53 protein-coding genes and 11 pseudogenes (2 of these 64 only partly in view) are annotated in these 55,580 nt (G+C 72.9%); 38 read left to right on the top strand and 26 right to left on the bottom strand.

The annotated features are described in order from the left end of the window. Together U6N30_RS24190 and U6N30_RS24185 are read right to left on the bottom strand one after the other, a co-directional pair. Positions 1-266, bottom strand: the 5' end (the start) of a protein-coding gene (locus tag U6N30_RS24190; RefSeq protein WP_324274283.1) for an ABC transporter permease. 352 nt of this gene lie to the left of the window's left edge; 266 of the gene's 618 nt are visible here — the first part of the coding sequence; the start codon lies at positions 264-266; the stop codon falls past the left edge of the window. A gap of 289 nt (positions 267-555) precedes the next feature. Continuing rightward, positions 556-990 (bottom strand): hypothetical protein, encoded by a 435-nt coding sequence (locus tag U6N30_RS24185; protein WP_324274282.1) that lies wholly within the window; start codon positions 988-990, stop codon positions 556-558. Positions 991-1,167: 177 nt separating this feature from the next. Between U6N30_RS24185 and U6N30_RS24180 the strand changes: the two genes are divergently transcribed. From U6N30_RS24180 to U6N30_RS24170, 3 genes are read left to right on the top strand one after another with little or no spacing between them, the layout of a single operon-like run. Further along, on the top strand, positions 1,168-2,076 hold the full coding sequence (locus U6N30_RS24180) for an N-acetylmuramoyl-L-alanine amidase (protein ID WP_324274281.1): 909 nt from the start codon (positions 1,168-1,170) through the stop codon (positions 2,074-2,076). Next, the gene (locus tag U6N30_RS24175) at positions 2,073-3,350 is read left to right on the top strand and encodes a hypothetical protein (RefSeq protein WP_324274280.1); all 1,278 of its coding nucleotides are present in this window, start codon (positions 2,073-2,075) and stop codon (positions 3,348-3,350) included. The genes U6N30_RS24180 and U6N30_RS24175 overlap by 4 nt, the downstream gene beginning before the upstream one ends. Before the next feature lie 50 nt (positions 3,351-3,400). Beyond that, positions 3,401-5,656 carry a hypothetical protein gene (locus U6N30_RS24170; RefSeq protein ID WP_324274279.1) on the top strand — a complete coding sequence of 752 codons (2,256 nt, stop codon included), beginning with the start codon at positions 3,401-3,403 and terminating at the stop codon, positions 5,654-5,656. Between the two features lie 44 nt (positions 5,657-5,700). Here the strand turns inward: U6N30_RS24170 and U6N30_RS24165 are convergent, their stop codons facing one another. The 5 genes and pseudogenes from U6N30_RS24165 to U6N30_RS24145 form a co-directional block, all read right to left on the bottom strand. Then, positions 5,701-7,143: an acetyl/propionyl/methylcrotonyl-CoA carboxylase subunit alpha gene (locus U6N30_RS24165; protein WP_324274278.1), complete on the bottom strand. Its 1,443-nt coding sequence runs from the start codon at positions 7,141-7,143 to the stop codon at positions 5,701-5,703. Positions 7,144-7,226: 83 nt separating this feature from the next. Beyond that, positions 7,227-7,442: pseudogene (locus U6N30_RS35720) on the bottom strand (biotin carboxylase N-terminal domain-containing protein); the annotation flags it as partial. 104 nt (positions 7,443-7,546) lie between these two features. Further along, a complete protein-coding gene (locus U6N30_RS24155) occupies positions 7,547-8,065 on the bottom strand; it encodes a Maf family protein (protein ID WP_324274277.1) in 519 nt (172 codons plus the stop codon). 85 nt (positions 8,066-8,150) lie between these two features. Beyond that, a complete protein-coding gene (locus U6N30_RS24150; RefSeq protein WP_324274276.1) occupies positions 8,151-8,366 on the bottom strand; it encodes an acyl-CoA carboxylase subunit epsilon in 216 nt (71 codons plus the stop codon). Next, positions 8,363-10,045: pseudogene (locus U6N30_RS24145) on the bottom strand (acyl-CoA carboxylase subunit beta). The gene U6N30_RS24150 and the pseudogene U6N30_RS24145 overlap by 4 nt, the downstream one beginning before the upstream one ends. A gap of 42 nt (positions 10,046-10,087) precedes the next feature. Here U6N30_RS24145 and U6N30_RS24140 point away from each other — a divergent pair. From U6N30_RS24140 to U6N30_RS24075, 14 genes and pseudogenes are all read left to right on the top strand, one after another. Further along, the gene (locus tag U6N30_RS24140; RefSeq protein WP_324274275.1) at positions 10,088-11,572 is read left to right on the top strand and encodes a biotin--[acetyl-CoA-carboxylase] ligase; all 1,485 of its coding nucleotides are present in this window, start codon (positions 10,088-10,090) and stop codon (positions 11,570-11,572) included. Positions 11,573-11,648: 76 nt separating this feature from the next. Then, positions 11,649-12,320 (top strand): annotated as a pseudogene (locus U6N30_RS24135) (metallophosphoesterase family protein); the annotation flags it as partial. A gap of 472 nt (positions 12,321-12,792) precedes the next feature. Next, a complete protein-coding gene (locus tag U6N30_RS24130) occupies positions 12,793-15,753 on the top strand; it encodes an SMC family ATPase (RefSeq protein WP_324274274.1) in 2,961 nt (986 codons plus the stop codon). A gap of 147 nt (positions 15,754-15,900) precedes the next feature. Then, the gene (locus tag U6N30_RS24125; RefSeq protein ID WP_324274273.1) at positions 15,901-16,053 is read left to right on the top strand and encodes a hypothetical protein; all 153 of its coding nucleotides are present in this window, start codon (positions 15,901-15,903) and stop codon (positions 16,051-16,053) included. A gap of 2 nt (positions 16,054-16,055) precedes the next feature. Then, positions 16,056-16,394 carry a hypothetical protein gene (locus tag U6N30_RS24120; RefSeq protein WP_324274272.1) on the top strand — a complete coding sequence of 113 codons (339 nt, stop codon included), beginning with the start codon at positions 16,056-16,058 and terminating at the stop codon, positions 16,392-16,394. Positions 16,395-16,426: 32 nt separating this feature from the next. Beyond that, positions 16,427-17,869, top strand: coding sequence for a hypothetical protein (locus U6N30_RS24115; RefSeq protein ID WP_324274271.1), 1,443 nt, complete (start codon positions 16,427-16,429; stop codon positions 17,867-17,869). Between the two features lie 85 nt (positions 17,870-17,954). After that, complete coding sequence (locus U6N30_RS24110) at positions 17,955-18,848, top strand: NAD(P)/FAD-dependent oxidoreductase (protein WP_324274270.1); 894 nt, start codon at positions 17,955-17,957, stop codon at positions 18,846-18,848. Positions 18,849-18,865: 17 nt separating this feature from the next. After that, complete coding sequence (locus tag U6N30_RS24105; protein ID WP_324274269.1) at positions 18,866-19,093, top strand: hypothetical protein; 228 nt, start codon at positions 18,866-18,868, stop codon at positions 19,091-19,093. Further along, positions 19,080-20,165: a glycosyltransferase family protein gene (locus U6N30_RS24100; protein WP_324274268.1), complete on the top strand. Its 1,086-nt coding sequence runs from the start codon at positions 19,080-19,082 to the stop codon at positions 20,163-20,165. The genes U6N30_RS24105 and U6N30_RS24100 overlap by 14 nt, the downstream gene beginning before the upstream one ends. Positions 20,166-20,235: 70 nt before the next feature. Then, a complete protein-coding gene (locus U6N30_RS24095) occupies positions 20,236-20,589 on the top strand; it encodes an NAD-dependent epimerase/dehydratase family protein (protein ID WP_324274267.1) in 354 nt (117 codons plus the stop codon). 351 nt (positions 20,590-20,940) lie between these two features. After that, positions 20,941-21,753: a sugar phosphate isomerase/epimerase family protein gene (locus U6N30_RS24090; protein ID WP_324274266.1), complete on the top strand. Its 813-nt coding sequence runs from the start codon at positions 20,941-20,943 to the stop codon at positions 21,751-21,753. Further along, on the top strand, positions 21,750-22,562 hold the full coding sequence (locus tag U6N30_RS24085) for a glycosyltransferase family 2 protein (protein WP_324274265.1): 813 nt from the start codon (positions 21,750-21,752) through the stop codon (positions 22,560-22,562). Before U6N30_RS24090 ends, U6N30_RS24085 begins: the two co-directional genes overlap by 4 nt. 2 nt (positions 22,563-22,564) lie before the next feature. Then, complete coding sequence (locus U6N30_RS24080; protein ID WP_324274264.1) at positions 22,565-22,975, top strand: GtrA family protein; 411 nt, start codon at positions 22,565-22,567, stop codon at positions 22,973-22,975. Positions 22,976-23,036: 61 nt separating this feature from the next. Further along, entirely contained in the window at positions 23,037-24,008 is a 972-nt protein-coding gene (locus U6N30_RS24075; protein ID WP_324274263.1) for a hypothetical protein, read from the top strand. Between the two features lie 660 nt (positions 24,009-24,668). Here the strand turns inward: U6N30_RS24075 and U6N30_RS24070 are convergent. From U6N30_RS24070 to U6N30_RS24060, 3 genes are read right to left on the bottom strand one after another with little or no spacing between them, the layout of a single operon-like run. Then, entirely contained in the window at positions 24,669-26,156 is a 1,488-nt protein-coding gene (locus U6N30_RS24070; RefSeq protein WP_324274262.1) for a glycosyltransferase family 2 protein, read from the bottom strand. Beyond that, entirely contained in the window at positions 26,153-26,908 is a 756-nt protein-coding gene (locus U6N30_RS24065) for a class I SAM-dependent methyltransferase (protein ID WP_324274261.1), read from the bottom strand. The genes U6N30_RS24070 and U6N30_RS24065 overlap by 4 nt, the downstream gene beginning before the upstream one ends. Then, positions 26,905-27,558, bottom strand: a complete 654-nt coding sequence (locus tag U6N30_RS24060; RefSeq protein ID WP_324274260.1) for a GtrA family protein — start codon at positions 27,556-27,558, stop codon at positions 26,905-26,907. The genes U6N30_RS24065 and U6N30_RS24060 overlap by 4 nt, the downstream gene beginning before the upstream one ends. A 159-nt stretch (positions 27,559-27,717) precedes the next feature. Here U6N30_RS24060 and U6N30_RS24055 point away from each other — a divergent pair, with 159 nt between their 5' ends. Genes U6N30_RS24055 through U6N30_RS35715 form a run of 5 tightly spaced genes read left to right on the top strand, consistent with a single transcriptional unit; the run spans position 27,718 to position 30,549 of the window. Then, positions 27,718-28,686: a 5-(carboxyamino)imidazole ribonucleotide synthase gene (locus tag U6N30_RS24055; RefSeq protein ID WP_324274259.1), complete on the top strand. Its 969-nt coding sequence runs from the start codon at positions 27,718-27,720 to the stop codon at positions 28,684-28,686. Further along, entirely contained in the window at positions 28,665-28,859 is a 195-nt protein-coding gene (locus U6N30_RS24050; protein ID WP_324274258.1) for a hypothetical protein, read from the top strand. Before U6N30_RS24055 ends, U6N30_RS24050 begins: the two co-directional genes overlap by 22 nt. A gap of 9 nt (positions 28,860-28,868) precedes the next feature. Further along, positions 28,869-29,372, top strand: a complete 504-nt coding sequence (locus U6N30_RS24045) for a 5-(carboxyamino)imidazole ribonucleotide mutase (RefSeq protein WP_324274257.1) — start codon at positions 28,869-28,871, stop codon at positions 29,370-29,372. Between the two features lie 23 nt (positions 29,373-29,395). Continuing rightward, positions 29,396-30,277: an acyl-CoA dehydrogenase family protein gene (locus U6N30_RS24040; RefSeq protein WP_324274256.1), complete on the top strand. Its 882-nt coding sequence runs from the start codon at positions 29,396-29,398 to the stop codon at positions 30,275-30,277. Continuing rightward, positions 30,190-30,549 carry an acyl-CoA dehydrogenase family protein gene (locus U6N30_RS35715; RefSeq protein ID WP_324274255.1) on the top strand — a complete coding sequence of 120 codons (360 nt, stop codon included), beginning with the start codon at positions 30,190-30,192 and terminating at the stop codon, positions 30,547-30,549. The genes U6N30_RS24040 and U6N30_RS35715 overlap by 88 nt, the downstream gene beginning before the upstream one ends. Here U6N30_RS35715 and U6N30_RS24030 read toward each other — a convergent pair. The 8 genes and pseudogenes from U6N30_RS24030 to U6N30_RS23995 all read right to left on the bottom strand — a co-directional run bounded on the left by U6N30_RS24030 (position 30,492) and on the right by U6N30_RS23995 (position 37,479). Beyond that, entirely contained in the window at positions 30,492-31,028 is a 537-nt protein-coding gene (locus tag U6N30_RS24030) for a MerR family transcriptional regulator (RefSeq protein ID WP_324274254.1), read from the bottom strand. The two genes, U6N30_RS35715 and U6N30_RS24030, sit on opposite strands and share 58 nt — an antisense overlap. Next, positions 31,028-31,972 (bottom strand): SulP family inorganic anion transporter, encoded by a 945-nt coding sequence (locus tag U6N30_RS35710; RefSeq protein WP_324274253.1) that lies wholly within the window; start codon positions 31,970-31,972, stop codon positions 31,028-31,030. The genes U6N30_RS24030 and U6N30_RS35710 overlap by 1 nt, the downstream gene beginning before the upstream one ends. Further along, the gene (locus U6N30_RS35705; protein ID WP_324274252.1) at positions 31,954-32,502 is read right to left on the bottom strand and encodes a SulP family inorganic anion transporter; all 549 of its coding nucleotides are present in this window, start codon (positions 32,500-32,502) and stop codon (positions 31,954-31,956) included. Before U6N30_RS35705 ends, U6N30_RS35710 begins: the two co-directional genes overlap by 19 nt. A gap of 353 nt (positions 32,503-32,855) precedes the next feature. Further along, positions 32,856-33,203, bottom strand: coding sequence for a hypothetical protein (locus tag U6N30_RS24015; RefSeq protein ID WP_324274251.1), 348 nt, complete (start codon positions 33,201-33,203; stop codon positions 32,856-32,858). Continuing rightward, the gene (locus U6N30_RS24010) at positions 33,191-33,907 is read right to left on the bottom strand and encodes a peroxidase family protein (RefSeq protein ID WP_324274250.1); all 717 of its coding nucleotides are present in this window, start codon (positions 33,905-33,907) and stop codon (positions 33,191-33,193) included. The genes U6N30_RS24015 and U6N30_RS24010 overlap by 13 nt, the downstream gene beginning before the upstream one ends. Next, positions 33,904-34,755, bottom strand: a pseudogene (locus tag U6N30_RS24005) (peroxidase family protein); the annotation flags it as partial. The gene U6N30_RS24010 and the pseudogene U6N30_RS24005, both read right to left, overlap by 4 nt. 284 nt (positions 34,756-35,039) lie before the next feature. Continuing rightward, on the bottom strand, positions 35,040-35,456 hold the full coding sequence (locus U6N30_RS24000) for a hypothetical protein (RefSeq protein WP_324278438.1): 417 nt from the start codon (positions 35,454-35,456) through the stop codon (positions 35,040-35,042). Between the two features lie 182 nt (positions 35,457-35,638). Continuing rightward, positions 35,639-37,479: pseudogene (locus tag U6N30_RS23995) on the bottom strand (TIGR03089 family protein). 925 nt (positions 37,480-38,404) lie between these two features. Here U6N30_RS23995 and U6N30_RS23990 point away from each other — a divergent pair. Beyond that, positions 38,405-38,614 (top strand): hypothetical protein, encoded by a 210-nt coding sequence (locus tag U6N30_RS23990; RefSeq protein ID WP_324274249.1) that lies wholly within the window; start codon positions 38,405-38,407, stop codon positions 38,612-38,614. 374 nt (positions 38,615-38,988) lie between these two features. After that, positions 38,989-39,543 (top strand): glycosyltransferase, encoded by a 555-nt coding sequence (locus tag U6N30_RS23985; protein WP_324274248.1) that lies wholly within the window; start codon positions 38,989-38,991, stop codon positions 39,541-39,543. Here the strand turns inward: U6N30_RS23985 and rfbA are convergent. Then, the gene (gene rfbA / locus U6N30_RS23980; RefSeq protein WP_324274247.1) at positions 39,509-40,396 is read right to left on the bottom strand and encodes a glucose-1-phosphate thymidylyltransferase RfbA; all 888 of its coding nucleotides are present in this window, start codon (positions 40,394-40,396) and stop codon (positions 39,509-39,511) included. The genes U6N30_RS23985 and rfbA overlap by 35 nt on opposite strands. Before the next feature lie 183 nt (positions 40,397-40,579). Here rfbA and U6N30_RS23975 point away from each other — a divergent pair, with 183 nt between their 5' ends. The 5 genes from U6N30_RS23975 (at position 40,580) to U6N30_RS23955 (ending at position 45,651) form a co-directional block, all read left to right on the top strand. Beyond that, positions 40,580-41,614 (top strand): glycosyltransferase family 4 protein, encoded by a 1,035-nt coding sequence (locus U6N30_RS23975; RefSeq protein ID WP_324274246.1) that lies wholly within the window; start codon positions 40,580-40,582, stop codon positions 41,612-41,614. 35 nt (positions 41,615-41,649) lie between these two features. After that, complete coding sequence (locus U6N30_RS23970) at positions 41,650-42,648, top strand: glycosyltransferase family 2 protein (RefSeq protein WP_324274245.1); 999 nt, start codon at positions 41,650-41,652, stop codon at positions 42,646-42,648. Between the two features lie 22 nt (positions 42,649-42,670). Beyond that, positions 42,671-43,774 (top strand): mannose-1-phosphate guanylyltransferase, encoded by a 1,104-nt coding sequence (locus U6N30_RS23965; protein ID WP_324274244.1) that lies wholly within the window; start codon positions 42,671-42,673, stop codon positions 43,772-43,774. A gap of 87 nt (positions 43,775-43,861) precedes the next feature. Then, complete coding sequence (locus U6N30_RS23960; RefSeq protein WP_324274243.1) at positions 43,862-44,632, top strand: SDR family NAD(P)-dependent oxidoreductase; 771 nt, start codon at positions 43,862-43,864, stop codon at positions 44,630-44,632. Between the two features lie 248 nt (positions 44,633-44,880). Next, positions 44,881-45,651, top strand: coding sequence for a DNA-3-methyladenine glycosylase family protein (locus U6N30_RS23955; RefSeq protein ID WP_324278613.1), 771 nt, complete (start codon positions 44,881-44,883; stop codon positions 45,649-45,651). 204 nt (positions 45,652-45,855) lie between these two features. Here U6N30_RS23955 and U6N30_RS23950 read toward each other — a convergent pair. The 4 genes and pseudogenes from U6N30_RS23950 to U6N30_RS23935 all read right to left on the bottom strand — a co-directional run. Then, positions 45,856-46,226, bottom strand: a pseudogene (locus tag U6N30_RS23950) (dTDP-4-dehydrorhamnose 3,5-epimerase family protein); the annotation flags it as partial. Positions 46,227-46,252: 26 nt separating this feature from the next. Then, a pseudogene (gene cofE, locus U6N30_RS23945) lies at positions 46,253-47,071 on the bottom strand (coenzyme F420-0:L-glutamate ligase); the annotation flags it as partial. 405 nt (positions 47,072-47,476) lie between these two features. Continuing rightward, positions 47,477-47,701 (bottom strand): annotated as a pseudogene (locus U6N30_RS23940) (2-phospho-L-lactate transferase CofD family protein); the annotation flags it as partial. A gap of 172 nt (positions 47,702-47,873) precedes the next feature. After that, positions 47,874-48,263: a 2-phospho-L-lactate transferase CofD family protein gene (locus tag U6N30_RS23935; protein WP_324274242.1), complete on the bottom strand. Its 390-nt coding sequence runs from the start codon at positions 48,261-48,263 to the stop codon at positions 47,874-47,876. A 333-nt stretch (positions 48,264-48,596) separates the two neighbouring features. Here U6N30_RS23935 and U6N30_RS23930 point away from each other — a divergent pair, with 333 nt between their 5' ends. Both U6N30_RS23930 and U6N30_RS23925 read left to right on the top strand, forming a co-directional pair. Next, positions 48,597-48,863, top strand: a complete 267-nt coding sequence (locus tag U6N30_RS23930) for a WhiB family transcriptional regulator (RefSeq protein ID WP_167761738.1) — start codon at positions 48,597-48,599, stop codon at positions 48,861-48,863. Between the two features lie 121 nt (positions 48,864-48,984). Further along, positions 48,985-49,743: pseudogene (locus U6N30_RS23925) on the top strand (GNAT family N-acetyltransferase); the annotation flags it as partial. 68 nt (positions 49,744-49,811) lie between these two features. On the opposite strand, the gene U6N30_RS23920 reads toward U6N30_RS23925, so the two are convergent. The 3 genes from U6N30_RS23920 to U6N30_RS23910 all read right to left on the bottom strand — a co-directional run bounded on the left by U6N30_RS23920 (position 49,812) and on the right by U6N30_RS23910 (position 51,068). Further along, positions 49,812-50,198: a hypothetical protein gene (locus tag U6N30_RS23920; protein ID WP_324278612.1), complete on the bottom strand. Its 387-nt coding sequence runs from the start codon at positions 50,196-50,198 to the stop codon at positions 49,812-49,814. Further along, positions 50,189-50,431: a hypothetical protein gene (locus tag U6N30_RS23915; protein ID WP_324274241.1), complete on the bottom strand. Its 243-nt coding sequence runs from the start codon at positions 50,429-50,431 to the stop codon at positions 50,189-50,191. The genes U6N30_RS23920 and U6N30_RS23915 overlap by 10 nt, the downstream gene beginning before the upstream one ends. A gap of 370 nt (positions 50,432-50,801) precedes the next feature. Further along, positions 50,802-51,068 carry a metallopeptidase family protein gene (locus U6N30_RS23910; protein WP_324274240.1) on the bottom strand — a complete coding sequence of 89 codons (267 nt, stop codon included), beginning with the start codon at positions 51,066-51,068 and terminating at the stop codon, positions 50,802-50,804. 318 nt (positions 51,069-51,386) lie between these two features. On the opposite strand from U6N30_RS23910, the gene U6N30_RS23905 reads away from it, so the two are divergent. The 7 genes and pseudogenes from U6N30_RS23905 to U6N30_RS23875 all read left to right on the top strand — a co-directional run. Then, positions 51,387-51,794 (top strand): DUF3499 domain-containing protein, encoded by a 408-nt coding sequence (locus U6N30_RS23905; protein WP_324274239.1) that lies wholly within the window; start codon positions 51,387-51,389, stop codon positions 51,792-51,794. Between the two features lie 194 nt (positions 51,795-51,988). Further along, a pseudogene (locus U6N30_RS23900) lies at positions 51,989-52,647 on the top strand (phosphohexomutase domain-containing protein); the annotation flags it as partial. 209 nt (positions 52,648-52,856) lie between these two features. Then, positions 52,857-53,303 carry a phosphohexomutase domain-containing protein gene (locus tag U6N30_RS23895; RefSeq protein WP_324274238.1) on the top strand — a complete coding sequence of 149 codons (447 nt, stop codon included), beginning with the start codon at positions 52,857-52,859 and terminating at the stop codon, positions 53,301-53,303. Then, positions 53,300-53,500: a Trm112 family protein gene (locus U6N30_RS23890; protein WP_422677976.1), complete on the top strand. Its 201-nt coding sequence runs from the start codon at positions 53,300-53,302 to the stop codon at positions 53,498-53,500. Before U6N30_RS23895 ends, U6N30_RS23890 begins: the two co-directional genes overlap by 4 nt. Positions 53,501-53,527: 27 nt before the next feature. Next, a pseudogene (locus U6N30_RS23885) lies at positions 53,528-54,370 on the top strand (SIS domain-containing protein); the annotation flags it as partial. Between the two features lie 125 nt (positions 54,371-54,495). Then, a complete protein-coding gene (locus U6N30_RS23880; RefSeq protein ID WP_324274237.1) occupies positions 54,496-54,666 on the top strand; it encodes a hypothetical protein in 171 nt (56 codons plus the stop codon). 164 nt (positions 54,667-54,830) lie between these two features. Then, on the top strand, positions 54,831-55,580 hold the 5' portion of the coding sequence (locus tag U6N30_RS23875) for a DUF808 domain-containing protein (protein ID WP_324274236.1). It continues 195 nt past the right edge of the window; the window shows 750 of its 945 coding nt (coding positions 1-750); the start codon lies at positions 54,831-54,833; its stop codon lies beyond the right edge, outside the window.

The following is a 55,580-nucleotide window of genomic DNA, read 5'->3' as shown; positions in this document are numbered from 1 at the left end:
GCGGCTCCGAGGAACTTGCCGATCACGACGAAGTAGATGAGCAGCTGGGCGACCGGCTTCACCAGGCTCCAGACGAAGCCCAGCGAGCTGTTCTTGTACCGGGCCCGCAGCTCCCGCCGGACGAGCAGGATCAGCAGCTCGCGGTAGCGGTGGATGTCCCGCAGCGACGACGACGTCCCGGTCACCAGCCCCTGCTGGGGTCCGACCGGCTTGAGCTCGAGCTGGTCCAGTCGCGCCAGACGCTCCTGGGCGTCGCTGTCCTGCATGCGTACGTACCGTCTCTCGTTCGATGTGCCCGTCCGGGCGCACGGTGGCTCACGGGAGCGGTGCCCGCTCACGCCACCGGCAGCCGATCCTAACGCCGCATGGGTCCGAGCCGGTGGCACCGAGCGGGGCCGGGTCCTGACGGACTGATCCGTCCCACTCGGCAGAACCTCACAATACGGTAACCCTACGCCACGCCGGACACACACAGGGTGTTCGACTGAAGGACCTCGAGCGGTCAGGATGGGCGGCGAATCTCGTCTGCGCTCCCGCCGTGGATCCCGTCGACCCTCATCGGAGCAATCCCGTGCGCCGCATCCTCGCGTGCTTCCTGGCCTTCCTGGTAATGACCGGCACGCTCCTCACGTTCAGCGTGCTCACCAAAGGCGACCCGAAGCCGATCCCGACGGCCATCGAGGAGATCGAACTGGGCTCGGTCACCGACCCGGCACGGGATGCCGTCGTCAGTGATGACGCAGAGGTGCAGGCCAGCCGGTCGGCGTCGCCGACCGCAGGGTCGACTGCACCGCCCGTGCCGACGTCCTCCGCCGGTGCCTCGTCGCCGGGGGCCGGGAACGAGGTCCCGTTGTCCGGTGAGGAGGTGCCGGGTCGTCCGGTGCTCACCGTGAGCCGCCCCGACGTGGCCGAGTTCGCCAGCGTGGGTGTCACGTGGCGGCAGGACCCGGCCGTCATCGACGTCGTCGCCCGGATCCGGGTCAAGAACACGAGCGGGAACTGGGGTCCGTGGACCACCCTCGAGCGTGACGAGGCGGTCCAGCGGACGTCCGCGGAGACCGCCGACCATGTCGTCAGGGACGGGACGGCGCCCTACTGGACCGGTCCGGCCAGCGGCATCGACGTGGTCGTCCAGGGCACCGACGGCGCCGCCCCCAGGACGTCCGGGTGGCGCTCCTGGACCCGGGCAGCGGCCCGGCGGACGCGCTGGGAGGGCCGGCTGCAGCCTCGACGACGGCCCATGCAGCCGGGACGATGCCGCGGGTACACAGCCGCGCCGAGTGGGGCGCGGACGAGTCCATCCGCTTCTGGGACCCGGAGTTCCCGTCGACGATCAAGGCCGCCACGATCCACCACAGCGCCGACGGGAACAACTACACCGCGGCGCAGGTCCCGGCCATGCTGCGGTCGATCTACGCGTACCACACGCAGACGCGAGGCTGGGGCGACATCGGTTACAACGTCATCGTCGACAAGTTCGGGCGCATCTTCGAGGGTCGCTACGGAGGGCTGACGTCCACGGTCGTCGGCGCCCACGCCGGCGGGTTCAACACCTTCACCTTCGGCGTGTCCATGCTGGGCAACTACGACCTCGTCCAGGTGCCCCAAGTCACGGTCAACGCCGTCTCCGAGATCATTGCCTGGAAGCTCGGCCTGTACGGCGTCGATCCACGAGGCAGCACGGTCCTCACGTCCGGCGGCGGCGGGACGGCGAGGTACGCCGCCGGGCAACGCGTCACACTCCCGACCGTCTTCGGGCACCGGGATGTCGGCAGCACCGCCTGTCCGGGGCAGTACGGCTACGCGCGACTCGGGGAGATCCGGGAACGCGTGAACGCCCTCGTCGGGGCCGTCGGTCGCACCCTGCTGCGGACGCCCGAGTCGGCCGCGGTCTACGTCGTGTCCGGGACGCACAAGTACCCGGTCGAGGACCTCGGGACCCTGGCAGCACTCGCCCCTTGGGGTCCGTGGGCTACGTGTCGAAGCAGTACCTGGACGGATTCACCACGGGCCCGCGTCAGCACCGCGTGGTGCGTGCACCCACAGGAGCGATGTACTTCCTGGACGCCGGGATGAAGTTGCAGTTCTCCTCGTGCGGGCAGGTGACCGATTTCGGTGGATCCTGCGACGAGCTCGTCAACTGGGAGCAGTCGCTCATCGACGCCGTGCATACCGGGCCGATGATGACGTCGTTGTACCGGACGACCACCGGGAAGGCGTTCTTCGTCCAGGGTGGGGTGAAGCGGGAGGCGGTGGATGACGCGGCGCTGGTCGCGGCGGGGATGCCGACGGTCGGTGTGACGCTGCTGGAAGCGGGTGTGGCGCATGTGCCCTATGGGGTGCCGGTCACCCGCCCGGGTGTGGCGCTGCGGAACCGGTCGACCGGTGGCATGACTCTGAGCGTGGGTTCTGACTTCGTGTCGGTGGCCGAGCCGGTGCGGGTGGTGTCGGCGTTGCGGGGGCTGCCGGTGCGGCTGCTGGACGATGTCAGCTTGCGTCAGCTGCCGCGGGTGGGGGTGCCGGGGGCGATCGTCCGGGAGGCGGGTGGGTCTGGGGTGTTCCTGCTGACCGAGGCCGGCAAGTGGCACCTCACCGATCCGGCGATGCTGCCTGCGGCGCCGCCGGAGATGCCGGCGTCGGTGCTGGGGTATTTCCCTGATGCGGGGACGTTCAGCGGAGCTGGGTTCGTGAAGGGTTCGGCCAGTGGCACGGTGTACGTGTTGCGGGAGGGTAAGCGGCGCAGCGTCTCGTCCTGGCCGGATCTGGTCGCGCTCAACGGCGGGGATCCGGCGCCGAGTTTCCTGACCATCGATCAGCGGGTGGCCGATCTGTTGCCGGCGGGTCCGGCGCAGCTGGGGCCGGGTGCGTTGGTGTTCTCGCCGCGCAGCCCCACGGTGTTCTTCGTCAACGGCCGGTCCGAGCTGATCCCGGTGGGGTCGTTCAGCACCACGCTGGAGCTGGGTGCGACGCGGCTCGTGCAGGTGGGTGACGTGGACGTGGCCGCCTACACGGTGCGCAACTCCGGCATCGGGACGGCGATCGACTGCGGCGGCACCCGCTACCTGGGGCTGGGCGGCAAGCTGTACCGGGTCGGTACGGACGCCGCCGCCCACTACACCCTGTACGACACGGCCGTGGACCCGGCGGCGTGCGCGGCGCTGCCCAAGGCAGCGATCGACCTGACCCGCTTCCTGCGGGCGGCCGACGGGACGATCTTCTACATGGAGAACGGCCTCAAGCGGCCGATCCGCTCCATCGAGGCCTGGGTCGCCCTCGGCGGCACCTCCGTCAACACCATCCAGGCGACGGCCTCCGCGCTCTCGCTCATCCCGACCGGAGCGCCGCGATGACGTCGACAGCACCCCGGCGTCGTTACGTCCGGTCCGCCCAGGTCCTCGTCATGGCCCTGATGGCGGGGGCGCTGATGCTGGGGGTCGGCGGTGAGCCCCGGGCCACCGCTGCACTCGCAGCGGACTTCGACCCCGGCAACCTCATCAGTGACAGCGTGTTCTTCAACCCGACCACGATGACGGCGCACGAGGTGCAGAGCTTCCTGTCCAACCGCGGCGCCGCCTGCGTCGCCGGGGAGCAGGCCTGTCTCAAGGACTACACGACCACCACGGGGGCGCGCGTCCCGGACGGGCTGTGCCAGGGATATCAAGGCGGACTGGTGCAGTCCGCGGCGCAGATCATCGCCGGCACGGCGCACAGTTGCGGCATCAACCCCCAGGTCCTCCTCGTGCTCCTCGAGAAGGAGCAGCGGCTGGTCACGCGGACCAAGCCCACGAACACCAACTACCGCTCGGCGGTGGGGTTCGGCTGCCCGGACACCGCGGCATGCGACGCCCAGTACTACGGGTTCTTCAACCAGGTCTACTCCGCAGCCCGGCGGTTCCAGGACTACGCAGCCCGCCCCGGGAGCTTCCGGCACAAGGCCGGCCAGGTGGCCCAGGTGTACTGGCACGAGGACCTGGATCGCTGCGGCTCGGGGCCGGTGCTCATCGCCAATCAGGCCACCGCAGGTCTGTACAACTACACGCCGTACCAGCCCAACGCGGCATCGTTGAACAACCTCTACGGCACCGGCGACTCGTGTAGCTCCTACGGCAACCGGAACTTCTGGCGGATGTTCACCGACTGGTTCGGTGACCCGCGCGCCGGGAGCCACCTGGTGAGGACCGCACAGGACCCGTCCGTGTACGTGGTGTCGGGAGCGAACAAGCATCTGATCCCGGACTACGGGACACTGGAGGCCGTGGCCCCGTTAGGGTCGGTCGGGTTCGTCTCGCAGCAGTACCTCGACCGCAGGACCACCGGGCCGCGGATGAGCCGCGTTGTGCACGCGCCCACGGGCGGGGTGTTTTTCCTTGATGCGGGGATGAAGTTGCAGTTCCCGTCGTGCGGGCAGGTGGCTGACTACGGCGGGTCCTGCGATTCCCTGGTCCGGCTGGAGCAGCCGCTGATCGATGCGTTCCATACCGGGCCGATGATGACGTCGTTGTACCGGACGACCACCGGGAAGGCGTTCTTCGTCCAGGGTGGGGTGAAGCGGGAGGCGGTGGATGACGCGGCGCTGGTCGCGGCGGGGATGCCGACGGTCGGTGTGACGCTGCTGGAAGCGGGTGTGGCGCATGTGCCCTATGGGGTGCCGGTCACCCGCCCGGGTGTGGCGCTGCGGAACCGGTCGACCGGTGGCATGACTCTGAGCGTGGGTTCTGACTTCGTGTCGGTGGCCGAGCCGGTGCGGGTGGTGTCGGCGTTGCGGGGGCTGCCGGTGCGGCTGCTGGACGATGTCAGCTTGCGTCAGCTGCCGCGGGTGGGGGTGCCGGGGGCGATCGTCCGGGAGGCGGGTGGGTCTGGGGTGTTCCTGCTGACCGAGGCCGGCAAGTGGCACCTCACCGATCCGGCGATGCTGCCTGCGGCGCCGCCGGAGATGCCGGCGTCGGTGCTGGGGTATTTCCCTGATGCGGGGACGTTCAGCGGAGCTGGGTTCGTGAAGGGTTCGGCCAGTGGCACGGTGTACGTGTTGCGGGAGGGTAAGCGGCGCAGCGTCTCGTCCTGGCCGGATCTGGTCGCGCTCAACGGCGGGGATCCGGCGCCGAGTTTCCTGACCATCGATCAGCGGGTGGCCGATCTGTTGCCGGCGGGTCCGGCGCAGCTGGGGCCGGGTGCGTTGGTGTTCTCGCCGCGCAGCCCCACGGTGTTCTTCGTCAACGGCCGGTCCGAGCTGATCCCGGTGGGGTCGTTCAGCACCACGCTGGAGCTGGGTGCGACGCGGCTCGTGCAGGTGGGTGACGTGGACGTGGCCGCCTACACGGTGCGCAACTCCGGCATCGGGACGGCGATCGACTGCGGCGGCACCCGCTACCTGGGGCTGGGCGGCAAGCTGTACCGGGTCGGTACGGACGCCGCCGCCCACTACACCCTGTACGACACGGCCGTGGACCCGGCGGCGTGCGCGGCGCTGCCCAAGGCAGCGATCGACCTGACCCGCTTCCTGCGGGCGGCCGACGGGACGATCTTCTACATGGAGAACGGCCTCAAGCGGCCGATCCGCTCCATCGAGGCCTGGGTCGCCCTCGGCGGCACCTCCGCCAACACCATCCAGGCGACGGGCTTCGCCCTGGGGCTCCTCCCCACCGGGACGCCTTGGTGACAGGGGTGATCCCCGTCGGAGTCTGACGGACGAACGACCGTCCGTCAGGCTCCGGGTGTCCTCGGGTCAGGATCCTCGCCCGCCGCGTCGGCGATGGTGCAGATCACCGCACCGCTGGTCACCGCGGCGCCGACCTCGGCGTCCAGCCCGGAAATCGTCCCGGCCTTGTGCGCGGTGATGGGCTGCTCCATCTTCATCGCCTCCAGGACGACGACCAGGTCGCCGGCCTCGACGGTGGCCCCGTCCTCGACGGCGACCTTGACGATGGTGCCCTGCATGGGCGAGGTCAGGGAGTCCCCGGAGGCGCCCGACCCGCTGCCGCCACCGCCGCGCTTCCGCGGCTTGGCCGCGGCGCCCGGGGCGGGTCCGCCCGCGGCCAGACCGGCCGGCAGCGAGACCTCCAGCCGGCGTCCGCCGACCTCGACGACGACGGTCTGGCGCGGCGTCTCCTCGTCCTGCTCGGCCGGCGCGGCGCCGTAGGGGGCGACCTGGTTGTCCCACTCGGTCTCGATCCACCGCGTGTGCACGGTGAACGGCTCGGTCGTGAAGGCCTCGTCCCGGACGACGGCGCGGTGGAAGGGGATCACCGTCGGCATGCCCTCGACGACGAGCTCGTCCAGGGCGCGCCGGGCGCGCTGCAGCGCCTCCCCGCGGGTGGCGCCGGTGACGATCAGCTTGGCCAGCATGGAGTCGAAGGCCCCGGCGACCTCACCGCCGGTCTCGACACCGGAGTCCCACCGCACGCCCGGGCCCTGCGGGATCTCCAGGCGCTGCACCGGGCCGGGGGCCGGCATGAAGTTGCGGCCCGCGTCCTCGGCGTTGATCCGGAACTCGATGCTGTGCCCGCGCGGCGTCGGGTCCTCGGTGATCTCGAGGGCCTCGCCGCGGGCGATGCGGAACTGCTGACGGACCAGGTCGATGCCGCTGGTCTCCTCGCTGACCGGGTGCTCGACCTGCAGGCGGGTGTTCACCTCCAGGAAGGAGATGGAGCCGTCGACGCCGACCAGGTACTCGACGGTCCCGGCGCCGTGGTAGCCGGCCTCGGCGCAGATCGCCTTGGCCGAGGAGTGGATCCGGCCGCGCTGCTCGTCGGTCAGGAACGGGGCGGGGGCCTCCTCGACCAGCTTCTGGTTGCGGCGCTGCAGCGAGCAGTCGCGGGTGCCGACCACCACCACGTTGCCGTGGGTGTCGGCCAGCACCTGCGCCTCGACGTGCCGCGGCTTGTCCAGGAACCGCTCGACGAAGCATTCACCGCGACCGAAGGCCGACACCGCCTCCCGGACGGCGGAGTCGAACAGCTCGGGGATCTCCTCGATGGTGCGGGCCACCTTGAGCCCGCGGCCGCCGCCACCGAACGCCGCCTTGATGGCGACCGGCAGCCCGTGCTCCTCGGCGAAGGCGACGACCTCGTCGGCGCCGCCGACGGGGTCCTTGGTGCCGGGGACCAGCGGGGCGCCCGCCTTGGTGGCGATGTGCCGGGCCTGCACCTTGTCACCCAGGGCGATGATCGCCGCGGGGAGGGGCCGACCCAGATCAGCCCGGCGTCGATGACCGCCTGGGCGAAGTCGGCGTTCTCCGACAGGAAGCCGTAACCCGGGTGGATCGCGTCGGCGCCGGACTTCTCCGCCGCGTCCAGGATCTTGTCGATCACGAGGTAGGAGTCGCCGGGCGTGGTGCCACCCAGCGCGAACGCCTCGTCGGCGACCCGCACGTGCAGCGCGTCCCGGTCGGGCTCGGCGTAGACGGCCACGCTGGCCAGGCCCTCGTCCTTGCAGGCGCGTGCCACGCGGACCGCGATCTCACCGCGGTTGGCGATCAGGACCTTCTGCACCGGTGGAACTCCCTCGTCGAGTCGAGCGGTCGGACTGTGGTTCGGGGTGGAGCGGCTGGTCAGCGGCGCCAGAGGTCGGTGATGGCAAGGCCGCGCTTGGCCAGCTGGGTGCGCAGCACGGTCAGCGACAGGCCGACCACGGCCGCCGGGTCGCCCTCGACCCGGCGCACGAACGGCGCACCGAGGCCGTCGAGGGTGAAGGCACCGGCCACGGCCAGCGGTTCGCCGGTGGCCAGGTAGGCCTCGATCTCCGGCGGCGTCGGGGTCGTGAAGTACACGACCGTCGAGGCGACGGCGATGTCCCGGCCGACGACGGCGCCGTCCTGGACGTCGAAGAGCGCCTGCCCCGTGTGCAGGACGCCGGACCGGCCGCCCATCCGCTGCCAGCGGTCCCGGGCCTCGGCGGCGTCGGCGGGCTTGCCCAACGGCCGGCCGTTGAACTCCAGCAGCGAGTCCGCGCCGATGACCAGCGCGTCCGTCTCCTGCTTGGCTACCGCGGCGGCCTTCGCCGCCGCGAGGAGGGCGACCTGCTCGGCCACGCGCGGGGCGTGGACGGTCGATTCGTCGACCTGGCTCACGACGACCTCCGGCGCCAGGCCGGCCTGCCGCAGCAGGGACAGCCGGGCGGGGAGGCGGACGCGAGGACGAGCCTGCGGTCGCTCCTCATGCGGACCTCCCGGCCGCTCGCCAGCCGCCGTGGCCGGCCTGGAGCGGACGACGGTGCCCGTCGGCGTAGGAGGCCCAGGCGCCCACCGGCGTCGGCCGGCGCCGGGTGCGCGTCTGGGAGAGCGCCGCGACGACGACGGTCAGCGCCGCGAGCTCCTCGGCCGTGGGGGAACCGGACACCACCCGCAGGAGGGGACGCGCTTCCTCGCTCACAGCGGGATGTTCCCGTGCTTCTTCGGCGGGAGCGTCTGGCGCTTGTTGGCCAGTACCCGCAGGGCCTTGGTCACCTGCACGCGCGTCTGCGACGGCGGGATGACCGCGTCCACGTAGCCGCGGTCGGCGGCGATGTAGGGGTTGGCGAGGGTGTCCTCGTAGTCGGCGATGAGCTCCGCGCGCCTGGCGTCGGGGTCCTCGGCCGCGGCGAGCTCCTTGCGGTACAGGATGCCGACGGCGCCCTGGGCCCCGACGACGGCGATCTGCGCGCTGGGCCAGGCCAGGTTGACGTCGGCACCCAGGTGCTTGGAACCCATGACGTCGTACGCGCCGCCATAGGCCTTCCGGGTGATGACGGTGACCTTGGGGACCGTGGCCTCGGCGTAGGCGTAGATGAGTTTGGCGCCCCGCCGGATGATGCCCTCCCACTCCTGCGACGTCCCGGGCAGGAAGCCGGGGACGTCGACGAAGGTGAGCACCGGGATGTTGAACGCGTCGCAGGTGCGCACGAACCGGGCGGCCTTCTCGCTGGCGTCGATGTCCAGGGTGCCGGCGAACTGCGTCGGCTGGTTGGCCACGATCCCGACCGGCCGGCCCTCGATCCGGCCGAAGCCGATGAGGATGTTCGGCGCGAACAGCGGCTGAACCTCGAGGAACTCGCCGTCGTCGAGCACGTGCTCGATCACGGTGTGCATGTCGTAGGGCGTGTTCGCCGAGTCGGGGACGAAGGTGTCGAGCTCGAGGTCGGAGTCGGTCAGCGCGTTGGGCAGCACCGTCTCGACCGGCGGCATCTCGATCGCCGGCAGCGGGTCCAGGTTGTTGCTGGGCAGGTAGGACAGCAGCGCCTTGACGTAGTCGAGGGCGTCGGTCTCGTCCTCGGCCAGGTAGTGCGCCACCCGGACTTGGTGTTGTGCGTGCGGGCGCCGCCGAGCTCCTCGAGCGTGACGTCCTCGCCGGTCACGGTCTTCACCACGTCGGGGCCGGTGATGAACATCTGGCTGGTCTTGTCGACCATCACGATGAAGTCGGTGAGCGCGGGGAGTAGACGTGCCCGCCGGCCGCGGGGCCCATGACCAGGGAGATCTGCGGGATGACGCCCGAGGCGTGGACGTTGCGCCGGAAGATCTCGCCGTAGAGGCCGAGGAGACCACGCCCTCCTGGATGCGGGCGCCACCACCCTCGTTGATGCCGATGACGGGGCAGCCGTTGGACACGGCGAAGTCGAGGATCTTCACGATCTTCTCGCCGTACACCTCGCCGAGGCTGCCGCCGAAGACGGTCACGTCCTGGGAGAAGATCGCGACCGGACGGCCGTCGACGGTGCCGTAGCCGGTGACGACGCCGTCGCCGAAGGGACGCTTGGCGTCCATGCCGAAGTTCGTCGAGCGGTGCCGGGCGAACTCGTCGAACTCCGTGAACGAACCCGGGTCCAGCAGCGCCTCGATCCGCTCGCGCGCGGTCATCTTGCCCGCGGCGTGCTGCTTCTCCACGGCGCGCTCGGAGCCGGCGTGGGTGGCCTCCTGGACCCGCCGCTCGAAGTCGGCAAGCTTCCCGGCGGTCGTGTGGATGTCGATGTCGCCGGGGACGTTCTCCCCGGCGCTCTCGAGCTCGGCGGCACTCACGCGTTGTCTCCTCGCTGGCGCTCGTCGGCCGCACGTTCGCGGCAGTGCTGTGCACATCGGTGATCCCGCAAGCGCGATCACGGGCCGTAGCGTAAGGGAGTGCCCGACACGCCCTCATCCCGATGGTCCGATCTGGAGCGCCCGGCGCTCGACGGACCCGCCCTGTCCAGCGCACTCACCCGGGACAGCGAGCTGTGGCGGAGCCTGCGGGTGATTGCCGAGATCGGGTCCACCAACGCGGAGCTGGTGGCCGCCGCGGCAGCGGACGAGCCCGAGGGCGTGGTGCTCGTGGCCGAGCACCAGGTCGCCGGCCGCGGCCGGCTGGACCGGATCTGGACCTCCCCGCCCCGCGCCGGTCTCACCGTCTCGTTCCTGCTGCGCCCCGACGTGCCCGCCGCCCGTCGTGGCTGGCTGCCGCTGCTCGTCGGCGTGGCCCTGGCGGAGGCGGTGGGCGAGGTGACCGGCGTCCGGGCGTCGCTGAAGTGGCCGAACGACCTGTTGGCCATGGACGGTCTCAAGCTGGCCGGGATCCTGGCCGAATCCACGAGCTCGCCCACCGGGCCGCCCGCCGTCGTCGTCGGCGTCGGGCTCAACGTGTCCACGACGTCGGACGAGCTGCCCGGCACCGGCACCTCCCTGTCCCGGATCACCGGGGCGACCGTGGACCGCGGCCCGGTGCTCCTGGCCTTCCTCCGTGCGGTGGAGCGCCGCTACCGGCCATGGACTGCGGCCCTCGGCGACCCGGTCGCCTCGGGCCTGGCACGGGACTACCTCGCGTGGTCCTCGACCGTCGGCGCCGACGTCGCCGTCAGCCTGCCCGACGGCTCCACCCTGGAGGGGACGGCCACCGCGGTGGACTGGGACGGACGCCTGGTGGTGGCGACGGACGGGGGCAGGTCGAACTCGCGTCCGGCGACGTGCGGCACGTGCGCCGGGTGTGACGCGGGAGGTGGTCCCCGTCCGCAGCGGGCCGCAATCACCGGCGACGTCCTCGACCTGGGTCATCCTGGCGGCATGCCCTATCCGGACAAGCTGCTCGCCGGGGACGAAGAGGTCGTCCGGCACCTGCACCCGCACTGGACGACGATCTTCTGGCCGGTCGTCCGGCTCCTGCTCGTCGTCGGGGCCACCTCGTTCGGCCTGGCCGCGATCCCGGAGGGCCGGCAGCAGGGCATCGTCCGCATGCTCGTCCTGGCCGTCGCGCTCGTGCTCCTGCTGGCCCTGGTCCTGGTCCCGCTGCTGCGCTGGCGGACGACGCACTACGTGGTGACCACCCACCGGCTGCTCTTCCGGGAGGGGATCCTCGCCCGTCGCGGCCGCGACATCGGGCTGTCCCGCATCACCGACGTCTCCTACACGCAGCGTCTCTGGGACCGGGTCGTCAACTCCGGGACGATCACCATCGAATCGGCTGGGGACAGCGGCCCGACGGTCCTGCGCCAGATCCCCGACAGCGACGGTGTCCAGCAGCTGCTCAACCACATGATCGAGGAGGACGCCGACCGGAGGGCGTACGAGAGCGCCGGCTACGTCCTCGGCGACCACTACGGGCTCGGCGGCACGGCTCCTCAGGAGTATCTCTGACCCGTCCGGTCGTGTGACCGTTCCGTCACGGCGCGCCTGGGCCGGTTCTGTCGGAGGCGCCGCCTACCTTCCGCTCATGCGCCTGCTGCACACGTCCGACTGGCACATCGGTCGGACCCTGCACGGCACCGAGCTGCTCGCCGAGCAGGAGGCGGTGCTCAGCGGACTGGGACGCGTCGTCGCGGCGGAGTCGGTGGACGTCGTGCTGGTCGCCGGGGACGTCTACGACCGCGCCGTCCCGTCGGCCGACGCGACGGCGGTGCTCGACCGCGTGGTCGGGCGGCTGCTCGCCGCAGGCGCCGCCGTCGTCATGACGCCGGGCAACCACGACTCGGCCCGCCGGCTGGGCACGTTCTCGGGGCTGCTCTCGGCCGCGGGACTGCACGTCCGAGCCTCGACCGGCCGGCTGGACGAGCCAGTCCTGGTGACCGACGAGCACGGCGAGGTGGCCGTCTACGGTCTGCCGTTCCTGGAACCCGACGTCGCCCGGCACGAGCTGGGGATCAGCGGAGCGCGGAGCCACGAGGCGGTGCTGAGCGCGGCCATGGAGCGTGTCCGGTCTGACCTGTTCCTGCGTCCCGGAGTTCGCTCGGTCGTGCTCGCGCACGCGTTCGTGGGCGGCGGCGTGGCCAGCGAGAGCGAGCGCGACATCTGCGTGGGCGGTGTCGACCTCGTCCCGTCATCGGTCTTCGACGGGGTCGACTACGTGGCGCTCGGCCATCTGCACCGCCCGCAGACGCTGACCCCGCGGCTGCGCTACAGCGGCTCGCCCCTGGCCTACTCCTTCGGGGAGGCGGGGCAGCAGAAGCAGGCCTGGCTGGTCGAGCTGGACGCCCGAGGCCTCGCCGCGGTGCGACCCGTCCACCTGCCGACCCCGCGGGAGCTCACTGTCCTGACCGGCACCCTGCCCGAGCTGATGGAGGACCCGGCGCACGCGCGGGCAGAGGAGCACTTCGTCTCTGCCCGGCTCACCGACCCGATCCGGCCGGTGGATCCGATGCGGAGCCTGCAGGGGCGGTTCCCGCACTGCGTGCACCTGGAGTGGGCCGGCGCCGGAACCGCCGTCGACGGACGCAGCTACCAGGAGCGGCTGCGCGGTCGCAGCGACCTCGACGTCGCCGCGGAGTTCGTCGGGCACGTCCGGGGCTCGGCCCGAGCTCCGCCGAGCGGGACCTGCTGGCCCGGGCGCTGGGCGCCGCCCACCGGGAAGAGGTTCGCCGGTGAGGTTGCACAGCCTGTCCCTCACCGCGTTCGGGCCGTTCGCCGGCACCGTGGAGGTGAACTTCGACGAGGTCGGTCGCGACGGCCTCTTCCTCCTGTGGGGTCCCACCGGCGCGGGCAAGACGACCTTGCTCGACGCCGTGGTGTTCGCTCTCTACGGCACGGTTCCCGGCGCGCGGGGCGAGGAGAAGCGGCTGCGCAGCGACCACGCCGCGACCGCGATCCGCACCGAGGTGTCCTGCGAACTGACCCTCGGTGTCGAGCGCCTGCGGGTCGTCCGTCGTCCCGAGCAGCAGCGGCCCAAGAAGCGGGGCGAGGGCGTCACGACCGAGCAGGCCCGGCTGACCGTCCAGCGGCTCACCGACGGGGGCTGGGAGCCGGTCAGCACGCGCATCGACGAGGGCTCCGAGCACCTCCGCACCCGACTGGGCCTGGATGTGCACCAGTTCTGCCAGGTGGTCCTGCTGCCTCAGGGCGACTTCGCGCGGTTCCTGCGCGCCGAGCCCGAGCACCGTGGTGAGCTCCTGCGAACCCTGTTCGACGTCGGGCGGTTCGCCTCCGCCGAGGAGTGGCTGGCCGACGAGCGCGCGACGGCGCGCGAGCGGGTGGCCGTCCAGCGGGCGCGGGTCAGCACACTGCTGGCCCGCGTGGCGCAGGTTGCCGACGTCGATGTCCCGGAGGCGCTCGCCCCTGAGCTGGTGGGCGGGGGTGGCGGACATGCCGTCGGCCCATGGGTCGACCGCGTCCGGACGACGGCAGGAGCACGACTGGCCGAGGCGTCCGTGCGCGCCGAAGGAGCGGCCACCGACGCAGGCCAGGCGGATGGCGAGCTCGCTGCCGCGCGGGCACTCGCCGACCGGCACGACCGCCGTGAGCAGGCCATCGTTGAACTGGCAGCACTGATGGACCGGGAACGCGAGTTGATCGCGCTGCGTGCCGAGCGCGACGCCGGGCGCCGCGCGGAGCCGCTCCGCGACTGCCTGGAGTCCGCCGGCCGGGCGGCGGTCCTGGCCGAGCAGGCCGTGGCAGCGGTGGGCCGGGCCAACGTGGCGTGGGCCGACGTGGCTGCTGGCCGCGACGCTGACGACGAGCTGGTGCGGGAGCTGCGGGACGAGGCGGCGGCTGCCCGGGCACTGCTCCCCGAGGTCGATCGGGCCCGGGAGCTGCAGCGGCGCATCGAGGCGCTCGGCCTGCGCATCGTGCGGCTGACCACGGCGTGCGAGCGCGCCGCCCGGACGGCGGAGTCCTGGCCCGCGAGGCTGGCCGAGCAGGAGGACCGGGTCGTGCGGGCGCGCGCCGCAGCGGTCCGGCTCCCGGCAGAGCTGGAGGCCGTCGCCGCGGCGACGGCGGCGATCGAGGCGACCCGGACCGCGGACCGTCTGGAGGCGCGCCTGGCCGAGGGCCGCCGCACCGTCCAGGAGCGTCGCGAGGCGTGGTCAGGAGCGCGGGAGGACTGGCTCGATCTGCGGGCACAGCGGCTCGACGGCATGGCTGCCGAGCTCGCCACCCGGCTCACCGACGGTGGGGACTGCCCGGTCTGCGGGGCCACCGAGCACCCGCGGCCGGCTACGCACACCGGACCGGTCGTGTCCACGGCAGACGAGGAGGCGGCGCACACCGCTGCCGAGACAGCAGAAGCCGCGCTCATGGCCGCATCGGGCGAGGTGGACCGGCAGGAGCGCGACCTCGCCGCGCTCCGCGCCCGCGGAGGAGAAGCGCCCGTGTCCGAGCAGTCCACTGCCCTCGGAGGGCTGCGGGCGTCGGCACGCGAGACCGAGGACCTGGCGCGGACCCTGACCGCCGCCGAGGCCCTGCTGGCCGATCTGCTGGCCGAGCGCCAGGCCGCGGCCGGCCGTCTGGCCGCCGACCGCGAAGAGTTGGGCGCGCGCACCGCCGAGCGAGAGGCCCTGACCGGCACGCTGACCGAGCTCGAGCGGCGGTTGGATCTGGCCCGCGGCGAGGACCCCGACCTGGATACGCGCGTCGTGCGGCTGAACGACACGGTGGAACGCTGCCAGGCGCTGGTCCAGGCCGTCGCCGAGGAGGCGCGCAGCGGCGAGTCGGCGGCGACGGCACTGCAAGCCGCGGAGGAGCGCGCCGGGGGCGCGGGCTTCCCGGACGTCCTGGACGCCGGCGCCGCGCTGCTCGAGACGGGCCGGCTCGCCGCGCTCGACCGCGAGCTCGACGGGCACGATCGCCGGCTGGCGGTCGTCCGTGGTCGGCTCGCCGAACCCGACCTCGCCGGGTTGGAGCAGCGCCCGGACGTCGCGGAGCTCGAGGAGCGATGCGCCGCGATCACCCGCCGGCGCGAGGACGCCGTGTCAGAGCTCGAGCGGGCCCGCCGGTGCTCCCATGCGCTCGACGTGCTCGCCGGCGACGTCATCTCGGCCGAGACCGAGCTGGCGGAGCAGCGCGCCTGGGCGGACCAGGTGACCGCACTCGCCGACCTGGTCACCGGCCGCGGTTCCAACACGTTGCGGATGCGGTTGCAGTCGTTCGTGCTGGCCGCCCGGCTTGAGCAGGTCGCCGAGGTGGCGAGCCGCCGGTTGCTCGAGATGTCCGGCGGCCGCTACACGTTCCTGCACAGCGACGCCCACGCGCGTCATGGCGCCCGCGGCGGCCTCGGGTTGGACGTCTTCGACGAGTACACAGGGTGCCGCCGGCCCACGAAGACGCTTTCCGGCGGAGAGGGCTTCATGGCGTCACTCGCCCTGGCCCTCGGCCTGGCCGACGTGGTGACCGCGGAGACCGGCGGCGTGCAACTTGACACGCTCTTCGTCGACGAGGGTTTCGGTAGCCTCGACCCGCAGGCCCTCGACGCGGTCATGACCGTGCTGGACGAGTTGCGCCGGGGCGGCCGCACGGTAGGCGTGATCAGCCACGTGGAGGAACTCCGTACCCGGATCCCGACACGCGTCGCGGTCGTCGCAGGGCGTAATGGATCGCGACTCGCCGGGTAACCGACAAGTCGACAAGTAGCTCACTTTCAGCACTTGCTCCGGTACCGTCGGTTTCCGACGCCCGGGGCGAACCGTTCCGTCGCACTCACGGTGCAGAAGCCGTGCAGGCCGCCGCTCAGCGGCTCCGGCGTCCGGAATGGGGAGATCGTGACCGCAGCAATGTCCACGGGTGCCGCTTGGCTTCTGGCCGTCCGGCGTCAGTTCCAGCGCCGGGTGGTGGCGTACCCGGCTGCGGCCCTGGTGGTGCTCGCCGTCTCGGTGATCACCATCCTCCTGCGGCGTGGCATTCCCCGGAACTGAACATGTCGAGGTTCGACGGGCTGCTCTACGCCCGGCAGGCCGCAGCCCTTCTCGCGGACGGCTGGATGGGGCCCTACAACAGCACGGCGATGGCCAAGGTGCCGGGCTACCAGCTGTTCACCGCTGTCAGCACGGGCATGGGCATTCCCGTGAAGGACGCCGAACAACTGGTCGTCATCGCCGCCGCACTGTCGGTGGCCCTGTGCATCCTTCTGGTCACCAAGCGACTGGCCTGGGCCCTGGGGGCTTTCGTCTTCGGCGCCTTGGACCCCTCTTCTTCAGCAGCCCGGCCGGCGACCTCCTCCGTGACTCCTTCTTCGCCTCCCTCACGATCCTCGTAGTCACGTCACTGTTCCTCACCGGCTACCTCCTGGTGTTCCGCCGCTCGGTCGCCTGGTCCCTGGTCGCGGCAACGGTGGCCGGACTCCTGCTGTCCGCCTACCTGCTCACCCGCGAAGAAGGCATCTCCGTCGTCCCGATGGCCGGCGTCGCCCTCCTCGCGGCACCTGCGCTGTTCCTGCTCAGGTCGAAGGCCTGGCGCGGCGGGGAGTTGGGTCGCAGGATGCTGCGCTCGAGCGCCCGCGTCCTGCCGATCGCCCTCGTCCTGGGCGTCACCGTGGCTACCCCGATGCTCGTCGTGAAGGACAAGAACGAGGAGGTGTACGGGGTCGCATTGACCAACGACCTGTCGGAGGGTGCTTTCCTCGACGCCTACGCTCAGTGGCAGCGCGTGGATGTCGGCCCGGTCGTCTTCCGCCACCCGCTCACGCCGTCCCAGCGCCAGGCTGTCTACGAGATCAGCGAGACCGCGCGGCTGCTCGAGCCGATTCTCGAGGACCCGGCGAACGAGTGGCGGATCCACGGATGCGAGACGCCGCCTGACTGCGACTACGGGGGCGGCTGGTTGCCCTGGGCCCTGCGAGAGGCAGCAGCGGCCGTGGGTGCCTACGGCAGCGCAACACAGGCCAGCAACTTCTTCGGCCAGATCGCGACCGACATCGACGCAGCCTGCACGGACGGCACGCTGACCTGTCGCACGAAGCTCCCGGCTTCCCTGCAGTCGCTCCAGCGCGTGAGCGTGACCGATCTGGGCCGCGGCTACCTCCGCCATGCAGGCGCCCTGCTCACCTCGCAGGACATGTACTTCCACTCTGCGGCCGTGAAGCCCGCGCCGGATGAATGGCGCGGGGAGTTCGCGGCGGTCATGCCGTCCGCGCCGGCCACCGCGGCGGAGGCCGAGCAGCGCCAGGCCAGTTTCGATGCGCACCGGTGGCCGTACGACGTCCTGGACCTGGCCTACACGGTGCTGCTTCCGCTGGGCTTCCTCCTCGGAGTCGTCCTCCTCGCCCGCACCACCCTGACGCGAGCGGGCCGCAGGAGCGCGGGGCCGCTGACCGCCCTGGCCGCCATCCTCCTGTTCGCGATCCTGGCGCGGCTCGGGCTCGTGGCCATCGTCGAGGCAGCAGAGTTCGCAGCGCCGGTGCGCTACATCTACCCGGCCCACACCCTGCTGGTCGCCTTCGTGGTGGTCTCGGTCGTCGACGGCCTGAGGTTGCTCGATCGAGGGTGGTTGCGTCGACGCGGGCACACGACGTTCCGCCGCGGCCCGGCCGGCCCCGTCCAGGCGGACTCCGCGTCGTCCGAAGCAGAGTCGTCCGAGCGGGAGTTCCCCACGTCCGGGGCGCCCGAGCACGATGTTCCCACGCGCGAGGTGCCTGCCGGGCGGTCGCCGGAGCCCGTGAGTGCCTTCTCCCCTGATCGCTCACCCGGCGGCCGGGAGCCCGTCGAACGGCTCCGCCCGGGGCCATGCCCGTGACTGGTGTGACTCGAGTGAAGAGTTGTGATTCAAGCGTTGTCGAGGTCTTCAGTTGATCTCGTTCGCCACTTAGAGTGAGAGAGTAATGACGCAGAAGATAGGGCCGGGGATCGGGCGCGGGCCCGGTGTCCGTTCGACCCTCCGGCGACGGTCGCGCGCGGTGGTCGTGGGCGGGGGCTTCTACGGCTCGTCGCTCGCTGCGCACCTCGCGCGAGGTGGAGCGGACGTCACACTGCTGGAGGCTCGTTCGGATCTCCTGGGAGGCGCGAGCTACTTCAACCAGGCCCGAGTTCACGGTGGTTACCACTACCCGCGGTCGCTCCGCACGGCCGGGCGCAGCCAGGCGAGTTACCTGGAGTTCATGGCGCGCTACGACTCCTGCGTCCTCGACGACTTCATGTGCATCTACGCGGTGGCTCGAGGCTCGCTGACGAACGCCCGCAAGTTCCGCCGGGTGATGGACTACGTCGGTGCCCCGTTGATGGACGCGCCGGCCTCCGTCCGCCGTCTCTTCAACCCGGCCACGATCGAGGCCTCGTGGGTCACTCGTGAGGCGGTCTTCGACGCGGTGAAGCTGCGGGAGTTCGTCCGCGGGGACCTGGCCGACGCGGGGGTCGGGGTGCGCGTGGCCACCCGCGTGGCTTCCGTGCAGGAGAGCGCCGAGGGTGCGTCCGTCCTGTTGGAGAGCGGCGAGACGATCCCCGCCGACCGCATCCTCGTCTGCACCTACGGGGAGTCGATCGACTCGCTGCCGATGGGCGTGGGTTACTCCGGGTTGCACTGCGAGCCCTGTGAGATGGCCCTCGTCGACGTCCCGGACGCACTGCGCGGGAAGGGCGTGACCGTGATGGACGGCCCGTACTTCTCCCTGATGCCCTTCCCGTCGACGCCGTTCCACACCCTGAGCCACGTGCGGTACACGCCGCATGGCTCGCACCCTCCTACGAGCAGGCGGCAGCTGCCTTGCGGTCGGGGCTGACCAGCCGGGCCGATCGCATGATGCGCGACTCCGTCCGCTACCTCCCCGTTCTGCAGGGCGCCGTGCACAGGGAGTCGATCTGGGGCGTCAAGGCCGTGCCGGCCCGCAGGGACGGCGACGACGCGCGACCCATCGTGATGCGCAAGTCCGGTGGGGGCCGCGTGATGTCCCTGCTCGGAAGCAAGATCGACAACATCGGAGACGCACTCCGAGTAGCAGAGGAGCACCTTCGTGACGCTGTTTGAGACCGAGTCCCAGTTCACCGAGACGCAACGGCGTGCTGACCGGTCGGAAGTCGTCGTGCGTACGCCGGCGCCGTCCGGGCGCAAGGGCACGTTCGTCAGCGTCGTCGTCGTCGCAGAGCCCGACGCTCCGTGGGTCGAGGGCGAGCTCGCCACCCTCGACAAGGCGCTGTCGGAGGTCTACCCGGTCCACGAGATCGTCCTCGTGCTCCCTGGTTCGCGTGGTCGCATCCCATGGGCCCGTGGCCTGGCCGAGCGGCAGGCCAACTTGCAGGTGCTCGGCCTGCTGCACGGTGTCAGCGATGAGGTCGCCTACACCGCGGGCCTCGACGGCGCGCTCGGCGATGTCGTCGTGACCGCTCGGCTCGGCGTCGACCGTCCGTGGGACATCGTGCGCTGCGCCTCGATGGTGACCGACGAGAACGCTGTGGTCGTCGGTGTCGACGCTGCCGGCAAGACCGGCCGGCGCCTGGCCGTCCGGGCCGGTCGCGCATTGGCGCGCCGCAGCATGGGTGAGGACATCACCTCGGTCAGCCTGGGTCTGCGGGGCTACAGCCGTGCGGCTCTGGACGCCTGGCTGCCTCGCCGGGACCGGGATCGCGTTCTGCGCATGCTGCCGACCATCTCGGGCTACCCCAGCACGGAGATGCACTACTCGACGGGCGCACGAACCCGTTCGGCGACCGCCACGGGGACCAAGCAGGTCCTGCGAGCCATGTTCTACTCCAGCTCGCGTCCCCTGCGGTTCGCCGTCGGCATCGCGCTCGCGGCGAGCCTGGCGAACATGCTCTATGCGCTGTACGTCGTCGCCGTCGGTCTGTTCAGAGGTGCGGTCGAGGGCTGGACCTCCATGAGCCTGCAGATGAGCCTCATGTTCTTCCTGCTCAGCGTCGTCATCGCGATCATGGCGGAGTTCATGTACCAGTCGAACGAGACGGCCAACGAACGACCCATCTACCGGGTGGCGTTCGAGGCGACCAGCTCGGTCCTCGAGGCCCGGGACATGCTCAACGTGGAGGCCGAGGCGACGGCGGTCCAGTCCCCGGCGGCCGACCTCCACACCCTGGCATCGTGACGACCCCCGTCGCGCTCTCGTCGGCTGGACCGGATTCATCGGCGGAGCGCTCGTCCCGCACGTGCGTCCGGTGGCGAAGTTCCGCAGCACCGACATCGAACTGCTGGCCTCCGCCGACGTCGACGAGATCGTCTGTGCCGGCGCGCCCGCCGAGAAGTGGAAGGCCAACGCCGACCCGGATGCGGACTGGGCCGGCATCACGCGCCTGATGGAGGCACTGGACGCCAGCCGAGCGTCGAGCTGCGTGCTGGTCTCCACGGTCGACGTCTACGCCGCCCCCGGGGTGCTGACGAATCCGTCGCGGCCGACACCGACCAGGAGCAGGCCTACGGGCGGCACCGGGCCCGTCTCGAGGAGTTCGTCCGAGGGCGGTTCGCCGACGTGCTCGTCGTTCGGCTCCCGGGCATGTTCGGGCCTGGGCTGAAGAAGAACCTGGTCTACGACCTCGTCCACCAGCCGGAGGCGCGCTTCGCACACGAGGCGTCCAGCTTCCAGTTCTACGACGTCCGCGATCTGTGGGGCCACGTGCTCCTCGCACGGGACGCCGGCCTGTCGGTGGTCAACCTCGCGACCGAACCGGTGGTCGCGGCCCAGGTCGCACAGGAGTCCTTCGGAATCGCCTACGCGTGCGACGACCGCCCCGTCGTCCACTACGACCTGCGCACCCGGCACGCCGCCGAGCTGGCCGGGCGTGACGGCCCTACCTCCGGTCGGCCCCCGAGGTGCTGGCCGCGGTACGCGCATGGGCCGCGCCGGAACTGGCTCGGGCAGACGCATGAGATTGGCATTCTCCAATCTCGCGTGGCCGGCCGAGAGCGACACCGACGTGCTGGCCCAGCTGCCGGAGTGGGGTTTCCCGTCCGTGGAGGTCGCGCCCACCCGTCTGTGGGCCGATCCGCTCGCGCAGGACGCCGACGAGGTGGCCTCCGCCCGCCGGGTCATCGAATCGGCGGGCCTGCGCGTCGTCGCGCTGCAGTCGTTGCTGTTCCAGCGTCCTGATCTGCAGCTCTTCGGGGACGCAGAGGCCCGGCGCGGTCTCCACGACCACCTCGCCGGAATGGCGGTCCTCGCCGCCCGGCTCGGCGCCACGCGGCTGGTCTTCGGGTCTCCCGGCAATCGCCGCCGGAACGACATGCCCGTGGATCGCGCAGACGAGATCGGCGTCGAGACGTTCGCAAGTCTCGGTGCGCACGCCGCCGACCTGGGTGTCGCCTTCTGCATCGAGGCCAATCCCGAGGTCTATCGATGTGACTACCTCACCGATGCGGTCGCCTCTACGGCGTTCGTGCGGGCGGTGGACTCACCGGGCGTGCGGTTGCACCTGGACACCGCCTGCATGGCCCTGGCGGGTGACGACCCGACCGAGCGCGTGCGGGAGGGTGCCGATGTGCTGGCGCACGTGCACGCCAGCGCCCCGCAGCTCGGTGAGGTCGGTCCCGGTGGGCCGGTCGAGCACCGAGAGGTCGCCGAGGCCCTCCGGGTCGCCGGCTACGAGGGGCACGTCTCCGTCGAGATGCTGACGCAGCCCGAGAACCCGCAGGCCGCGGTCCGGCGTGCCGCAGACTTCGTGAGGAGCACCTACGCGTGACCAGCCGACAGATCCCCGTCGACGAGACCGGCTGGGATGTGCCGCAGGGAGATGTGCACGTCCTGCGTGAACGTGCCAGCCGCTACTGCATCCTCATCCCCGTCATCAACGAGGGCGAACGGATCCTGGGCCAGCTGCGGGCTGTCCAGTCCCACGGCTTCGGCGTGGACGTCGTCGTAGCCGACGGCGGGAGCACAGACGGCTCGAACGACCCGGAGCTGCTCCAGGAGCTCGGCGTGCGGGCACTGCTGATCAAGCGCGCCGACGGCAAGCTCAGTGCCCAGCTACGCATGGGCATCGCCTTCGCGCTGCGCGAGGGCTACGAGGGTGTCATCACGGTCGACGGCAACGGCAAGGACGACGTCGCCGCGCTGCCCAGGTTCGTCGCCGCTCTGGACGAAGGCGCTGGATTCGTCCAGGGATCGCGCTTCGTGCCCGGGGGCCAGGCGATCAACACGCCCCTCGACCGCCGGCTGGCCATCACTCTGGTGCATGCCCCGGTGACCTCGCTGGCCGCCCGTCACCGGTTCACAGACACGACGAACGGCTTCCGCGGGCATTCCCGTGCGTTGCTCACCGACCCGCGTATCGCACCGCTGCGGGACGTGTTCGACAGCTACGAGCTGCTCGCCTACCTGCCGATCAGGGCTGCCCGGCTCGGCTACCGCTGCGTGGAGGTCCCGGTGACTCGCGCGTACCCGGACGACGGTCAGATCCCGACGAAGATCCACGGACGTCGTGGAGAGCTCGGGCTGGCGACGATCCTGGCCCGCGCCGTCCGGGGGCGCTACGACCCCGCCCGGACCTGACCATGGCGACGCGGCGCACGTTCCTGAGATTCCTCGTGGTCAACGCGGTCAACACTGCGCTGTACTGGGGGCTCTACCTCCTCCTGCTCTTCGTGCTGCCCTACCTGGTGGCCAACACCGTCGCCCTGGTGCTCGCGGTCCTGGCCGCGTACCTGCTCAACGCGCGCTATGCCTTCCAGGTCGACGCGTCCGGGCGCTCCCTCGTGCTGTTCCTGGGTGCCAACGGGACGACCATCGTCCTGCGGACAGCGGTCGTGTGGGTGCTGGTGGAGAAGCTGGCCGCCAGCCAGGAGCTGGCGCCACTGCTGGCGGTGATCGTCACCACCCCGGTGGCCTACGTCCTCACCCGGCTCGCGATGACGACGCGGCCTCAGCGGACCGGGGGCCTGACGCCCGCACCCGTTCCGACCTGACGAGCCGGCCGAGCCGCGGCCGACGAGGGCCGGTGCGATGGGCTCCCTTAGGCTGACCTGGATGGCAGTCGTCCCCGCCCCGGTGTCCAGCGACGCGGTGGACATGAAGGAGGCCGGCCCGCCGGATCGGGCACGCCGTTCCGGTCGACTTCGCCACCCTGCGGTCCTCGGTCTCGTGACGGCTCTCGCCGCCTCGGCGGCCAGCATCGCGCTGAAGCTGGCCGTGCCCACCTCGCTGAACCTGTCGGGTTACGACGGCCTGCTCTTCGCGCGGAATGCGACCTATCTGGCCGACGGGCACTGGCAAGGGCCCTACTCGCTCGTCACCATCGCCAAGGGCATGGGCTATCCGGGCTTCATGGCGGCTGCGCACACGGTCGGCATCCCGCTGGCGGCCGCCGAGCAGCTCGCGTATCTCGTCGCGATCGCCGTGCTGTGCGGCGTCGTCCTCGCCGTGACCGGTCGGTATGCCGTCGCGACCGTGTGCTTCGTCTTCCTCGCCCTCGACCCGGTGAACGTCGGGTCGGCCAGCGCCGACGTGCTGCGCGACAACCTCTACGCGTCGCAGTCGCTGTTCTTCGTCTCCGCCGCGGCCCTGACCGTGCTGGCCGTGGTGCGCCGCGCCCGCATGGTCTGGGTCATCCTGGCGGCCGTCCTCTGCGGTGCTGCCGGTGGGTTCGGGTGGATCACGCGGGAGGAGGGACCGGCTCTCCTGCCCCCGGTGCTGGTCCTGGTCGCCCTCGCGTGGCTCTGCGCCCGCACCCGCGAGCCGGACCGCCCTGCGGGGTGGGGGCCGCGGCTCCGGCGTGTCGTGCGGCCGGCCACTGCGCTGGGCGTGGCCGTCGTGGCGTTCGCGGTGCCGGTGCTCGGTGTGGCTGCCGTCAACGGTCACCAGTACGGCGCGCAGCTGACCAACGAGCTGGGGAGGGCACCTTCCTGCGGGCGTACGCGGACTGGACCCGCGTGGACGTCGAACAGGAGCTGCCGCGGGTGCCGATCAACGCCGAGCAGCGCCGTCTGGTCTACGAGGTGAGCCCGGCGGCCCGCGACCTGGCCGAGCAGCTGGAGCGACCGGACAACCAGTGGCGCTTCATCAACTGCCCGTCCGGCACCTGCGACTTCGGTGGGGGCTGGATGATCTGGGCCATGCGGGAGGCCGCCGCGGCGGCCGGGTTCTTCCGCGACGCGGAGACGGCCCAGCGCTACTTCGGCCGCCTGTCGCAGGAGATCGACGACGCCTGCTCCGACGGACGGCTGAGCTGCCGACCGCGGCTCCCGGCCAGCCTCCAGCCGCTCCAGCGGGCGCCGCTGGACGCCCTCGTCGATTCCCTGGGCCGGCTGAGCTCGGACCTGCTGACATCGCGGACCCTGATCGACTTCCAGCCCGAGTACACGCCCATCCCGCAGGAGATCCGCGACGAGTACACCGCGATCGTGCGGGGGCTCCCGGAGGACAACGCTGCGGGACGGGCGGAGTTCGAGCGGTTCGACCAGCGCCGGGAGTTCTTCGAGGGCTGGGCGGCCACCTACCGGACCGCCGTCCCGGTGCTGCTCGCCGCGGCGGTGGTCTGCGTGCTGCTGGCCGTGGCCCTCCGGCGCCGCACGGCACCGCGGCGCGCGGCGTTCTGGCTCCTGCCGGCCCTCGCCACGGCCCTCCTGGCCGGGGTGGCGGTCCGGCTGGTGCTGCTGTCGATCATCGACGCAGCCGAGTACGACGCCGCGCAGGGCCGCTACCAGCTGCCCAACCACGTCCTCCTGGTCGCCGCGCTGGTCGTGGTGATCGCTGCGGTCGTGTCCCGGCCCTGGACACCCGCCGAGCCCGCGGCGCGGGCTCGGCGGCGTCAGTCCCGGGGCGGCTGCCGGCGGCGGCGCTGAGGCTGATCGCGAAGCTGACCACGCCCAGCTGGGCGCCGCCGACGATCAGGACCATGCCCAGGATCGGTAGCGGCATCGTCGAGACGGGGTCCAGCATCCCGAACCCGGTGGATCCCCACTGGATCACCGCGAGCACGAAGCACAGGACACCGGCCAGCGCGAGCAGCGCGCCCAGGACGAGGCCCCGCTCGAGCGTCGTGCGTTCCAGCCACTTCTCCAGCCGGGCGCTGCGCGGCAGCATCCCCAGATGCGCCGCGTAGGAGCGGGAGATGACGGCCACACCGGTCACCTGGAGCCCGGCCACCACGGCCGTGGCGCAGGCCAGCATGGTGTGCACCCCGAAGGTCAGCCCGCCGATGGTCACGCTGTCGACCGCGAGCAGGACGAGCCCGAGCAGCCCACCGGCGATCATGGCCAGGCCCGGGTAGAGCAGGAACCAGCGCGGGCTGAAGGCGAACAGGAACCGCAGGTGCCGCCACCCGTCGCGCCACGTACGCAGGTGCGGCGCCCGGCTGCGGCCGTCCGGCTGGAGGCGCGTCGGCACCTCCTCGATGCGCAGCCCGCGCAGCGATGCGCGGACCACCATCTCGCTGGCGAACTCCATGCCCTCGGTCTGCATGCCCAGGGCGAGGACGCGGTCACGGCGGAAGGCCCGCATGCCGCAGTGGAAGTCGCCCACCGGGATGTGGAAGAAGAGCCGCCCGGCCCGGGAGAGCACCGGATTGCCCAGGTATCGGTGCAGGAAGGGCATGGCCCCCGGTGCGATGCCGCCCTGGAACCGGTTCCCCATGACGAGGTCGGCACCGCCGCGCAGCTTCTCCAGGAACCCACCGATGTCGTCGAGCGCGTAGCTGTCGTCGGCGTCGCCCATGAGGACGTACCGCCCGCCCGCGGCCTCGATGCCCCCGCGCAGGGCCGCGCCGTAGCCCTTGCGCGGCACGTCGACCACGCGCGCCCCCTCGGCCCGGGCGATGTCCTGCGAGCCGTCGGTGGAGCCGTTGTCGGCGACGATCACCTCGCCGTCGACCCCCAGCGAGCGCAGGGACGCCTGGGCCTTGCGGATGCAGACCGCCAGCGTCTCCGCCTCGTTGAGGCAGGGCAGGACGATGGACAGCTCACACGTGTCGATAGCCCGGGAAGGCGTCGCGCCGACCGCGGCAGGATCGACGACGAAGTTGCCGTGAGCTTGCGTCGGTCCGGTGGGGTCGACGACGAAGTTGCCCGGGTCACTCGTCGTCCCCGAGCGTGCGGCGACACGGACGTCATCGTTCCCGGTAGCGGTCGAGTCGGGGCGCATCGTGGTCATCGGGCCGGCACCTCCGCGACGGCGAACACCGACTGCCCGAACGGGGGCCGGTACCGCTGCTCCCACCGGCGGGCGAGCCGGATCACGAACGAGTCCCACAGGGACAGGGCCCGGCCGTCGCCGGGGGTCATCCGCAGCAGGCGCATACCCACCACCCATGCAAGCAGTCCGGGCATGTTCACGTAGTGCACCTCACGAACGATCAGGTCGGCCTCGGTCAGGGTCCGGGACAGCGAGGCCCGGGTGTATCGGCGCACGTGGCCCACGGCGCGGTCGAAACGGCTCATCGCGAACTGGAAGGCGGGGACGAGAACGACGACCTTCCCGCCCGGGCGAACCAGGGCGTGGACGGCGCGCAACGCCTCCCGGTCATCCGGGATGTGCTCCAGCACGTTGAACGCCACGAAGGCGGAGTGGTCGGCCGGCTCGGGACTGCGGATGTCGAGGAAGCGGACCTCCACTCGGTCGTCATCGGCGAACCGCTTCTGCAGGTGCGCGAGCCGGGAATCGTCGACCTCGGTCACGGTGATGCGGGGGACCCCTGAGTCCAGCCACCGCTGCGCGTAGTCGCCGAGCCCGCTGCCCAGCTCCACGGGGTGGACCCCGACGTGCGGACGCGCCAGTGAGGTGAGCCAGTCGTGGTAGCGGACGGCGGAGGCCACCGACTCAAGGGTCTGCGACTGCAGCGCGCTGTCACCGAGGGCGAGACCGGCCTCGCGAACGGGCACGTGCTGGCCGCTGATGGCATTCACCCTGTGCACGGTAGATGGGCATGGGAGGTGGCGCAGCGGTCACGGACATCGGTCCACCCATCGGGGGCGCCTCGTCGCCCGCCATCGAGCGGTGTCCGGCGGTCGAGAGCGGTCAGATACCGCTCAGTTCTCGGTGCTCGCCGTCGCCCGGGCGGACCCGGCCGGGCGCGCGGCGGAGGCGTCGCCGGTCGCCGTCGCCGCCGCCAGGTCGGCGGCCGGGAACACCCAGCGGCGGTAGGAGAGGTACCGGATGACGGTGCCGGCGGCGATGCCGGCGATGTTCGCCACCTGGAGGACCAGGGCGCTCTCCTGGCCGAGGGGTAGCGGACCAGGGCGACGATGCCGAGGTTCAACGCGAGCGTCGCCCCGTTGACGGCAGCGAACAGGAGGTACTCGCGGCGCAGGCCGGTCCGGGCCCGGTGCGAGAAGGACCAGTAGCGGTGCCCGACGTAGGCGACGGTCATGGAGACCAGGGTCGCGAGGAACTTCGCCGTCACCGCACCGAGGCCGACGTGGGCGTAGAGCAGCTGGAACAGGACGATGTCGATGGCGAAGCAGGCGATGCCGACGACGCCGAACGCGCTGACCTCCTTGAGCAGGAGGCGCCACGTCGTCCCCATGCGCACCCGGATGCTCTCGGCCCACTGCACCCGGTCGATGCTACGGACACCGACGGGCGGGCGGCCGTCAGGCGAGGTCGTGGCGGGCGCGCCGCTCGGGCCGGATAGTCTGGCGCCCGCCATGGCCGCCCTCGATCCGCGCACCGGACTGCCCGTCGTCGCCATGGTGGGTGGTGGGCAGCTCCGCGGATGACGCACCAGGCGGCGATCGCGCTGGGGCAGTCGCTGCGCGTCCTGGCGACCGTCCCCGACGAGTCCGCCGCGCTCGTCGGCTCCGACGTCCAGCTCGGCGACCACCGCGACCTCGCTGCGCTGCGGCGCCTGGCCGACGGCGCCACGGTGCTGACGTTCGACCACGAGCACGTGCCGACCGAGCACCTGCACGCCCTCGAGGCGGCCGGTCACCGCGTCGCTCCCGGGCCCGGCGCGCTCGTGCACGCGCAGGACAAGCTGGTCCTCCGCCGGGCGCTGCAGGACGCGGGCGAGCCGCAGCCGGCGTGGGCGGAGGCGCACACCGTCCACGACGTCACCGCGTTCGCCGACGAGGTCGGCTGGCCCGTCGTCCTCAAGACCCCGCGCGGCGGCTACGACGGCAAGGGCGTCTTCGTCGTCCACGGCCCCGACGAGGTCGCCGAGCTGCTGGAACGGCACGGCACCCTGCTGGCCGAGGAACGGGTCCGCATGGTGCGCGAGCTGTCGGCGCAGGTGGCGCGGTCCCCGTTCGGCCAGGTCGCGGTGTGGCCGGTCGTCGAGACGGTGCAGCGCGACGGCGTCTGCGCCGAGGTGCTCGCGCCGGCACCGGAGCTGCCGGAGAGCCTGGCGACGGCTGCGCAGGAACTCGCGGTCCGGATCGCCGACCGCCTCGGGGTCGTCGGCATGCTCGCCGTCGAGCTGTTCCAGACCGCCGACGGCGTCCTGGTCAACGAGCTCGCCATGCGCCCGCACAACTCCGGCCACTGGACCATCGAGGGCGCGCGCACCAGCCAGTTCGAGCAGCACCTGCGGGCCGTCCTCGACTACCCGCTCGGCTCCACCGCCATGACCGCGCCGGTCGTCGTCATGGCCAACGTCCTCGGGGGGCCGCTGCGGCCGAGGACTGGACGGGGCCGCCGCTCGACGAGCGGATCCACCACCTCATGGCGCACTGGCCGGACGTGAAGCTGCACTGGTACGGCAAGGGGCAGCGTCCCGGCCGCAAGCTCGGCCACGTGACGGCGCTCGGCGAGAACCTCGCCGAGGTGCGGGCCAGGGCGGTGGCCGCCGCGCGCTACCTCGCCGACGGGGTGATCGACGACGCCTTCGCCTTCGACGACGACGACGACGAGCACTGAGGAGTGGACATGCGGGACCCGGTCGTGGGCATCGTCATGGGCAGCGACTCCGACTGGCCGGTCATGGAGCCGGCGGCGCGGGCGCTCGAGGAGTTCGGCGTGCCGTACGAGGCGCACGTCGTCTCGGCCCACCGGACCCCGCGCCGCATGCTCGACTACGCCGAGGGTGCGGCCGGCCGGGGCCTGCGGGTGATCATCGCGGGCGCCGGGGAGCGGCCCACCTGCCGGGCATGGTCGCCGCGGCCACCCCGCTCCCGGTCATCGGCGTCCCCGGTCCCTGGACCGCCTGGACGGGATGGACAGCCTGCTCCGATCGTGCAGATGCCGGCCGGGGTGCCGGTCGCCACGGTGGGCATCGACGGCGGCCGCAACGCCGGGCTGCTCGCCGTCCGGGTGCTGGCCGCGTCCGACGACTCGCTGCGGGATGCGGTGGTGCGCTTCCAGGCAGCCCTCGCCGAGCAGGTGGCGGCCCGTGACCTCACCCTCCAGGAGCGTCTCGCTTCGGCGGACTGACCCTGCGGGCTTACGATCTACCGGTGGGTAACAACACCGGGCTCTACGCCCTCACCGAGGAGCACGAGGCGATCCGGGCGGCAGTCCGTGACATCGCCGAGCGGGAGATCGCGCCCTTCGCCGCCGAGGTGGACGCCGAGTCCCGCTTCCCCGTCGAGGCGCAGAAGGCCCTGACCGCGGCAGGGTTCCACGCCACCCACATCCCGGAGCAGTACGGCGGCGAGGGCGCCGACGCGATCGCGACCTGCATCGTCATCGAGGAGGTCGCCCGCGTCGACGTCAGCGCCTCGCTGATCCCGGCGGTGAACAAGCTCGGCTCGATGCCGATCATCCTGTCCGCGTCGGAGGACGTGAAGCAGAAGGTGCTGCCCTCGATCGCCTCCGGCGACGCGATGATCAGCTACGGCCTCTCCGAGCGGGAGGCCGGCTCCGACGCCGCCGCGATGACGACCCGAGCGCGCCTCGACGGCGAGACGTGGGTGCTCAACGGCACCAAGGCCTGGATCACCAACGCGGGCATCTCCGAGTGGTACACGGTCATGGCCGTGACCGACCCGGGGAAGAAGGCGAACGGCATCTCCGCGTTCGCCGTTCACCGCGACGACCCCGGGTTCGCGGTCGGCCCCAAGGAACGCAAGATGGGCATCAAGGGGTCACCCACCTGCGAGCTGTACTTCACCGACTGCACCATCCCGGCCGACCGGATCATCGGAGCGCCGGGCACCGGCTTCAAGACCGCGCTGCGGACCCTGGACTTCACCCGGCCGACGATCGGCGCGCAGGCCGTCGGCGTCGCGCAGGGGCCCTCGACGCCTCGGTGGCCTACGTCAAGGAGCGCACGCAGTTCGGCACGAGCATCGGCAGCTTCCAGGGCGTGCAGTTCATGCTCGCCGACATGGAGATGAGGATCGAGGCCGCCCGGCACCTGGTCTACGTCGCGGCCGCTGCCGGTGAGGCCGGCCGTCCCGACGTCACCCGGGTCTCCGCCTCGGCCAAGGCGTTCGCCTCCGACGTCGCCATGCAGGTGACCACCGACGCCGTCCAGCTCTTCGGCGGCGCCGGCTACACCCAGGACTTCCCGGTCGAGCGCATGATGCGCGACGCCAAGATCACCCAGATCTACGAGGGCACCAACCAGGTCCAGCGCATGGTGATCGCCCGGAGCCTGCTCCGGTAGGAGCGGGACCGCGGGTCAGCGGCCTGTCTCCAGACGCCCGGACAAGGTCTCGGCGAACCCTCTGCGACGGCCAGCTGCTCCTTGAGCGCGGTGACCCGGGCGGTGGCCGCCTCGTGGAACATGCCGAGCCGGTCGAGCAGCGCCGCCCGGTCGCCCTCGCCGGAGCCCAGGTCGGCCAGCAGCGTCAGCAGCTCCTGCATCTCCTCGAGCGTGAAGCCCAGCGGCTTCATCCGCTTGATGACCTCCAGGCGCGCGACATCGTTCTCGCTGTAGAGCCGGAAGCCGCCCTCCGAGCGGGCCGTGGGGATCACCAGCCCGTTCTCCTCGTAGAAGCGGATCGTCCGCAGACTGAGGCCAGTGCGGTCGGCGACCTGGCCGATCTGCATCAGCTCGCCGCGCGGCGTCCCGGTTCCCCCGCCGTCGGGGACCACCTCGCGGTGGGTGTCCGGCCGGCCGGCCCGGGTCGGGAGAGCCGGCATCAGTGCGCACCCGCGAGCTGTCCGGAGTGCCGCTCGAACCGATCGGAGGAGTGCTCGTCGAGCCCCACGATGGTCGCGGTCTTCCCGCGGGTCGCGTACTTGTGCGTGATGGCGTCCAGGGCGGCCACCGTCGAGGCGTCCCACACCTGAGCCCTCGACAGGTCGATGACCACCGCGGCGGGGTCGGCGGCGTACTCGAACTGCGTGTAGAGGTCGTTGCTGGACGCGAAGAAGAGCGCACCGCTGACGGAGTAGCGCACGGTGCCGTCGGCCCCGACCGCGCGGTCGACGTCCACCAGGTGGGCGATGCGCTGGGCGAAGAGCACGCAGGCCACCAGGACGCCGACACCGACACCGATGGCGAGGTTGTGGGTGAGGAGGGTGACCGCCACCGTCGAGAGCATCACCGTCGTCTCGCTCTTGGGCATCCGGTGGATCGTCCGGAGGCTGTGCCAGTCGAAGGTCGCGATCGACACGAAGATCATGACGGCCACCAGCGCGGCCATCGGGATGATGCTCACGATGTCCCCGAGGGCGACGACGAGGACCAGCAGGAAGACGCCGGCGAGGAAGGTGGAGAGCCGGGTGCGGGCGCCGGACACCTTCACGTTGATCATCGTCTGGCCGATCATGGCGCAGCCGCCCATGCCGCCGAAGAAGCCCGAGGCCATGTTGGCGACGCCCTGTCCCCAGGACTCGCGGGTCTTGTCGGAGTGGGTGTCGGTGATGTCGTCGACGAGCTTCGCCGTCATGAGCGATTCCATGAGCCCGACGAAGGCCACGCCGAGGGCGTAGGGAGCGAGGATGCCGAGCGTGTCGACCGTGAACGGGACGTCGGGCAGGAGGAAGAACGGCAGGCTGTCGGGCAGGTCGCCCTCACCGCCGACGTCGGGCAGGTTCCACCCGGCCGCCACCGCCAGCGTCGTCAGCACGACGATGGCCACCAGGGGCGGGGGACGGCGGTCGTGAGCCGGGGCAGCAGGAAGATGATCGCCAGGCCTGCGGCCACCATCGGGTAGACCAACCACGGGACGCCGATCAGCTGCGGGAACTGCGCGGTGAAGATCAGGATCGCCAGCGCGTTGACGAAGCCGACCATGACGCTGCGCGGGATGAACCGCATGAGCCGCGCGACGCCGGCCGCGGCGAGCAGGACCTGGAAGACCCCGCCCAGGATCACGGCCGCGAACAGGTACTGCACGCCGTACTCCAGCGCGAGCGGGGCGACGACGAGGGCGATCGCCCCGGTCGCGGCGGTGATCATCGCCGGGCGGCCGCCGGTGAAGGCGATGACCACCGCCATGACGAAGGAGGAGAACAGGCCCACGCGAGGGTCGACGCCGGCCAGGATCGAGAAGCTGATCGCCTCCGGGATCAGGGCCAGGGCGACGACGAGGCCGGCCAGGACCTCGGTGCGTGCCACCGTCGGGGACAGCCAGGCGGGGCGGGCGAGGTTCGGCAGGGCTGGAGGCATGGGTCCGTCTCGTTCGATGCGCCGTCGTCGGCGCGGGCGGGCAGCACCGGAGGCGGTGCCGGGTCGGGAGGAGGGTGCGGCGGCGCACCCGGTCGCGCGACGCTCGATCGCCGAGGACCGTTGTCGGCCGGGACCACCGGCCCCGCGACGTCGGACACCCGGAGGAGGCGCGCTGCTGTCCAGCACAGTGTGCCCCGACTCGCCCCTCACGTGAGGGTCGAGTGGTGAGGGTTCGGTCACCGTCGCCCGGCACAGCCCTCCCCGGCGCGGACGCGCGGACGCCCCGGCCCGCACGCGGCGGGCCGGGGCGTCCGGGAGCAGCCCCTACCGCAGGTCGTAGCGGTCGAGCTCCATCACCGTGACCCAGGCGGCGACGAAGTCCTGCACGAACCTCTCCTGGGCGTCGTCGGCCGAGTAGACCTCGACGATGCCGCGCAGGATCGAGTTCGAGTTGAACACCAGGTCGGCCGCGGTGGCGGTGCGCACGACGGTGCCGTCGGCGTCCAGCCCTCGTAAACGCCGTCGGTGTCCACCGACGTCCGCCACGAGATGCCGAGGTCGAGCAGGTTGCGGAAGAAGTCCGTCGACAGCACGCCCGGCCGGTCGGTGAACACGCCGTGCTGCACTCCGCCGGTGGTGGCACCGAGCACGCGGAGCCCGCCGACCAGCAGCGTCATCTCCTTGGGGGTCAGCTCCAGCATGTAGGCCCGGTCGACCAGCAGCGTCTCGGGCGCCAGCTTGCTGCCGGGGGACAGCCAGTTGCGGAAGCCGTCGGCCCGGGGCTCGAGCCAGCGGAAGTTGTCGACGTCGGTCTGCTCCTGCGAGGCGTCGGTGCGGCCGGGGAGAACGGCACGGTCACCTGCACGCCGGCGTCCGCCGCGGCCTTCTCCACGGCTGCCGAGCCACCGAGCACGATCAGGTCGGCCAGCGAGACCTTCTTCCCGGTCTGCTGCTCGAACTCGCCCTTGACCCGTTCCAGCACCGGCAGGACGTCCCGGACGCCCTCGTTCACCGCCCAGCCGATCTGTGGCTCGAGGCGCAGGCGGGCGCCGTTGGCGCCTCCGCGCTTGTCCGTGCCGCGGTACGACGCCGCCGCGGACCAGGCCGTGTGCACCAGCTGCGGGACGGTCAGGCCGGAGGCGAGCAGGCGCTGCTTGAGGTCGGCGACGTCGGCCTCGCCGACGAGCTCGTGGTCGACCGCGGGGACCGGGTCCTGCCAGATCAGGTCCTCGGCCGGCACGTCCGGGCCGAGGTAGCGGGACTTCGGGCCCATGTCGCGGTGCAGCAACTTGAACCAGGCGCGGGCGTAGGAGTCGGCGAAGTACGCCGGGTCGTCCCGGAAGCGCTCGGCGTACGCGCGCAGCTCGGGGTCGACCTTGAGGGCCATGTCGGCCGTGGACATCATCGGGGGTTCTGCTTGCCCTCGATGTGCGCGTCGGGGACGAGCTCCTGCGCCGCGGCATCCGACGGCTGCCACTGCTTGGCGCCGGCCGGGCTCTCGACGAGCTCCCAGTCGTAGCCGAAGAGCATGTCCCAGTAGGAGTTGTCCCACGTGGTGGGCGTCGGGGTCCAGGCGCCCTCGAGACCGCTGGTGATCGTGTCGGCGCCCTTGCCGCTGCCGTGCTGGCTGATCCAGCCGAGGCCGTTGCCGTGCACGGGGCAGCCCTCGGGCTCCGGGCCGATCAGCTCCGGGTTGCCGGCGCCGTGGGTCTTGCCGAAGGTGTGGCCGCCGGCGATCAGGGCGACGGTCTCCTCGTCGGTCATGCCCATGCGCCGGAAGGTCTGCTTGATGTCGTGCCCGGAACCCAACGGGTCGGGCTGACCCTTCGGCCCCTCCGGGTTCACGTAGATCAGGCCCATGGTCACGTTCGCCAGCGGACCCTCGTCGAGGTTCAGCGGGTCGTCGCCCGCGTAGCGCTCGTCGCCGAGCCAGGTGTCCTCGGGGCCCCAGAACGTCTCCTGTGGCTGCCAGCTGTCCTCGCGGCCGAAGGCGAAGCCGAAGGTCGGCAGGCCCATGTCGTCGTGGGCGACGTTGCCGGCGAGGACCAGCAGGTCGGCCCAGGAGAGCGTGCGGCCGTACTTCTGCTTGATCGGCAGCAGCAGGCGGCGGGCCTTGTCGAGGTTGGCGTTGTCCGGCCAGCTGTTGAGCGGGGCGAAACGCTGGCCGCCCTCACCACCACCACCCCGGCCGTCGGCGATGCGGTACGTCCCGGCCGCGTGCCAGGACATCCGGATGAACAGCGGGCCGTAGTGCCCCCAGTCGGCCGGCCACCAGTCCTGCGAGGTGCGCATCAGCTGGGCGACCTCGCGCTTGAGCTCCGCGACGTCCAGCTTCGCGAACTCGGCCCGGTAGTCGAAGTCCGCGCCCAGCGGGTCGGAGTCCTTCGAGGGCTTGTTCAGCACGCCCAGGTCGACCTGGTTCGGCCACCAGTCCCGATTGCTGCGGGGTCGGTGGTCGGTGTCGGGGGTCGGCGAGGAGATCGCCGGGTTCTCGCTCTCGCTGGTGCTCTCGGTCTCGACCTTGTTGGACTCGTCCTTCACGGCGAACCTTCCTGGGTGTCGGGCGGGGTGGGGGAACGGGCGGTGCCTCGGGCGGGGTGGGGGAACGGTCGGTGGGTCAGGCGTCCGCGCAGCTCGGGCAGCGGCCCCAGAAGACGACCTCGGCCTCGTCCACGGCGAAGCCCGCGTGGTCGGAGGGGTGAGGCACGGGGCCGCTCCGACGGTGCAGTCGACGTCGACGATGGCGCCGCAGTCGCGGCAGACCAGGTGGTGGTGGTTGTCGCCCACGCGCGCCTGTACCGGGCCACCGACCCCTGCGGCTGGATGCGCCGGACGAGGCCGGTGTCGGTGAGCACCCGCAGGACGTCGTAGACCGCCTGGTGGGAGATCGCGTCCAGGCGCGTGCGAGCCGCGCCGATGAGGGCCTCGGTGTCGAGGTGCGGGTGCGCGTGCACGGCGTCCAGCACCGCCAGGCGCGGGCGTGTCACCCGCAGCCCCACGGCGCGCAGATCGCGTTCGAGCTCCACCGGGTCGGGCACGGACCCATCCTGGCGCGCTTGCCTGGAACGGGTCAAGACACGACCGGTGTCGTCCTCTCGACCCCGTCCGGGTCAGGACCGTGTCGTCGGACGGGTGGTCAGCCCGCGTCGGCCACCCGGCCGAGCTCGCGAACGCCCTCGACGCGGCAGCCCAGGGTGGCGGTGACCCGCTCGCTGGCCGCCCGCTCGGGCAGGCGCCGGGCGTCCGGGCGACGGCAGAGCACGAGCGAGGCGCCGGCCGCCAGCGGAGCGAGCAGCCAGGCGACCGGCCCCGCCTCCTGCGCGGTCTGCTCGTCCACCAGGATGCGGTCGTCGGGGCCGATCGCCAGCCGGCCGGCCAGCTCGGTCGCTGCCTGGACCAGGCCGCCGAGGTCGAGCTCGAGGCCACCGGCGACCAGACCGATGCCGGCGGGGTCGACCGTTCCGTAGGGCACGAACCGGTCGCCGTGCGTCCGCACCTCGAGGGCGAAGTCCCGGGCCGGCCCGCCGTACCCGGCCATCCCGCCGCCCAGGGGTGGAGCGACAGGCCGAGCAGCTGCGCGTCGTCCCCCGACTCCTCCAGAGCCGGCAGCCGGTCCTGGGCGGCGAGGACGACGTCGACCCGGGTGAGCCGGCCCTCGTCCTCGGCGGCGGTGTCGACGACCGTGGCCCCGCAGCTCCAGATCCCCAGCAGGACGGCGGCGGTCTGCCAGTGCACCGGCAGGGCGACCGCGACGGCGCTCCCCGGGCCGACGTCGAACTCGTCCTGCAGCAGGTTGGCCGTCTTCGCCACCCAGTTGTCCAGCGTCGTCGCCGACAGCTCCACCCGTTCGCCGGTGGCGTCGTCGTAGTGCGTCAGGAGCGGTCGGGACGGGTCGCGGTCGCGGGCGTCGGCGAGCAGGGCTGCGGGACCGAGGAGGCGCATGCCCCCAGGATCGCAGGCCCGGTGCGGCGTCAGCGGGTGCGGGGCTGCCCTCGTCGAGTGCTTCCTGGGCCTGGACCGGGTCGTACGCGCAGGCGTCCGCCGCGTCGACCACCGGGGAGGGGACGCATCCGCCGGCGCCGACGCGTCGGAGTCCGTCGTCGTGTCCGCGGAGCTGGTGCCGGTGCTCGACCCGGGACCCGGCGTCGGGGCCGGGGTCGGGGTCGGCGCCGTGCCCAGCGCCTCCTGGACCAGATCCTGGATCTCGTCGAAGTCGGGGTACGCCGGCTGGATCACCGTGTCGTCGAGGACGACGCTCCGGATACCGGCGTCCTTGACCTTGAGCGCGAGATCGGCGAAGTCGCCCACGACCGACTGGGGGATGTCGGTGGTCACGATGTCCTCCGTCGTCGCCGCGATCCGCTGGTACCTGCTGAGCAGGGTGAGCGGATCGGCCGCCTCGACGATGGCGTTGATCATGCAGCGCTGCCGGTCCATGCGCTGGTAGTCGGTGAGGCCGAACCGGCCGCGGGCGAACTGCAGCGCCCGTTCGCCGTCCATGAGCTGGTCGGGGCCCGGGGCGATGTAGGCGTTCGGGAGGTGGCCCAGGGTGGGCTCGCCACCGATCGGCACGTAGTAGTTCACGTTCACCGTGATGCCACCGAGCGCGTCGATCAGCTGGCTGAACCCCTCGAGGTTCACCAGGACGTAGTAGTCGATCGTCAGGCCCAGGGCCTCGCCCACGCCCAGCTTGAGGAAGTCCGCGCCCGGGTTGTCGGTCGGGCCCAGGATGTCGGGGTGCTCGGCCGGCCCGTTGCGGTACACGGCGTTGAGCAGGCTCTCGCTCTCGCTGCCGGCCCAGAAGCCGTCGGGGTAGACGTCTGCCAGCGGGCTGTCCTCCGGGAAGGGGAGCTCCTGGAGGTTGCGCGGCAGGCTGAAGGTGGTCGTCGCCCCGGTCTCGGTGTCGATGCTCGCGACGATCACGGTGTCGGTGCGCACCCCGTCGCGTCCGTCGCCGCCGTCACCGCCGAGCAGCATGACGTTCACCCGGTCCTTGTCACCCCACGGGTCCGCGGCGGCGGTGTCGGGCACGGTGGCCGACTCGACCTCGCCGCCGAACAGGCCGGTGACCAGGTTCCGTTGCACGGACGCGAGGTGCGCGGCCTCGAAGGCGGGCGCGGAGACCCCCAGCGCCAGGAGCACGACGAGGGTGCCGCCCACCATGTGCTGGGCGCGCGTGGTGGTGTCCGGCGCCAGCATCCGGTAGCCGGCGATGATGACCAGCGACCAGACGACGGCCAGCGTGACCGCGCCCGCGATGATCAGCAGCAGGGCGGTCGGGCTGACCGCGGCGCGGACGGCGATGTGCTGCCCGCCCGTGACCAGCCAGGCCCCGGCGAGGACCAGGAGTGCCAGACCGGCCAGCAGCAGCCAGCCGAGCGTGCGGCGACCCGCGGCCAGGAACGCGGTCCCGGGCAGGACCGTGCCCAACGCGGTGAGGCCGAGGGCGCGGCCGAACGTCGCGGCCTGGTGCTCCGGGTGCCCGACGGCGTCGCGGGCCCGGGTGGAGCCGCGAGCCGGCCGCCCCGCGGCGTCACGGGACTCGGGGCGGCGCATCGCGCTCCCGGAGTCCGTCCGGGACGAGCGGGTCCGGGGGCGTGCCGGGCGACCTGCCCGCGGGTCCAGCCGCGGCGGCAGCGGCCGGGAGCCCAACGTCCCCATCTGCGGGTTGCGCTGCTGGCTCACCGGCTTCCTTACTGCTGGGGGCGGGGAACGGTCCCTCCGGCGCCGCCGGGGCGGGAGCCGGACAGGCGGACCAATTGGTCACGATGGTAAGCACTCCGGCTGTGCGTGGAGGCCCCGCGACACGGGGCCGGGCGCCCCGCCGGTTTCCCGTCGTTCACACCGGACGCAACGGTCACACCCGCGCGGCGGGCCGGACGCGGGGCCATACAGTCGGGCGATGCGGGTCGACGTGCTCACCGAGCAGCTCCTGGCCCCCGTCCCCGGCGGGACCGGCCGCTACACGGCCGAGGTCTGCCGAGCCCTCGCGGCCGGTGCTCCTCCGGGGTGCTCGGTGCACGGCTGGACCGCCTGGCACCGGGACGTGTCCGCGGCCGCGGTGCCCGGCCTGCCCCTCCCCGCAGGCTCCCGCTGCCGCGCCGTCCGCTGACCCTCGCCTGGGAACGGGGGTCCCGGTGCGCCCGTGGGGAGGCGATCTGGTGCACGCGCCGACGCTCCTCGCTCCGCCGCGAGGACGGCGACCGCTCGTGGTCACCGTGCACGACGCCGTGCCGTGGACCCATCCCGAGACGCTGACCCTCGCGGCGTCCGGTGGCATCGCCGCATGGCCGAGCGCACCGTGCCGACGGCGGACGCCGTCGTCGTCCCGACCCACGCCGTCGCCGCGGAGCTGGCCGGCGTCCTGGCCCTGCCGGAGCGGGTCGTCGTCACCGGCGCCGGTGTGGGGAGCAGCTCGGGGCGCCCCGCGACGCAGCGGACCGCCTCCGCCGGCTGGGCGTCCCGGCGGGCGACTACCTGCTCACCGTGGCGACGCTCGAACCGCGCAAGGGCCTCGACGTGCTCCTCGCCGCCCTGGCCGAGCGCCCGGGGACGCTCCCGCCGCTCGTCGTCGCCGGGCAGGCCGGCTGGGGCGGGGTCCGGCCGGAGGTGCTCGCCCGGGACCTGGGGCTCGCGGCGGACCAGGTACTGCTGCTCGGCCGGCTGGCGGACGTGGACCTGGCCGCCGTCCTCCACGGGGCGACGGCCCTGGTGGCGCCCAGCCGGGCCGAGGGTTTCGGCCTCCCGGTGCTGGAGGCGATGGCGGCGGGCGTCCCTGTCGTGTCCTCCGATGCCGCCGCGCTCGTGGAGGTCGGCGGGGGCGCCACGGTGGTCACCCCGGTCGGCGATGCCGAGCGCCTGGGCGCTGCGCTCCGCGAGGTGGTCGGCGACGCGCAGCTGCGCAGCCCCTGGCCGAGCGGGGCCTGCTGCGGGCCGGGGACTTCTCGTGGGCGTCGGTCGCCGAGCGCCTGTGGGAGCTCTACCGCTCCCTGGTGTGAATCTGCCGTCAGCCGGCCTTGCCGGGACCGAAGTCCTCGGTGAGCAGACCCAGCAGGTAGTCGCCGTAGCCGCTCTTCTGCAGCGGACGGGCCAGCGCCTGGAGCTGCTCGCTGTCGATGAAGCCCCGCCGCCAGGCGATCTCCTCGATGCAGCCGATCTTCCAGCCCTGCCGCTCCTCGACGACCCGGACGAACTCGGCCGCCTGCATCATCGAGGCGTGCGTGCCGGTGTCCAGCCACGCCGTGCCCCGCGGGAGGACGGTCACGGTGAGCTCGCCCCGGCGCAGGTACTCGTCGTTGACGGCGGTGATCTCGAGTTCGCCTCGAGCGCTCGGGGTGATCTTCGCGGCGATGTCGACGACCTGGTTGTCGTAGAAGTAGAGCCCCGGGACGGCGTAGTTGCTCTTGGGCTGCGCCGGCTTCTCCTCGATGGAGATGACCCGGCCGGCCTCGTCGAAGTCCACGACGCCGTACTCGCTGGGATTGGCGACGTGGTAGGCGAAGACGTGCCCGCCGGCCGGGTCGGTGTTGGCCCGCAGGCTCTCCCCGAGCCCGGTGCCGTAGAAGATGTTGTCGCCCAGGACGAGCGCGACCGGCTGGTCCCCGATGAAGTCCGCACCGATGACGAAGGCCTGGGCCAGGCCCTCCGGCCGGGGCTGCACGGCGTAGCTGATCTCGATGCCGATCTCTGCACCGTCGCCGAGCAGCCGCTGGAAGCCGGCCTGGTCCTCGGGGGTGGTGATGACGAGGACCTCGCGGATCCCGGCATTCATCAGCAGCGAGAGCGGGTAGTAGATCATCGGCTTGTCGTAGATCGGCATCAGCTGCTTGCTGATGCCCTTCGTGATCGGGTACAGCCGGGTCCCGCTGCCGCCTGCCAGGATGATGCCGCGCATGGGAGCAGCCTATCCGTGGGTGCCCGGCGCGCTCGCCTCGTAGGGTCGACAGGTCCTCGGCCCACCCGCCCGTCCCCGGGAGCACGTCCTGCCGAACCAGCCCCGCGTGGTCGTCGACGCCACCGCCGTCCCCCTGACCGCGGGGGTGTCGGCCGCTACGTCGACGAGCTGCTGCCCGCGCTCGTGGCGGAGGGCGCCGACCTCGCCGTCGTCGTGCAGGCGCACGACGTGGCCCACTACCGCGACCTGGTGCCGGGTGTCGACCTGCTGGCCGCTCCGGCCGCGGCGGCGCGACCGCCGGTGCGCTTCGCCTGGGAGCAGGCTGGCCTGCCCGGCCTGGTCCGCCGCAGCGGCGCCGACGTGCTGCACAGCCCGCACTACACGATGCCCCTGGCCGTCGGCGTCCCCGTCGTGACGACGCTGCACGACGCCACCTTCTTCACCCACCCCGACGTGCACCTGGCCGTCAAGCGCACGTTCTTCCGGTCCTGGACCCGCGTCTCCCTGCGCCGGGCGCGGCGGTGCGTGACGCCGTCGGCGGCCACGAGGGACGAGCTGGTGCGGGTGGCGGGCGCGCGCGCCGACCGGATCGACGTGGCGCACCTGGGCGTGGACTCCCGGCGATTCCACGTGCCGTCGGACGCCGAGCGGGCCGCCGTCCGGGAGCACCTCGGGTTGACCGGCCGCTACGTCGCGTTCCTCGGCACGCTCGAGCCCCGGAAGAACGCTGCCGCCCTGGTCCGCGGATGGGTGCGCGCGGTCGCGGACGCCGAGGACCCACCGGCGCTGGTGCTGGCCGGCGGCCGCGGCTGGGACGAGGAGATCGAGCGCGCGGCGGCCGAGGTGCCGGCCGGGCTGACCCTGCTCCGGCCGGGGTACCTGCCGCTGGAGCAGCTCGCCGGGCTGCTCGGCGGCGCCGAGGTCGTGGCCTATCCCAGCCTGGGCGAGGGGTTCGGGCTGCCGGTGCTGGAGGCGATGGCCTGCGGCGCACCCGTGCTGACCACGCGCCGGCTGTCGCTGCCGGAGGTGGGTGGCGACGCCGTGGCCTACACCGAGCCCGATCCCGGCGCCATCGGCACCGCGCTGCGCGAGCTCCTCGACGCGCCGGAGCGGCGGGCCGCGCTCGCGGCGGCGGCCCGGGACCGGGCTGCGCTGTTCGACTGGCGGTCGTGCGCCCGGGCGCACCTGCGCAGCTACGCGAGCGCTGCCGGGCTGTGAGGAGGACGGGCCGCCCGGACCGTAGGGTCGCCGGCGTGCGAACCGAACCGGCCGAGACGCCGCTGCGCGTCGTCGCGGTCACGTACTCGCCGGGGGACTCCCTCGACGGTTTCCTGAGTTCGCTGGCCACCGCGACGACGCGGCCGGTCGAGGTGGTCCTCGCCGACAACGGCTCCGTCGACGGCGCCCCGCAGCGGGCGGCGGGGCGCTTCCCGCACGTCCGCGTCCTGCCGACCGGGGGCAACATCGGCTACGGCCCGGCCGCGAACGCCGGCCTGGCCGACGTCCGCTCCGGATGGGCGGTGGTCGCGAACCCGGACATCCGGTTCGAGCCCGGCGCCGTCGACGAGCTGCTCGCCGTGGCGGCCCGCTGGCCGCGGGCAGCGACCGTCGGTCCGGCGATCCGCACCCCTGACGGCCAGCTGTACCCCTCGGCGCGCGACCTCCCTGCGCTGTCCACCGGCGTGGGGCACGCGCTGGTGGGCTGGGCGTGGCCGGGCAATCCGTGGACGGCGCGGTACCGGCGCGAGCGCGAGGCGCCACGGGAACGCACCGCCGGCTGGCTGTCCGGAGCCTGCTTCCTGGTCGACGTGGAGGCGTTCCACTCCGTGGGCGGGTTCGACCCGGGCTACTTCATGTACTTCGAGGACGTCGACCTGGCTGCCCGCCTCGGTGCGCGGGGCTGGCTGCACGTCTACGCCCCGTCGGCGGTCGTCGAGCACGAGGGCGGGCACTCCACCCGTCGCGATCCGCACCGGATGCAGCGGGTCCACCACACGAGCGCGCTGCGCTACCTGTCGCGCCAGTACCCCGGGCGCAGCCGTGCCCCGCTGCGGGCCGCCCTGCGTGCCGGCCTCGGGGGCCGGATGCTCCTCTCCTACGTGAGCGCCCGGGTGAGCGCCGGGGCGGAGCCGCAGCGCTCGGCCGATGAGCTGCCGCCGCCCAGGACCTGGCGCCGGGCGTGGCGCCGGGCCGGCGGTTCCTCGGGCACCCCGTCCGGCAGGATGGCCGCCGGTCGTCGTCCGCGACCCTGACGCCGACCGGAAGGACGCCGAGGTGCGCCACGCAGTGATCATGGCCGGGGGCTCCGGCACGCGCCTGTGGCCCCTGTCGCGCGCCCGGCGGCCCAAGCAGCTCCTCGACGTCGTCGCCGACGCCGAGGGCGGCGGCGCGCACAGCCTGCTGGCCGAGGCGTTCGACCGGTTGCGGGCGGTGCTCCCGGCGGACCGGATCTGGGTCTGCACCGCCGCGGGCTACGGCGAGCAGGTCCGGGCCGCCCTGCCGGAGCTGCGGGCGGACCGCCTCGTCCTCGAGCCGGTGGCGCGGGACACCGCGAACGCCGTGGGCCTCACCGCGGCGCTGGTCGCCGACGCCGACCCCGAGGCGGAGCTGGCCGTCGTCAGCGCCGACCACGTGATCCGGCCGGTGGAACGGTTCGCCGCGGCCCTCGAGTCCGCCTACGCGGTGCTCGCCGCCCGGCCCCGCTCCCTGGTCACGCTGGGGATCACGCCGACCTCGCCGGCCACCGGCTTCGGGTACGTGCAGCGCGGGCCGGCGACCGAGGTGGACGGCGTCGCCGAGGCCGTCTCCTTCCGGGAGAAGCCCGACCGCGCGACCGCCGAGGGCTACCTCGCGAGCGGCGAGTACCTGTGGAACTCCGGCATGTTCGTCTGGCGCGCGCGGACCGTCCTCGACGCGCTGGCCGAGCACCTGCCCGAGTCCGCCGCCGGCCTGGCCCGCGTGGTGGCGGCCCCCGCCGGACCCGAGCGCGACCGCGTGCTGGCCGAGGTGTTCCCGACCCTGCCGAGGATCAGCGTCGACTACGCCGTCCTCGAGCCGGCCGCCGCCGAACCGGGCCGGGTGCTGGTCGTCGACCTCGACGTCGACTGGCTCGACGTCGGCTCGTGGCCGGCGCTGGCCCACACCCTGGAGGACGACGGGCAGGGCAACGCCGTCCAGGGACTCGGGGTGGTCGTCGACGGCGCGGGCAACATCGTGTTCAGCGACGACCCCGACCACCTGGTCGCGCTGGTGGGGGTCCGCGACAGCGTCGTCGTGCACACCGCGGACGTGACCATGGTCTGCCCGGTCGGCGAGGCCGAGCGGGTGAAGCAGCTGCTCGAGACCGTCGAGCAGCGGTACGGGCCGCGGTTCCGCTGAGCGGTACGAGGACCTCCCTGCCCCCACCCCTCGCCGGCTCGGGGCAGGCCCCTGCAGGAGGCCGCCGCCTCGGGTTACGTTGCGGGCATGAAGAGCTTCGACGTCGCAGCCGTCGTCTCCGGAGGGGCCTCCGGGCTCGGTGAGGCGACCACCCGCGCCCTGGCCGCCCGCGGTGCGGCCGTGACCATCCTCGACCTGCAGGAGGACCGCGGGCAGGCGCTGGCCGCCGAGCTCGGCGGGCACGCGACCTTCGTCCGGACCGACGTCACCGACGAGGGCTCGGTCGAGGCGGCGGTCGCCGAGGCCGCCGGCAAGGACCGGCCGCTGCGGATCGCAATCAACTGCGCGGGCATCGGCTGGGCGCAGCGCACGGTCGGCCGCGGCGGTGAACCGCACGACCTGGGCGCCTTCACGAAGACGGTCATGGTGAACCTGGTCGGCACCTTCAACGTGCTGCGGCTGGCGGCCGCCGCCATGGCACGGACCGAGCCGGGCGAGGACGGCGAACGCGGCGTCGTGGTGAACACCGCCTCGATCGCCGCGTACGACGGGCAGATCGGCCAGGTGGCCTACGCGGCGTCCAAGGGCGGGATCGTCGGGCTGACCCTGCCGGCCGCCCGCGACCTGTCCAGCGTCGGCGTGCGGGTCTGCACCATCGCGCCGGGTCTGGTCGACACGCCGCTGCTGGGCAGCCTTCCGGAGGAGGCCCGGACGGCGCTCTCGGCAGGCATACCCTTTCCCAAGCGCCTCGGCCGTCCGGACGACTTCGCCGCGCTGGCGCTCGCGATCGTCGAGCACGGCTACCTCAACGGTGAGGTGATCCGGATGGACGGCGGGCTGCGGATGGCGCCGCGCTGACCGAGGGCCCGCCGCCCGCTGTCACCTGATCGCACCACCCCGGGGAACGTCCTGACCAGCACCGTGCCGGCCGCCGCCGTCGAGTCGGAGTTCCGGCCGGACTGGCCGCTGGACCTGGTCCGGAGCCTGTCCCCGAACCGGCGGGGGACGGGCGACCCCACGTTCCGCATCGCCGACGGCGGGCTCTGGCGGACGACGACGACGCCGGACGGGCCGGCCAGCGTGCGGATCGCGATGTCCTCGGGACGGTGCGCAGCTCGGCGTGGGGGCCGGGTGCGGAGTGGGCGGCTGCGGCGGTGCCCGGCTGGCTGGGCGCCGCCGACCGCCGCGAGGAGTTCGACCCGGGCGGCCATCCCGTGGTCGGCGACCTGCACCGCCGGACGCCGTGGCTGCGGCTGGGGCGCACCGGGCGCACCTGGGACGCGCTCGCCCCGGCGGTCCTCGAGCAGAAGGTCACCACGGTCGAGGCCAACCGGGTGTGGCGGGAGCTGCTGCGGCTGGCGGGTGAGCCCGCGCCGGGTCCCGCGCCCGACGGCATGCGGGTGCCGCCGTCCGCGCAACGGGTCCTCGAGGTGACCGACTGGCAGTGGCACGCCTGCGGCCTCGACGGCGCACGCCGACGGGCCCTGCGGGCGGTGGCGTCGGTCGCCTCCCGGCTCGAGCCCGAGGTCGCCGGCGACTCGTCGTCCCTGCAGGCGCGGCTCTGCTCGATCCCGGGCATCGGCCCGTGGACGGCCGCCGAGGTGGTGCAGCGGACCCTCGGCTGCCCCGACACGGTCAGCGTCGGCGACTACCACCTGAAGAACATCGTCGGCTGGTCGCTCGCCGGTCGCAGGGACACCGACGACGCCGGGATGCTGGAACTGCTCGCGCCCTGGCCCGGCCACCGCCAGCGGGTGGTCCGGCTGCTGCTGGCGGGCGGCTCGCGCCGCCCCGCCGGGGCCCGCGCTTCGCGCCGACCGACTACCGCCGGCTCTAGCGCAAGCGCAGCTCAGGCCCGCGCGCGCAGCTCCGCGTAGCGGGCGGCGCACTGCTCCATGGTGGGCAGCAGGCCCTGCTCCTGCGCCTCGGCGAGGGAGGGGCGGCCTGGTCCTTCGCCGAGAAGCCGAACTCCATGTCCGTCGGCCAGGGCAGGTCGAGCTCGGGGTCCATCGGGTTGATCCCGAACTCCCGTCCGGGGAGTAACCGGTGGAGACCAGGTAGGTGACCGAGCTGTGGTCGGCCAGGGAGACGAAGGCGTGGCCGAGGCCCTCCGAGAGGTAGACCGCGCGCGGCTGCTCGCTGTCGAGCACGACCGAGTCGTGCACGCCGAAGGTGGGCGAGCCGACCCGGATGTCGACGACGACGTCGAGCACCTTGCCGGCCGGGCAGTAGACGTACTTGGCCTGCCCGGGGGCACCAGCGCGAAGTGGACGCCCCGGAGGGCGCCCCGGGCGGAGACGCTGTGGTTGGCCTGGGCGAGCGACAACCCGAAGCCGGTGGCTCCGGCGAGCACGTCGGCGCGGTACCACTCGGTGAACCGGCCCCGCGAGTCGCCGTGCGGGACCAGGTCGACGGCATAGCTGTCCGGTACGGCGAGCTCACGGATCTCCACGGTGGAACGCTATCGAACGTCCCCGGTCAGGGTGTCGGCGTCCCCAGCCAGAGGCGGCCGACGAGCGAGGAGCCACCCGGTGTCGGGACCGGCTCCCACCGCGTGGTCCAGCCGCCGGCGTGCAGCTGGACGATCGCCGCGCCGAGCAGTGCGCCCAGGTTCAGCGCCGTCGTCATGCCGGGGGTGTCCACGAGGTGGACGTCGACGACGCCGTCGCCCTCGCCCCCGTGGCGCAGCACCACCGGGAACTCCGGGAGCGCGGCGCTGGCGATCCGGAACGCCTCGGCCACGGCCGCGAGCTCGCCCGCCCGCGGGACCAGCTGCGCGCCGGGCTCGCGCGAGCCCACCAGGTCGCGGGCGCCGTAGGGGAAGAGGTCGTCGGCGGGGAGCCGCACGAGCGGCCGGGTGCCCGGGTCGTCCGCGCCGACCGGCGTGGGCGGCAACCCGCGGACGACGGCGACCGGGACCCCGGCGAGCTTTCCCTTGACCAGGTCGGCGGCCGACGCGAGCTCGTCGACGACCGCCACCCGGGTGGTCTCGAGCCGGTTGCCCCAGGCGTCGACCGCTCCCCGGTGGTCGGTCAGCGCGGCGATGCCCGCCGACCCGACCGCCACGTCGGTGAGGCCCTCGCGCCACGTCCGGCCGAACGTGTCGCTCACCACCACGGCGAGCTCGACGCCGAGCAGCTCCCGGAGCCGGTCGCGCAGGCGCCGGGCCGAGGCGTCGGCGTCCTCCGGCAGGAGCACGAGGGCGTCCTGGCCCACGTTGGAGGCGTCGATGCCGGCGGCGGCCACCACCCAGCCCTGCCGGGTCTCGACGATCGCGAGCGGGCCGCGGCGGGCCACGACCCGCACCGCCTCCTCCTCGACGGCCCGCAGCCGCACCGCCTCCCGGTCGGCGCCCGGGGCACGTGCACGAGCCGTCCCTCCACCTTTGAGACGGCCTTGGAGGTGACCACGACGACGTCGCCGTCGGCCAGCCAGGGCGCGGCCGCCGCGATCGCGGCGGCGAGGTCGTCCCCGGCGCGAACTCCGGCAGCCCCGGGACGGGGTGGACGGAGATCCCCGGCGGGGTCCTTCCTCAGCCACGCGCGGCGTCGAGGGCGGCGCGGGCGAGGGCCGTGGTCGCCTCGGGGAGGACATCAGCAACGGCACCTGCGCGACGTCGACCCCGGGGACCTCCGCGGGGTCCTCCGGGGCGACCAGCCAGGCGTCGAGGAGACCCTCGGCGGACCGGGCGCCGTAGTGCCGGCCGACGCCCTCGGCGCTGACCGCGATGCCGAGGGCGGGCAGGCAGCGGTCGGCCATCCCGCGGACGACGGTGCCGCCCACGATCGGCGAGACGCCGACGATGCGGGCAGGGGAGGCCAGCAGCGCCGCGCGCAGGCCGGGCACCCCCAGGATCGTGCCGATGGAGACCACCGGGTTCGACGGCGCGAGCAGGACGGCGTCGGCCGCGGCGAAGGCCTCGACCACGCCCGGCGCCGGGCGGGCCGTGTCGACGCCGATCTGGACGAAGGCCCGGGGTCCAGCGCCGCCCGGTGCCGGACCCACCACTCCTGGAAGTGGATCGCCCGCTGACGCTCCGTCCCCGGATCGGTCACCACCACGTGCGTCTCGACCCGCTGGTCGCTCATCGGCAGCAGGGTCACCCCGGCTGCCAGCGGTCGGCGAGCGCCGCCGTGACCGCCGACAGCGGGTAGCCGGCGTCGAGCATCCGGGTGCGGACGAGGTGCGTGGCCACGTCGCGGTCGCCCAGGCCGAACCAGTCGGGGTCCGCGCCGTAGGCGGCGAGCTCCTCCTTGACCGTCCAGCTCTCGTCGGCCCGGCCCCAGCCCCGCTCCTCGTCGATGCCGCCGCCGAGGGTGTACATCACGGTGTCGAGGTCCGGGCAGACCCGCAGACCGTGCAGCGTGACGTCGTCCCCGGTGTTGACGACGGCCGTCACGGTCGCCTCCGGCAGCGCAGCGCGCACCCCACGCAGGAATCGAGCCCCTCCGGTCCCACCAGCCAGCACGACGATCTGCACGAAAGACATCGTGCCCGATAGGCAGTTGTGCACTGTTCCACGGGCGTGTCGAGGGTTGGGACGACATCTGACGAACGCCTGGTACGGAAGTGGCTGGTGTGGCGTGTCGCTTACACCGGGCGAAGTTGACGAGCAGGCAACGACACGCGTGTAATTCCGTCGATGTCATCGAGTGCAGGCCGGTCCGGGAACGTCCCGGGGACCGCGCACCGGGGCAAGAGCGAGAGGGGACGCACCATGGCCGACGTTTCGTGGCTGAGCGACTACGTGAGCGGCAACGACCGGTCCGACCGGTTCGGTGGCGGCATGGGTCAGAGCCTGGGTCAGGGTGCCAACCAGGGCATGGGTCAGGGCATCGCCGGCCTCCTGGGCATCGGTGCGGAGGCCGACGCCCAGTCGTGGCAGGAGCAGGCGCTGTGCGCCGAGACCGACCCCGAGGCGTTCTTCCCGGAGAAGGGCGGCTCGACCCGCGAGGCGAAGAAGATCTGCACCGGTTGCGAGGTCAAGGCCCAGTGCCTGGAGTACGCCCTCTCCAACGACGAGCGGTTCGGCATCTGGGGCGGCCTGTCGGAGCGTGAGCGTCGTCGGCTGCGCCGTCGCGCCGTCTAGGCCCCCTCCCGGGTTCCGCCCCGAGCTCGCGAGGGGTGGGCAGGAGGGAGTCCTTCGACCGCCCCCGCCAGGGGGCCGTTCCAGCACCTGACCAGCCGCCGATGGGTCCCCGTCGGCGGCTGTGGTCGTATTCGGGGGTGGGCACCCGGGTCGCCGTCGGTCGCGCCGAGGTGGTCCGCGAGCTCCGTGCCGCCGGACCGCTGATGGCCGAACTCCGCGCGCCGGTCACCGCCCGGGCGCCCTGGCTCACCGCCGTGCTCGACGCCCGGGGCGCTCGCCCCGCCGGCGGCCGGCCGGTCGCCGTCGTGGTCGAGCCGGCGTCGCACGGCGGTCCGGAGGCCGTGGCGTTCCTCACCCTGCGCCGGCGCGGGGTCGCGACACGGGTCTCGCTGCTGGGCGACGGCGTGGGCCCCGTGCCGGGCGGCCGGCCACCGGCTCGGCTGCTGGCCCGGGACGAGGCGGCCGCCGGGCGGCTCGCCGAGGGCATCCTCGACCTGCTCGGCGGGATCCGCGGCCCGCGACGCCTCCACCTGACCGGCCTGCCCCTGGGCGATCCGACGGCGCGGTCACTGGCCGCCCGCCTGCCCGACGGCCTCATCGCCAACGGCCGCAGCAGCGGGACCGTCGACGGGCTCGACGGGCGGGGCACGGTGCGGCGCAGCCGGGACCCCGCGAGATCGACCGGTGGCTGCCCGCGCTGCTGGGCCGCGAGACCGACCGCCGCGGGCGGGCCTTCCTCCGGGCCGTCGTCCGGCTGCACGCCGCCATCCACCAGGTGGAGCTGGCCGTGCTGCCGGGGGACGGGCAGCCGAGCGCTGCGCTGCTCACCCTCGTGGACGGGCACGACCGCTGGCCCTGGTGGGGCTGGACCGACGTCGGTGGCCTCGACACGGCACCGGGGTCCCCGGTGGTCACCCTGACCGCCCCGCGCGCGGCTGGCCGTGACCGTCAGTCGCCGTACCCGAGCGCGCTGGACCCGTCGTCCCGGACGGGCACCCGCTCGCCGCCGATCTCGAACCACCCGGTGGCCGCCTCCCGGCCGTCGTCGGCCCGGCCGTCGCGGGGCGCCGCGGTGACCGCCAGCTCGTAGACCCGCCCGGTGGCGACCGAGGAGGAGCCGTTGGGTCGGCGCTCCGTGGGGAACGCGCCGGCGAGGCGGAGGGTGTCGCCGTCGGTCCGCATCCCGAGCTCGGGAGTCGAGAGTTCGGCGTACTCGGTGACCGATCGGCTGCAACCGGCCGACGCCGGGTCCGGCGGCGCGGTGTCACGCAGGCAGTTGAACGTCGCGAGCTCGACCTCCGCCGTCGCTCGCCCGTCCGCGGAGCTCAGGCGCACCCGGGGAGGGCCACGGTGACGCCCACGGCGTGCCGTTCCAGGACGACGCTCTCGAAGGAGAGGTCCGCCGACATCGTGGCCGGGACCGGGCCGGCCGTGCTCCCGGTCGTGCTCCCGGCCGGCGGGCCGGCCTCGGCGGACCGGCCCGCGTCGTCCGGTGCCCGCGTCGTCGCCGCCACCGCCGCGGCGGCACCGATGAGCAGCGTGGCGGCGACGGCCATCGCGGCGAGCATGCCGGTGGTCCCCGCTCCGTCCCGACGCGACGGCGCGGCCGGGGCCGGAGGAGGCGGGACGGGTGGCGGGCTCAGGGGAACCAGCCGGCGTCCCGCACCGGTGGCGCGGGGACCGATCCCGGTGGGAACTCGAGGAAGTCCGGCAGGTCGTCGACCACGGGATCGGCCGACGGCGCAGCGGCGGGCGCCGCGGGGTCCGTGCCGGGGAGCGGCGCACTGCCGGGACGGCGAGCACGCCCAGCGTCGCGAGGAGCAGACCGAGCGCCAGCCCGAGCACGAGCCACGGGCCGGCCGTTCCGGGGATCTCCATCGCGGCCAGCATCCCAGGGCGCACCGGACGGTCTCGTCGGCGACCGCCGGCAGGCGTGCCTCAGCCGGTCGGGTCGATCTCCTCCGGGTCGCGACCGAGCAGGACCGCGACCTGGTCGACCACGACATCGCGCACGAGATCGGCGAGGTCGTCGCGGTCGTGCGCCCGGATCTCCAGCGGTCGCCGGTAGACGACGATCCGCGGCGGCACCTCGCGGCCGTCGTTCCGGTGGGCCGGCAGCACCCGCGCCAGGGGCACGGAGCCGTCGTCCAGGACGTCGGTGTCGAGGACGACGTCGTCGGGGCTGGTGTGCTCGACCCACGGCACGTCCTCGACCGCGAACTCGACACCGGCCAGCTCCGCTCCCAGCGGCGCTCGATGTCCTCCACGGCGTCCAGGACCAGGTCGTCGAACTGCTCGGCGCGGCTGCGGGCCAGCGGCACGTCGGCGGGGACGAGACGGCCGCGCAGGCCGCGTCCGTGGCGGTCGCGTCGGGAGCGGCTGGGAGTGCGGGTCATGGCGCGTCGAAGGGTACGGCGTCCGGCGCGGGACCGGCCGCGACACGGGTGCGGGAGAGGGCGGGACCGGTGTCGGTGCCCACGGGGTCATCGTGCAGGATGAGGCGCGCGATCGGCGAAATCCCGCGTGCCTGCTGCGGCAGGCCGCCGCGCAGGTTTACTGTGCCTGCGTGAGGAACCGGTGGTGAGGCAGTCACGTCGCTGCTCGCGCAGCGGCTGCGCGCAACCGGCAGCGGCGACTTTGACCTACGTGTACGCGGAGTCGACGGCCGTTGTCGGCCCGTTGGCGACGTTCTCCGAGCCGCACAGCTACGACCTGTGCGAGTTCCACGCCGAACGGCTGACCGTGCCGCGCGGCTGGGAGGTGGTCCGGCACGAGATCGACCTCGACGACGCCGGTCCGACCGGCGACGACCTGCTCGCCCTGGCCGACGCCGTCCGCGAGGCGGCGCGCCCGGAGCCCCCGCGGAACCCCGCCGACGACGGCAGTGGCACCCGTCGCGGCCACCTCCGGGTCCTGCCCGACCTGAACTGACACGGGACCGCCCTTCCCCCACGCCTCGCCCGCTCGGCGCGGGCCGTGAACGGTGGCCGTCCGAGCTCCTCACCACGCTCGCCACTAAGGTCTGCGACGCCGGGTGCCACCCGGTCTGCACGTGTCGCGAGCGAGGGTGAGCTGCGTTGCCGGACCTGTCGTCGATCATCAAGGCCTACGACGTCCGCGGCGTCGTGCCCGGCGAGTGGGACGAGGCCGTCAGCCGGGCGATCGGCGCGGCCTTCGCGGAGTTCGTGCGCGCCGACAGCGGCGCGGCCACCGTCGTGACCGCCCACGACATGCGTGAGTCCTCGGTCCCCCTGTCCCGCGCGTTCGCGGAGGGCGTGATCGGCCGCGGCCTCGATGTCGTCGAGGCCGGTCTGGGGTCCACCGACCTGCTCTACTACGCGGCCGGCTCCCTGGACGTACCCGGCGCGATGTTCACCGCCAGCCACAACCCCGCGCAGTACAACGGCATCAAGATGTGCCGCGCGGGTGCGGCGCCGATCGGCCAGGACTCCGGGCTGGCGACGATCCGCGAGTGGGCCGAGCGCGACGCGTACGACCGCGTCCCGGAGCGGGTCGGGACGGTGACGTCCGACGACGTCCTCGCCGGCTACGCCGCCCACCTGCACTCGCTCGTCGACCTGTCGGGCATCCGCCCCCTGCGGGTGGTCGTCGACGCCGGGAACGGGATGGGCGGGCACACCGTGCCGGTCGTCCTCTCCGGCCTGCCGCTGGAGATCGTGCCGCTCTACTTCGAGCTCAACGGCAGCTTCCCGAACCACGAGGCCAACCCCTCGATCCGGCGAACCTCGTCGACCTGCAGGCCGCGGTCCGCGAGCACGGCGCCGACATCGGCCTCGCCTTCGACGGGGACGCCGACCGGGTGTTCGTCGTCGACGAGAACGGCGACCCGGTGAGCCCATCGGCGGTGACCGCGCTGGTGGCCGTCCGCGAGCTGGCCAAGGGCCGCGGGACGACGATCATCCACAACCTCATCACCTCGCGGGCCGTCCCGGAGATCGTGCGCGAGCACGGGGTGAACCCGTCCGCACCCGGGTGGGGCACTCCTTCATCAAGGAGGAGATGGCCCGCACCGACGCGGTCTTCGGAGGCGAGCACTCCGCGCACTACTACTTCCGCGATTTCTGGCGGGCCGACACCGGCATGCTCGCCGCCATGCACGTGCTCGCCGCGCTGGGGGAGCAGTCCCGCCCGTTGTCGGAGCTCACGGCCGCCTACAGCCGGTACGCGGCGTCCGGGGAGATCAACTCCACGGTCGCCGACGCCCCGGCGAAGATGGCCGAGGTCCGCGATGCCTTCGAGGAGCAGGACGGCGTGACCGTCGACGAGCTGGACGGGCTGACCGTCGAGCTGCCCGACGGGGCCTGGTTCAACCTCCGGGCGAGCAACACCGAGCCGCTGCTGCGGCTCAACGTCGAAGCGCCGGACGAGGCCCGGATGACCGACGTCCGCAATCGAGTCCTGGAGATGGTGCGCGCATGACCGAGCCGACGACGAGCGGTCCGCTGGGGCTGGACCCCGAACTGCTGGCCATCCTGGCCTGTCCCGACACCCACCACAGCCCGCTCACCGTGGACGAGGCGGCGAGCGAGCTGCTGTGCAGCACGTGCGACCGGGCCTTCCCCGTGCGCGACGGCATCCCGGTCCTGCTGCTGGACGAGGCCAGGCGCCGGAGCTGAGGGCTGAGGACCGATGGCGGTAGACCTGTGACCCCGGAGCTCGCCGAGGAGGTCCTCGACGACCTCGAGCTGCTGCGTGCCCGCGACCCGCGGGGCCTGCTCCCGGCCGTCGCGGGGGCCGGCGCCCAGGTCCGGGAGACCGCCCGGCTCACCGCCGAGGCCGACCTGTCCCGGGTGACCGGGGGCGGTCGGCCCCGCGGACTGGTGATCGTCGCCCGCCGCGAGGGCGCGGTGGCCGCCTCGGTGCTGCGGGCCCTGCTGGGCTCTTCCAGCCCGGTCGCCGTGGAGGTCGTGCCGGGGCCGTCGCTGCCGGTGTGGACCGGCCCGAGCGACATCGCCGTCGTGGCCACGCGCACCGGTGCCGGGACGTACGCGGTCGCCCCCGCCTACGAGGCCGCCCGGCGGGGCGTGGCCCTCGTCGGCATCGGGGCCGAGGACGCCCCGCTGCGCGCCGCGTGCTCCGCCGCCCGCGCCCCCTACGTCGCGTTGCCGGCCTCCCGGGTGCAGCACACCACGCTCTGGTCGCTCCTCACACCGCTGCTCCTGCTGATCCGCGACCTGGGCCTGCTGCCCGCCGAGGCCGCCGACCCGGAGGCGATCGCCACGGCGCTGGACGAGGTCGCCGCGGAGTGCGGGCCCGCGCGGGAGTCGTTCGGGAACCCGGCCAAGACGCTCGCCCTGGAGCTGCTCGACGCCCTGCCGGTGATCGTCGCCGAGGGGCCCCTGGCCGGAGCCGCCGCGGCCCGCATCGTCGATCAGCTGGCCACCCTCGCCGGCCTGCCCGCGACCGCGTTCCGACTGCCCGACCAGCGCGTCGCCGCGGCCGCGGTCCTCGGCGGACCGCTGGCACCGGGCGACGCCGACGACTTCTTCCGTGACCGCGCGGACGACCCGGGCCGCCGACTGCGGCTGCTGACCATCCGCGACACCGGCGCCGGGGGCACGACGGGGCGGGGGAACGGGAGCCGCAACCGGCCTCCGACGCCCTGGAGCAGGTGCTGCGCACCGCGGCCGCCCGCACGGTCCCGGTCAGCGGGCTGGCCGAGCACGGCGAGCCGGCAGGCTTCGCCCGGCTGCCGCGGCTCGCCCGGCAGCTCGCCGTCGCCGACTTCAGCGCCGTCTACCTGGCGCTGGCCCTGGACAACGAGCGGGCGCCGCGCCCGTGACCCCCGTCCCGCCCGCCCGCCTCGACGCAGCACCCTGACGAACGAGGCGTTCGACGGGGCTGCGCGGGGTAGTTCCGCACCGGCGCGCACCCGCGCACCGCAGGGCCGGACAGGCCGCGATCACTGGAACAGCACGCTGGTGCTGACGACCGGAAGGACCTCACGTGGCGGGTGGACTCGTAGCACTGCTGGACGACGTGGCGGTGCTCGCGAAGGCGGCCGCCGCCTCGATCGACGACATCGGGGCCGCGGCCGGCCGGGCCAGCATGAAGGCCGCCGGCGTCGTCGTGGACGACACCGCCGTCACGCCGCAGTACGTGCACGGGCTGAACGCCGAGCGCGAGCTGCCGATCATCCGGAAGATCGCCTTCGGCTCGCTCCGCAACAAGCTGCTGGTCATCCTGCCCGCGATCCTGCTGCTGAGCCAGTTCCTGCCGTGGCTGCTGACCCCGATCCTCATGCTCGGCGGGGCCTACCTCTGCTACGAGGGCGCGGAGAAGATCTGGCACCGCATCCACGCCGCGGACGAGCACCACGCCGCGGTGGAGGACGCGCTGCCCGACGAGAAGACCATCGTCAGCGGCGCCGTGCGCACGGACTTCATCCTGTCGGCCGAGATCATGGTCATCTCCCTCAACGAGGTCGCCGACGAGGGGTTCTGGTCGCGGGCGATCATCCTCGTGGTCGTGGCGCTCGGCATCACCGTCCTGGTGTACGGCGTCGTCGGGCTCATCGTGAAGATGGACGACGTCGGCCTGAGCCTGTCGCAGAAGCCGGGCAAGCGCGTGGCCGCCTTCGGCCGCGGTCTCGTCAAGGGCATGCCGAAGCTGCTGACCGCGCTGACCGTCGTCGGGACCGCCGCGATGCTGTGGGTCGGCGGGCACATCATCCTGCTGGGCACCGACGAGCTGGGC

Source organism: Blastococcus brunescens (assembly GCF_035320885.1).
GTDB classification, from domain to species: domain Bacteria; phylum Actinomycetota; class Actinomycetes; order Mycobacteriales; family Geodermatophilaceae; genus Blastococcus_B; species Blastococcus_B brunescens.
Note: the sequence above shows the minus strand (reverse complement) of the source record. Positions and strands in the feature narration are given on the sequence as shown.

Coding starts and splice junctions, on each gene's coding strand:
- U6N30_RS23960 (WP_324274243.1), top strand. CDS start 43,862: ATGAAGAGCTTCGACGTCGCAGCCGTCGTCTCCGGAGGGGCCTCCGGG.
- U6N30_RS24120 (WP_324274272.1), top strand. CDS start 16,056: ATGTCGAGGTTCGACGGGCTGCTCTACGCCCGGCAGGCCGCAGCCCTT.
- rfbA (WP_324274247.1), bottom strand. CDS start 40,396: ATGCGCGGCATCATCCTGGCAGGCGGCAGCGGGACCCGGCTGTACCCG.
- U6N30_RS35705 (WP_324274252.1), bottom strand. CDS start 32,502: ATGCCTCCAGCCCTGCCGAACCTCGCCCGCCCCGCCTGGCTGTCCCCG.
- U6N30_RS24090 (WP_324274266.1), top strand. CDS start 20,941: ATGAGATTGGCATTCTCCAATCTCGCGTGGCCGGCCGAGAGCGACACC.
- U6N30_RS23990 (WP_324274249.1), top strand. CDS start 38,405: ATGCGGGTCGACGTGCTCACCGAGCAGCTCCTGGCCCCCGTCCCCGGC.
- U6N30_RS23890 (WP_422677976.1), top strand. CDS start 53,300: ATGACCGAGCCGACGACGAGCGGTCCGCTGGGGCTGGACCCCGAACTG.
- U6N30_RS23930 (WP_167761738.1), top strand. CDS start 48,597: ATGGGTCAGGGCATCGCCGGCCTCCTGGGCATCGGTGCGGAGGCCGAC.
- U6N30_RS24175 (WP_324274280.1), top strand. CDS start 2,073: ATGAAGTTGCAGTTCTCCTCGTGCGGGCAGGTGACCGATTTCGGTGGA.
- U6N30_RS24015 (WP_324274251.1), bottom strand. CDS start 33,203: ATGCTGGAGCTGACCCCCAAGGAGATGACGCTGCTGGTCGGCGGGCTC.
- U6N30_RS24105 (WP_324274269.1), top strand. CDS start 18,866: ATGATGCGCGACTCCGTCCGCTACCTCCCCGTTCTGCAGGGCGCCGTG.
- U6N30_RS24170 (WP_324274279.1), top strand. CDS start 3,401: ATGGCCCTGATGGCGGGGGCGCTGATGCTGGGGGTCGGCGGTGAGCCC.
- U6N30_RS24030 (WP_324274254.1), bottom strand. CDS start 31,028: ATGCCGGCTCTCCCGACCCGGGCCGGCCGGCCGGACACCCACCGCGAG.
- U6N30_RS24080 (WP_324274264.1), top strand. CDS start 22,565: ATGGCGACGCGGCGCACGTTCCTGAGATTCCTCGTGGTCAACGCGGTC.
- U6N30_RS24075 (WP_324274263.1), top strand. CDS start 23,037: ATGGCAGTCGTCCCCGCCCCGGTGTCCAGCGACGCGGTGGACATGAAG.
- U6N30_RS24045 (WP_324274257.1), top strand. CDS start 28,869: ATGCGGGACCCGGTCGTGGGCATCGTCATGGGCAGCGACTCCGACTGG.
- U6N30_RS24050 (WP_324274258.1), top strand. CDS start 28,665: ATGGCGCACTGGCCGGACGTGAAGCTGCACTGGTACGGCAAGGGGCAG.
- U6N30_RS24070 (WP_324274262.1), bottom strand. CDS start 26,156: ATGACCACGATGCGCCCCGACTCGACCGCTACCGGGAACGATGACGTC.
- U6N30_RS24010 (WP_324274250.1), bottom strand. CDS start 33,907: ATGATGTCCACGGCCGACATGGCCCTCAAGGTCGACCCCGAGCTGCGC.
- U6N30_RS24110 (WP_324274270.1), top strand. CDS start 17,955: ATGACGCAGAAGATAGGGCCGGGGATCGGGCGCGGGCCCGGTGTCCGT.
- U6N30_RS23915 (WP_324274241.1), bottom strand. CDS start 50,431: ATGCTCGCCGCGATGGCCGTCGCCGCCACGCTGCTCATCGGTGCCGCC.
- U6N30_RS23935 (WP_324274242.1), bottom strand. CDS start 48,263: ATGTCTTTCGTGCAGATCGTCGTGCTGGCTGGTGGGACCGGAGGGGCT.
- U6N30_RS24055 (WP_324274259.1), top strand. CDS start 27,718: ATGACGCACCAGGCGGCGATCGCGCTGGGGCAGTCGCTGCGCGTCCTG.